Here is a 57,063-nt window from a genome sequence, read left to right as displayed (position 1 = left end):
TAGTTGATCGTCTCATCCTTCGTGCCGTGGATCTCGAGGAAGGACGGGGCGCGCCCGGCGTCCTCCACGCAGTTCGTGCGCGTCCCGCTGTAGTACGCGCCGGCGACGGAGGCGACCGCGGCGAAGAGGCGCGGCTCGCGGCAGGCCAGCTTCGCCACCATGCCACCGCCGTTGGACATGCCCGCGGCGTAGATGCGCGAACGGTCCACGTTGTAGGTGGTGTTCAGCGCGGCGAGCATGTCGCGGGTGAAACGGACGTCCTCCCCGTCCTTCGTCCGCGAGTACGGCGCGCCCTCCCAGGAGTCGCCCACGCCCTGCATCGAGACGGTGATCACCTCCATCTCGTCGAAACCGGAGTAGTTGTGGAAGCCCTGGGCGGTCTCCCGGTACCCGTGGTAGGCCAGCAGGACCGGGTAGGACTTCTCCGGGTCGTAGTCGGCAGGCACCGACAGGATGCCCTCGCGCGTGCGGTTGCCGCTGCTCAGGGTGATCTTCTTCGAGTTGCCGGGGGCCGGACCATCCAACCGGGGGCCGTTGCCGAGCTCCGCCTCCGCGGCGGTGGGCACGATGCTCTCCGAGGCGGCGACCGCGTTCTCCCGCGCCGTCTGCTCCCGGTAGCTCTCCAGCGCAGCGTTGTTCTCGCCCGCCGGGGCGTGCCCGACCCACACCAGGGCGCCGACCATCACCGTGGCGGTGAGGACGGCAAGGGACCTGGTGATCCGGCGGCGCACCGGACGGGCCTCGTCGACCTGATCCGACAGTGGTTCAGGGACGGGGCCCGCGGTCCGCTGGACCGGGGCGGGGTCGCCGGGCTGCTGCGGAGTGGACTGATTCACTCCCCCATTTCTACTGGTCAGGACGCACGGAATCAACCAGGCCACGCCGTCGGGTGACCACCGTCACTGCAAAAACTTTGAACTTCACAACGAAAGGTTTCTTCCGTTATAGGCTCAACCGCATGACGCACTTCACGAGAAGGATCCTGAGTTGCACGGTCGCGGTCTCCACCGCCCTGACCGTCGGACTGTCCGGTGCCGTCGCACAGGACCTGAGCTGGCCGCCGCCGTCCGGCGAACCCACCGCCACCGACTCCGACCCGTTCTACCTCCCGCCGCAGGACCTGCCCGCCGACCCCGGCGAGGTCATCCGTTCCCAGGACGCACCCCAGCTGCTGGACACCCTGGGCGGGACGGCCGAGAAGATCCTGTACACCTCCACCACCGAGGACGGTGAGCGCGTCGCCACCAGCGGCGTGGTCCTCGAGGCCACCGGCGACTGGCAGGGCGACGGCCCCGCCCCCACCCTGGTCTACTCCCCCGGCACCCGCGGCTCCGGCGACATCTGCGCCCCCTCGCGCAGCACGCAGCAGCTCTTCGGCTTCGACCCCGGCAACGCCGCACTGAACCTCAACTACGAGTACCCCTTCCATGCCGCGGCCAGCGCGCTGGGCATGAACGTGGTCGTCGTCGACCTCATCGGCCTGGGCACCCCGGGCCAGCACACCTACGTCAACAACCCCGAACAGGGACAGGCCACCCTGGACGGGGCGCGTGCCGGACTGGCCCAGCTCGGCCTGCCGGACGACTCCCCCGTCGGCTTCTTCGGCTACTCCCAGGGCGGCGGCGCCGCGGCCGCGGCCGCGGAGATGGCGTCGTCCTACGCCCCGGACCTCAACGTCAAGGGCACGTTCGCCGGCGCCCCGCCCGCCGACCTGCTCGAGGTGGTCAACGCGGTGGACCGGCACGCCATCGTCGGCGTCCTCGGCTACGCCCTCAACGGCGCGCTGGAACGCCACCCCGAACTCGCCGGCCTGACCGACGAGTACTTCAACGAGCGCGGGATGGAGTTCCTCGCCGACACGAAGGACCGGTGCATCGGCGACACGGTCGCGCGGTGGGGGCTGACCGACACCCGCACCCTGACCACCGACGGCCGCTCCTTCGGCGAGATCGCCCGCGACGACGACCGGCTGCGCTCGGTACTGGAGAGCTACAAGCTGGCCAGCACCTACACCGACGTCAACGCGCCGATCATGATCACCAACGGCATCAACGACGACACCATCCCATGGCAGCAGGCGCGCGACACCGCCGCGCGCTACTGCGACGCCGGCGGCACCGTCCAGTTCACCACCGACCCGCTGCCGTCGATCCTGCCGAAGTTCGCGGTGAACCACGCCGTGCCGATGCTCACCAACGCCGGCCCGGCGATGAGCTACATGGTCGACCGCTTCAACGACCGGCCCGCGCCGGACAACTGCGGGGAGTTCTAGGTTTCGTCCCCCTGCCGGACGATACCGGCTACGCTCGTCCCCGGGGCCGGGACGACAAGTGGATCCGGGCAGCACACACGACACAGGGGGAACAGCCGGCATGACGGTACCTGCATCACCTACATCACCAGCACAGTTCAGCAGTCTCGACGCGTCCGCCATGGTCGGCGCGGTGTCCGCGGCACCGCCGTCGGGGTGGCGGCGGCTGGTCCACCGGGTCTCCGGCGGCCGGGTGAACCCGGGCGAGTCGCCGGGCCAGACCGAGCAGCGGGAGGTCGGCGAGCGCATCAGCACACCGTTACGCGGTGACTACCGGATCGCCGTGCTCAGCCTGAAGGGTGGCGTCGGCAAGACGACGACGACCGTCGCCCTGGGCGGGGTGTTCGCCTCGCTGCGCGGCGACCGGGTCATCGCGGTGGACGCCAACCCAGACCTCGGCACCCTGGCCCGCCGGGTCGTGGAGGACACCGTCGAGGCCCCCACCCCGACCGTCCGGGACCTGCTCGACCTGCCGGACGCCTCCCGCTACCCGCAGGTCCGCTCCTGCACCAGCCAGGCGTCGAGCCGTCTGGAGGTGATCGGGTCGGACCGGGACCCGGCGGTCTCCGAGGCCTTCAGCGAGTCCGACTACCGCCGGGCGGTGGACGTGCTGCAGCACCACTACAACATCATCCTCACGGACTGCGGGACAGGGTTGATGCACTCGGCGATGTCCGGGGTGCTGGACCTGGCGCACATGCTGGTGCTGGTCACCTCGCCGGCGTTGGACGGGGCGAAGTCGGCGGAGGCCACACTGGACTGGCTGGACCACCACGGCCACGGGGACCTGGTGGCCAATGCGGTGGTCGTGGTGTCCGGCGCGCACCCGGGGCAGGCGGCGGTGGACCCGGAGGTGCTGTCCGCGCACTTCTCCGCGCGTACCCGGGCGGTGCGTGGCGTGCCCTTCGACCGGCACCTCTCCGAGGGCGGGGTCGTGGACCTGGACCGGCTGGCCCCGGCGACGTTCCGCGCCTACCGCGAGCTCGCGGCGACGGTGGCGGAGGACTTCGGGGCCTGGCACCGGCACGCTGCACTATAAGTCAGCGGAAGTCGCGCGAGGCACTGGCCAGGGCCTCGGCCGCCTCGAGGGGCGAGAGGTCGTCGGCGGCGACGGTCACCGCACCGCCGGCGTTCTGGGCGATGCCGCGGACCATCAGCATCCGGGAGGTCATGGCGACCTTGCGTCGGGCGCGCCACAGTCCCGGCGACACCATCACGTTGACCAGGCCGGTCTCGTCCTCCATGCCCAGGAACGTGACCCCGCCGGCGGTCATCGGACGCTGGCGGTGGGTGACCACGCCGGCGACGAGGATGCGCCGGCCGTCCTCCACACCCAGCAGGGAGGACGCCGGGACCACCGGGAAGTTCCCCGGCCAGGCGTCCAGCCTGGCACGCAGCAGGCGCACGGGGTGACCGTCGGACGTGACGCCGGTGGCGGAGACGTCCGCCGCGGCGAGTTCGAAGGCGCTCATCCCCGGCAGCGCCGGAGTGGAGACCGTGGAGGTGCCCGGCAGCATCCCGGCGCGTTCGGTCGCCGCCACGCCCGCCGCCCACTGTGCCTGACGGCGGGTGAGCCCCAGGCTGTCGCACGCCCCCGCCCGGGCCAGGGCGGAGACCTGGTCGACGGTGAGGCCGGCCTCGCGGGAGAGGTCGGCGACCGCGGCGAAGGGCGCGTCCCGGGCGTCCCGCGCGGCGACGAGACGTCCGGCGACGTCCTTCCCGATGCCCTTGACCGACCCGAGGCCGAGGCGGATGTCGCCGTCCTCCACGGTGGCCTCGACCTGGGAGGCGTTGACGTCGACCGGGCGCACGCCCACGCCGTGACGTCGGGCGTCGGAGACCAGCGACTGCGGCGAGTAGAACCCCATCGGCTGGGCGCGCAGCAGCGCCACGCAGAACTCCGCGGGGTGGTGGCACTTGAACCAGGCGGAGAAGTACACCAGCGAGGCGAAGGACTGCGCGTGGGACTCCGGGAAACCGTAGGACGCGAAGGCGATGACCTTGCGCCACAGCTGTTCGGCCAGTTCCGCGTCGATGCCGTGCAGGTCGCGCGCACCGTCGATGAAGCGGGCGTGCATCTGCTCCATGCGCTCCGGGGAACGTTTCGACCCCATCGCCCGACGCAGCGCGTCCGCCTCGGCGGGGCTGAAGCCGGCGACGGTGACGGCCATCTGCATCAGCTGCTCCTGGAACAGCGGGATGCCGAGCGTGCGCTTCAGGACCGGCTCCAGGCTGGGGTGGTCGTAGGTGACCTCCTCCTCCCCGTTGCGCCGGCGGATGAACGGGTGCACGGAACCGCCCTGGATCGGCCCCGGACGGATCAGCGCGACCTCGACGACCAGGTCGTAGAAGGTGCGGGGACGCAGCCGGGGCAGGGTGGCGAGCTGGGCGCGGGACTCGACCTGGAAGACGCCCACCGCGTCGGCGCGGGCGAGCATGGCGAAGACCTCCGGGTCGGTGGGCTGCAGGTGCCACAGCTCCACCCGGGTGCCGGTGGTCTCCTCCACCAGGTCGACGGCGTGGTGCAGGGCCTCGAGCATGCCGAGGCCGAGCAGGTCGAACTTCACCAGGCCCACGTCGGCGCAGTCGTCCTTGTCCCACTGCACCACCGAGCGGTCGTCCATGCGGGCCCACTCGGTGGGGACCACCTCGGAGATGGCCCGGTCGCAGATGACCATGCCGCCGGAGTGGATGCCCAGGTGACGGGGCTGCCCGGTGAGCCGGGAGGTGAGCTCGCGCACCGGGTCGGGCGGGTCCTCCAGGCCGCGCGACCAGGCGTCCACCCGGCCGGGGTCGTGGCCGAGGGCGCGGGCGGCGTCGCGCAGCGCCCCCTTGGAGCGGTAGGTGATGACGTTGGCGACCTGGGCGGCGTTGTCCCGGCCGTAGCGGCGGTAGACGTCCTGGATGGCCTCCTCCCTGCGGCCGGACTCGATGTCGAGGTCGATGTCCGGCGGGCCGTCGCGCTCCGGGGAGAGGAACCGTTCGAAGAGCAGGTCGGCGGCGACGGCGTCGACGTTGGTGATGCCCAGGGCGAAGCACACCGCGGAGTTCGCCGCCGAGCCGCGCCCCTGGCAGAAGATGCCGCTGGTGTGGCAGAAGTCCACGATGCCGTGGACGATGAGGAAGTAGCCGGGGAAGCCGAGTTCCTCGATGATCCCGAGTTCGTGGTCGATGACCTCCCAGGCCCGCGGGTGGTCCTGCGCGGTGCCGTAGCGGTGCCGGGCGCCGCGGTGGGTCAGCTCCCGCAGCCAGCTCATCTCGGTGTGCCCGTCGGGGACGGGGAAGTGCGGCAGCCGCGGGGCGATGAGGTTGAGGGTGAAGGCGCAGTCGGCCCCGACGCGGGCGCTGGCGGCGACGGCGTCGCGCAGCCACCCGCAGTCGCCGGCGAGGGTGAGCATCTCCTCGCCGGAGTGCAGCCACGTCCCGCCGAGCGGGTGGGTGTGCGGGGTGGCGGTCAGGACGTCCTCCCGGTCGTGCAGGGCGTGCTTCGCCCCCGCCAGCCGTGCCTGGGCGGGTGTGGCACAGGTCGCCGCGGAGGAGACGACCTCGGTGAGGCCGTGGTCCAGGGCGAGGTCGTGCAGGGCCTCGTTGCGGTCCACGTCCGAGGGGCTCATCGTCTGGCCGAGCTCCACGAGGCAGGCGTCCGGCCCGAAGGCCCCGACGATCTCCGTGGCGTGGTGCAGGTGGTGGTGGTCGAGCAGGACGTACCAGTGCCCGTCCGCCGCGGCGGCGACGTCAGTGAGCGGCGGGTAGTCGGCGCTGTCCTTCTCCCGGCGCGCCATGCGGGCGTCGGTGATCACGTGGGAGAGCCGGCGGTAGCCGTCCTGCCCGCGGCACAGGACGGTCAGCGGTGCCACGTCGGTGCCGAAGACGGAGAGCTCCGCGCCGAAGACGGTCGCCAGCCCCGCCTCCGCGGCGGCGGTGGCGAGCCGGGCGGCACCGTAGAGTCCGTCGCGGTCGAGCACCGCCAGGGCGGTGAGGCCCAGGTCGACGGCCGCGTCGACGTACTCGGCGGGGTCGCTGGCGCCGTGGAGGAAGTTGTAGGACCCGGCGGCGTGCAGTTCGGCGAAGGGTACGGTGGCTGCGCAGGACGCGCCGGCGGTGCGTGCGCCGTCCCGCCAGAGCGTCTCGCGGCCACCCTCCCCCACGCCGACGGCGTGCAGCGGGGCGGTGTCGGTGCCGGAGAGGATGCGCTCCAGGCGCGACCAGCTGAGCGCCCTACCGTTACTGAACATGTGTTCGATACTAGCGGAGGGTCCGGACGTGGGAAACTGGTGTACATGAACAGCAATGATCCCCAAGACCCCAACGATCTCAGCCAGGTCGGTACGCGGCTGCGCGCCACGCGCCAACAGCTCTCGATGACGATCGCCGAGGCCGCCGAGGCGACGGGGATCTCGCGGAGCACCCTGTCGCGCCTGGAGAACGGCGGACGCCGGCCCACCCTGGAACTGCTCATGCCGCTGGCACGGCTGTACCGGGTGGCGTTGGACGACCTGGTCGGTGCACCGCAGACCGGCGACCCGCGCATCGACATCCGGCCGCTGTACCGCGGCGGGGCGGTGCACCTGCGCCTCGGCGGCGACGGGGAGAAGGGGGTGACCGCCTTCAAGCACGTGATCCCGGGTGTCGCCGCAGGTCGCCGCCCGGAGTCCGCGCCCCGGCAGCACAGCCATCCGGGGCGCGAGTGGGTGTTCGTGCTGGCCGGTACGTTGCGCCTGGTCCTGGACGGCAGCGAGTACCTGATCGAGCCCGGCGAGGTCGCGGAGTTCGAGTGCACGGTGCCCCACTGGTTCGGTGCCGGCGGGGAGACGGCGGTGGAGTACCTCGGGCTCAGCAGCCCCGGCGGGGAGAAGGTCCACCTCACGCCGAAGACGTGACCGGTCGTAACTAGACAGAGCGGTCCATCCTGCTGTACTACTACTAGCATTGCGCGAAACCCCGCATCCCCCTTTTGACGTCCCCAGGAGGACCCCTTGATCACGCGTCTGAAGAAAGTCGCCGCCCTCGGCACCGTCGCCGTCGTCTCCGCCGTAGGCCTGACCGCCTGCATGAGCGACGACAGTGACGCCGACACCATCACCATCGGCTCCACCGAGGCCAACGAGAGCCAGTGGAAGGCCTTCCAGCAGAAGGCTGAGGAGGAGGGCGTGAACGTCGAGGTGAAGTCGATCACCGAGTACGCACAGCAGAACCCGGCCCTGTCCAACGGCGACCTGGACGTGAACCAGTTCCAGCACATCCAGTACCTGGCCGAGTACAACGTCTCCGCCGACGACGACCTGGTGCCCTTCGGTTCCTCGCAGATCTTCCCGATGGGCGTCTACTCGAAGAACCTCAACACCGTCGAGGAACTTGAGGAGGCAGGCGAGGTGATCATTCCGAACGACAGCACCAACGGCGGCCGGGCGATCCTCGTCCTCGCCCAGAACGGACTGGTCACCCTCAAGGACGACGACGTCCTGGCACCGCGCCCCGCGGACATCGACGAAGAGAAGTCCAAGGTCAAGGTCACGGCGGTTGATCCCGGCCAGACCGCCGTCGCCTACAACGACGGACAGGCCTCCTTCATCAACAACAACTACCTCGACTCAGCCGGGGTGAACGCGAACGACGCGGTGATCACCGACGACCCCGAGGCACCCGAGGCACAGCAGTACATCAACGTCTGGGTAACCACCCAGGAGAACAAGGACAACGAGGACTTCCAGAAGCTCGTCGAAATCTGGCACTCCGACGAGGTCCAGGAGGCCGTGCAGAACGACACCGACGGCACCGCCATCGAGGTCGAGAAGACCCCGGAAGAGCTCCAGGAGATCCTCGCCGACACCCAGCAGAAGTTCCGTGATCAGGGCACCTCGGATGAGTAACGGCACCGCCGTCGAGTTCCGCAACGTCGGCAAGGTCTTCACCCAGGGCAAGAACCGGATCACCGCCCTGGAGGACGTGTCGATCACCGTGCCGTCCGGCTCGATCGTGGGCATCATCGGCTACTCCGGTGCCGGCAAGTCCACGCTCGTGCGCCAGATCAACGGACTCGACAAACCGACGAGCGGCCAGGTACTGCTCGACGGCCGGGACATCGTCCCGCTCAAGGAGAGTGAACTGCGCAAGATCCGCCGCGACATCGGCATGATCTTCCAGCAGTTCAACCTGCTGAGCTCGCGCACCGTGGCCGGCAACATCGCCTACCCGTTGAAGCTGCAGGGCATGCCCAAGGCCGAGCGGGAGGCACGGGTCACCGAGCTCCTCGACTTCGTCGGACTGTCCGACAAGGGCCGTTCCTACCCCGAGCAGCTCTCCGGCGGGCAGAAGCAACGCGTGGGCATCGCCCGCGCGCTGGCGACGAACCCGTCGCTGCTGCTCGCAGACGAGGCGACGTCCGCCCTGGACCCCACCACCACTCGCGAAGTACTGGAACTGCTGCGCAAGGTCAACGAGGACCTCGGCATCACCATCGTGGTGATCACCCACGAGATGGAGGTCGTGCGCACCATCGGCGACCGGGTGGTCGTCATGGAAAACGGACATGTGGTCGAGCACGGCAGCGTCTACGAGGTTTTCTCCCACCCGAAGACGGACGTGGCGGCGAACTTCGTGGCCACCTCCCTGCGCAACACCCCCGACATGGTCGAGGCCGAGGCGCTGCAGCACGAGTCTGGCCGGCTGTTCACCGTGACCATGAAGGAGGGCGCGGGCTTCTTCCACGCCATCTCCGAGGTCGAACGGGCCGGCGTCAGTGTGAACATCGTCCACGGTGGCGTGACCACCCTGCAGAACCACTCCTTCGGACGGCTCACCGTGCAGATGACCCCGAAGGACGCCGCCGGCGAACAGGCCGTGGAGACCTTCTACCGCGACCTGTCCGCCACGACCGAGATCGAGGAGATCCGTTGAGCACCACAGACACCCTCCTCCTCGCGAAGGACACCGACTGGGAGTTCCTGTCCCCCATCTACCAGGACGCCATCGTCGAGACGCTGTACATGGCGATCTGGGGCCTGGCCATCGGTGGGCTCGCCGGGCTGGTCCTGGGCGTCCTGCTCTTCACCACCCGCAGTGGTGGCGTCCTGGCCAACCGGCCGGTGTTCTGGGTCCTGAACATCCTGGTCAACATCGTCCGGCCGATCCCGTTCATCATCCTGCTGACGGCCCTGGGGCCGTTGACGAAGATCATCACCGGATCGATCCTGGGCATCAACGCCGCGACTTTCGCGATCATCATCGCGGCATCCTTCGGCGCCGCACGCATCGTGGAGCAGAACCTGGTGTCGATCGACCCCGGCGTGATCGAGGCTGCACGCGCCATGGGTGCCGGCCCGTTCCGGATCATCTTCACCGTGATCATCCCCGAGGCTCTCGGCCCGCTGATCCTGGGTGGGACGTTCATGTTCATCGCGATCGTCGACATGTCCGCGATGGCCGGCTACATCGGCGCCGGTGGACTGGGAGACTTCGCTATCCAGTACGGCTACCGTGCCTTCGACAACAACGTGACTTATGTCGCGCTGGTCACGATCATCGTGATCGTCCAGGCCGCGCAGCTGTTCGGCAACTGGCTCGCCCGGCGGGTCATGCGCCGTTAACCCACGCTGACCTGTACCGCACTGTGCCGCGCGTCACCCTCGGGGTTACGGCGCGGTCACGGCAAGGTCACATTCCGGTCATATTCGGAAGTATTTTGCCATTAGCCGTGCCTTTCCCCCGCACGCCCGGTAATCTCTCTGGTCGTGAGTAGAACCGAAGACACCCGCCGCACCGGACCCACCGTCGCCTCCGGCGTCGCCGCCCTGGTGTGCGGGTGTCTCTGCGTCTCCCTCACCGCCTGCAGCAGCGGTGGTGCGGACGACGACAACGAGTTCAACCCCGTGAGCGCCAGCACCAGCTCCCCGCAGTTCTCCGCCCCCGGCGCCGAACTGGCCTCCCCGGTCCCCCGCTCCTCGAGCGAGTCCGGCCCCCTGTCCGGGGCCCAGCCCCTGGACGTCCTCCCCGAGGAGGGCACGCGGATGACGGTCAGTGAGGTCCGTGCCGCCAGCCACGGCACGTTCGAACGCGTCGTCATCGAGCTGGACGGTGAGGGGTCCCCCGGCTGGTTCGTCACCACGGACGACGCCCCCACCGCCGACGGCTCCGGCGCCCCGATCGACTACGACGGCGAGACCGCCCTGGTCATCGACGTCCGCGGCCTGGAGATGTCGCCGGGCGGCGACGACACGCCGGTCAAGAAGATCGGCACCGAGCTGATCGAGTCCGTCGAGGCGAAGGGCGTCTTCGAGGGGATGCAGCGCATCGTCGTCGGCATCGACGAGGACGACCCGGACTTCACCCTCAACATCCTGGACTCGCCCACCCGCATCGTGGTGGACATCCTCAAGTCCGACTAGTTCACGGCCGCCACGTCGGCGGCGACCCAGGACCTGCCCTCCTTGGGACGGTCCCCGCAGGACGAGACGACCGGGTGGCACGTCCGAGACTCCAGGGTGACGATCCAGGAGCCGGCGTCCCCGGTGACCCGCACGGCAGGAGCACTTCCCTTGTCGCCCTTGTGTCCCTTGTGCTTCTTGCCGCCGAGCCCGTGGGCCGCGGCAGCCTCCCGCACCGCGTACTCGTAGTCGCGGACGGGCTGGAAGTAGCCCTGCCGGTGCAGTGCCCTGAGCTCCTCGCGACGTCCGGCGGCCTTCATCTCGATCCGCTCGGTGATCAGCTCCCCCGCCCGACGCCGCAGGTCCGGGTCGACGGCCGCGTGCGCGGCGGCGTAGGCGTCCTGCTCGGCGTTTTGGGCGACAGGCGTAACGGGAACGGTGTACTTCTCCACGCTCAGCTCACCCAGCCGGGCGGGCGTCCCCCGCGCGGCGAGGAGTTCGGCGACCGCCAGTTCGGCGACCTGGCCGTGGGTGTCGAAGGTGCCGCGCCCGCGGTTGCCGGCGACGGGCACCTCGCCGCGGGCGGCGGTGTCCAGCATCGCCGAGGCGCCGGGGACGTCCAGCCCGCCGAAGGAGTAGTTGTGCGGCAGCAGGATCATCGACGGGGCGAAGCGGTGGCCCTTGGTGTGCGAGGACTCCCAGACGGTCTCGCCGCCGTGCCCGTCCGCCAGCGCCGCGGCCATGGGACGACCCTTCACCGCACAGCAGGTGTCCCGCTTACCGTGGGTGCAGACCAGCAGGAGCGGATGGTCGACCCGGGTGGCGCCGGGCACCGAACCCGGGGTGGACAGGTCCACGTCCAGCAGTCCACGCACCCCACCGGTGACCTCGAGACGTTCGAGGGTGGGCGGGGTCGCCCCGGCGTCGGCGACGAAGACCACGCTCGTGTCCGCCCCACCCGGCTGCCCCGTCTGTCCGCTGCGGCCGGGACGGCGGATGAACTGCAGTTGCGCGTGGTGGCGTTTGAGCCAGCGCTTCACCTCGCCGGCGAGCTCCTTGCCCAGCGCCTCGCCGTCGAGGATGTCCTTGCCCCACCCCTGCGGGTACTCGACGGCGACGATCAGCCGCCCCGTCTTCGCGGTTCCGGGAAGGGGTTCCCGGGTGATGTCGGAACACAGTCCCGACCGGGGGTTCCGTGTGGTGGGCATACCCCTGATCCTAGTACGTCGCCTCGATCCGCCACGACCTCCCACGGCAGACCAGGAGGAACGCCGAGGGCTCGTCGGTGGCGACCTGGAGCCTGGCGTAGCGGCGGGCCGACGCCCCCTGCGACCACCACATCTCGTCCACCGGCCACGGCCCGGCCCACCCGGTCAGCCGGTGGACCCTGCCGCCCCACCGCATCGACACCGGCACCGAGCTCATCAGCCCGCGTCCGGTGACCCACACCTGGGAACCCTCGCCGTCGAGCAGGTGCACGGCGGACGCCGGATGCCCCGGCCCCGGGGCGTTCATCCGGTCCGCCGGCGCCCCGACCAGCGCCGGGAGCGGGGCGGGGAGTTCCCCGTCCCACCGTCCGGTCGTCGTCGCGGTGACCTCCTCGGGGTCCTGCTCCCCGTACGGGACCGTCAGCACCCGCCCGCCGACGGCGCGTCCTCCACGGTGCACCGGACGCAGCACCCCGCGGGTGCCGATCAGCGCCTGGGCGCGCGCGGCGGCGGCGCGGGCCGCGCGGATGCCCACGTCCGGGCCACCCCACAACGCCTCGGCGACGTCGCCGGCGGGCAGGCACTCCACCGGCACCAGGTCGATCGCGGCGATGCCGCCGACCCCGTCCGGGGAGTCCGGCATCTGCGCACGCACACGGGTGAGCCACCCGTCGAGCTGCCAGCGCACCCGCTGGGCCGTGTCGTCCTCCGCCAGGGGCTCCCGGCAACGCCACACGCGCTCCACCGTCACCGGGCCGTCGTAACCGGCGGGCGGATCCAGGTGCGCTCGCACCGCCAGACGCAGACACACCTGCCCCGACTCCGCCAGACGGGCGTGCAGACGCACCGCCGCCTGCCGGGCGAGGAAAGCCGCCGTACCCGTGTCCGACACCGGCTCGTCCGGCTCGACCCGCACCTCCAGCGGGACCACGGTGCGCTCCGGGGACACCGGACGCTCCGGCTCGCCCGAGGCGATACGGTGCCAGCGCACCCCCTCGTCGCCGAACCGTCCGGCCACGTCCGACACGGGCAACGCCGTGAAGTCCGCGAGCGTGCGCACACCCAGCTGGGACAGCACCGCGACCATCGCCTGCGGCGTGCCCAACGACGCCTCCGCCACCAGCACCCGCAACGGCAGGCCCGCCAGGTAGGACGCCGACCCGCCGGACGCCACGCTGCGCCCCTCCCTCGCCGCCCACACCGCAGTGACCACGTCGTCGGCGACGCCGGCCAGGCAGTCCGCGCCCGCACGCGCCGCCGCGTCCACCAGCAGCTCCACCGCCGTCGACTCGTCCCCGTAGTACTTCACCAGCGAGGACGCCGAGAACGCCAGCAACCCGGGACGCAGGGTCTCCACACTGGCGGCCACGGACTCCAGCGCCACGAGCACCTCCTCGTGCGCCTCCGCCTCCGCGGCGTCCTCCACCTCACCGACCTGCAACGACGGGCACGTGCCCAGCGCATGACGCTCCTTCATGCCCTGCTGCACCCCCGCCCGACGCGCCGCCGCGTTCGCCGCGTGGATGCGGTGGTTGTCCACCACCGCCGCCGGGGCGAGCAGGTCCCAGCCACGCCGCAGCGCCGCGGTGTACACCGGCCAGTCCGGGAACCACAGGACGACGACCCGACGCGCGCTCACAACGCACGCTCCCGCGGGGCGTCCTGCAGGGCGGGAGCTGCCGTGGCAGCTGTGCCCACCGTGCCGACTGTGCCGCTGAACGTCCGCGGCGGCTGCCCCTGACCCCACGCCTGACCAGCCACCGACACACCGCGCACCCGGCCGGAGCCCACGCCCAGCCCGGTGACGCCCTCCGTACGCCACGACAGGTGCAGACGCGCACCCGGCCAGGAACGCACACCCGAGCACACCAGCAGCGCACAACTGCTGCGGCGCAGCCGGGCCTCCACCGGACGTGCCGCCGACGGCGACACCGCCGCCGGGGCCGCGTAGACCACCAGGTCCAGACCCTCGACCAGGGTCCCGAGCACCGCCGAGGCGTGCGGTACGGGGTCCGGCACCAGCACCAGGCGCTCCAGGTCCCCGCCGGCGGCCTCCACCGCCGCCACCGCCAGCCGCGGGTAGCCGACGACCGCCGCACACCCACCGGACGCGGTCAGCGTGGCCAGCACGTCCACCAGGGCGGCGGGGCAGTCGTCCGCCGCGGTGACCGCACCCTGCGGCAGGCCTCCGGCGCCCAGCGAACCGGCCAACCAGTCCGGGACGGTGACGTGGGGCGAGCCGGCAGGAGCGGCAGGTTCGGCAGGTTCGGCAGGTTCGACGACTACCTTCGTGTCGCCGCCGCTGATGGTCGCGATCCGGCTGCGCAGGTCGGCGACGATGCTCCCCCGGTCCCGTTCCTCCACCGCCCTCACCTCCTCATCCACGACCCTGTTCACGACACCGGAACCCAGACTAGGCGCTGGCCAGGACATGATCGCCCGGGCGCGTTCGGCAATTAGAACATCCGTTCTATCCCGTGCCAGCCTATTCGGCCGGCGGGTGACGGTCAAACCCCCTCGTCCGGCTAGCATGGACAGCCATGGCACGCAGCGAGACACCCTCCGGCACCGACCACGTCGACCCCACACCCGTCACCCCACGCGCACTACGCGCGGGCGTCGCAGCCCTCATCGGCGCCGGGGTGGGCGCACTGGCCACGCCGCTGCCCACCGGGGTCCGGGTCGTCCTGATGCTGGTCTTCCTCGCCGCCGGCCTACTCTGCCTGTTCAGCCACCCCTACCGCCACGACGTGCGCGCCGCCGTCGAGGCCCGCGGCGACCGCTACACCACCCGCATCAAGCAGGTCGTCCCCCTCTTCCCCATCTGGCTGGCCCTGATGCTGGTGCCCGGCTTCCAGTTCAACAACTGGGCCATCGCCGTGATCGCCTGGGCCATCGCCGGGGTGTACACCTGGCAGGTCGTCCCCCGCATCGACGGCACCCGTGAGCTCGAGGACCTCGCTAACGCTACCGACGCTGCCAGAGGAAACAACTGACCCCCTCCCCGTAGAACGGGGAGGGGGTCAGGCCGCGGGGAGTGGACTCACTCCCACTCGATGGTTCCCGGCGGCTTGCTGGTCACGTCCAGCACCACACGGTTGACCTCGGCGACCTCGTTGGTGATCCGCGTCGAGATCCGCTCCAGGGTCTCGTAGGGCACCCGGGTCCAGTCCGCCGTCATGGCGTCCTCACTGGTCACCGGGCGCAGGACGACCGGGTGGCCGTAGGTACGGCCGTCGCCCTGCACACCCACCGAACGCACGTCGGCGAGCAGCACGACCGGGCACTGCCAGATCGTGTTGTCCAACCCGGCGGCGGTCAGCTCGGCACGCGCGATGGCGTCCGCGGCACGCAGGGTCTCCAGACGGTCCTCGGTGACCTCACCGATGATGCGGATACCCAGGCCCGGCCCGGGGAACGGCTGGCGTCCCACGATGACCTCCGGCAGGCCGAGCTCGCGGCCCACCGCACGGACCTCGTCCTTGAACAGCAGACGCAGCGGCTCGACGAGGGTGAACTCCACGTCGTCCGGCAGACCGCCGACGTTGTGGTGGCTCTTGATGTTCGCCGTGCCCGAACCACCGCCGGACTCCACGACGTCCGGGTACAGGGTGCCCTGGACCAGGAAGTCCACCGAGGAGCCCTCCGGGGCGTCCTCGAGCACACCGGTGACCGCACGCTCGAAGGAACGGATGAACTCCGCGCCGATCGCCTTGCGCTTGGCCTCCGGGTCGGTGAGCCCGGACAGCTTGTCCAGGAACGCCGCCCGCTCGTCGAGGGTGACCAGCTTCGCGCCGGTCGCCGCGACGAAGTCGTGCTCGACCTGCTCACGCTCGCCGGCACGCAGCAGCCCGTGGTCGACGAAGACACAGGTCAACCGGTCGCCGATGGCCTCCTGCACGATCGCGGCGGCCACGGCGGAGTCCACGCCGCCGGACAGCCCGCAGATCGCACGACCTTCGGGGCCGACCTGCTCGCGCACGGCGGCGACGAGCTGCTCGGCGATGTTGCCCGCCGTCCAGGTGGGTTCCAGACCGGCGACGTCGTACAGGAAGCGGGTCAGCACCTCCTGGCCGTGCGGGGAGTGCTGGACCTCCGGGTGGTACTGGACGCCCGCCATGCGCTTGTCCAGGCACTCGAACGCGGCGACCGGTGCGCCGTCGGAGTGCGCGGTGACGGTGAAGCCCGCCGGGGCCTCGCTCACCGCGTCGCCGTGGCTCATCCACGCCTGGTGGCTGGACTCGAAACCGTTGTGCAAGGAACCGCCGTCGACCGAGATCTCGGTACGGCCGTACTCACGGTCACCGGTGTGCGCGACCGTGCCGCCGAGGGCGTGGGTCATCGCCTGGAAGCCGTAGCAGATGCCGAGGACCGGAACACCCAGCTCCAGCAGTCCCTTCTGCAGGGCGGGGGCGCCGTCGGCGTAGACGGAGGACGGGCCGCCGGAGAGGATCAGCGCCGCCGGGTTCTTCGCGGCGACCTCCTCGGCGGACATGGAGTGCGGGACGACCTCGGAGTACAGCCGCGCCTCACGCACGCGGCGTGCGATGAGTTGCGCGTACTGCGCGCCGAAGTCGACGACGAGGACGGGACGGGGACTGTCGGCAGATGCGCCGGACTGCTGCTGATGTGTCACGACGCCAACTCTACCGAACGTCCCACCAGCCGATACCGCCGGTCACCCTGCAGGCCGTGCCGGGAGAGTTCATTCGCCGTTCACCTCCCGAATTCGCCAACCAGGGTGAACCCCATACACTCGACGGCAGTACCCCACGACACGTAGTCGACCAGGAAACGGAGCCCCACGTGCCGGCAGAGGTCACCGACCACCCGTCCGTCGTCCGCGACACCACGGACGACACCACGAACGACACCACAGTTGCAGGTGTGAACCCCGCACCCGCACCGGTGCGCAGTCCCTTCACCCGCCTCGGACTCCACGGGAAACCCCTGGCCTGGGCCAACTGGATCGGGGTGGCGCTGGGCATCTACCTGCTGATCACCGCGGTCTCCGTGGTCGGCGACGGGTTCAAGGCAGCGACCGGCGGCCAGGCGGAGGAGCTCTTCGCCTTCGCGTCCAACCCGCTGGTCGCCCTGATGATCGGGCTGCTGGCCACCGCGCTGATCCAGTCGTCCACCACGGTCACCGCCATCATCGTCGGACTCTGCGCCGGTGGACTGCCCATGGCCACCGCCATCCCCATGCTCATCGGGGCGAACGTGGGGACCACGATCACCAGCACCCTGGTCAGCCTGGGCATGGTCCGCGACCGCGAGTCCTTCCGCCGCGCCTTCGCCGCCGCGTCCATCCACGACTGCTACAACCTGCTCGCCGTGGTGATCTTCCTCCCCCTCGAACTCGCCTTCGGCATCCTCGAGAAGTCCTCCGGCTGGCTCTCCCACCAGATGGCCGGCAGTGACGGTGGCATCCTGGCCACCGTCTTCGGCGGTCTCGGCGACGCCGTGACCGGCGTGACCGAGCCCCTGGGCGACGCGATCGTCGCGGCGTCCGGCGTCCTGCCCGGCCCGTGGGACGGCATTCTGCTCATCCTGGTCGGCATCGCGCTGATCCTCGGGGTGATCAGCGTGATCGGGACGCTGCTCAAGGTCGTCATGGTCGGACGCGCCGAGAAGGTGCTGCACACCGCCATCGGACGCGGTCCGGTCTCCGGCATCGCCTCCGGCACACTGATCACCGTGATGGTCCAGTCCTCCTCGACCACGACCTCCCTGATCGTCCCCCTCGCCGGGTCCGGCACCTTCTCCCTGCGGCAGGTCTACCCGTTCACCCTCGGTGCCAACGTGGGCACCACGCTGACCGCCCTCATCGCCGCCTTCGCCTTCAGCGGCCCCGAGGCCGAACTCGCCCTGCAGGCCGCGCTCGTGCACGTGCTCTACAACGTCTTCGCCCTGCTGGTGATCTACGGACTGCCCTTCCTGCGGTGGATCCCGCTGGCCGGGGCTACCACGCTGGCGCGCCTCGGTGCGCGCAACAAGCTCTACGTGGCCGGCTGGGTCATCGGCATGTTCCTGGTGCTGCCGGCCACGCTGATCCTGCTCACCGTGCTGCTCTAGAACACCAAAAACCCCGCGCGGTCGTCGGTCCGAGAAATCCGGACCACCAACCGCGCGGGGTTTTGAGGGAGGGCGTGCGTCAGCGCACGGCCAGCGGCACCTTCTGGAAGCTCTTCAGGTCGGTGTAGCCGCACTTGGCCATGGAACGGCGCAGCCCGCCGACCAGGTTCTCCTCACCGTAGGGGTTGTCCGTGGGACCGAACAGCAGCTTCTCCAGCGGCAGGGTCTCGCGGGCGCCGAAGGCACCGAACACGCCCTCGGCCTCGCCACGCGGCAGGCTCGGGTGCGCGGCGACGGACGGCCAGAAGTGGCCGCGTCCGCCGGAGTTGTCCGCCATCGCCAGGGGCGCACCCAGGGAGACGGCGTCCGCACCGCAGGCGATGGCCTTGGCGATGTCGCCGGAGTACTCCATGTGGGAGTCGGCGATGACGTGCACGTAGCGTCCACCGGTCTCGTCCAGGTAGTCCAGACGGGCGGCCGCGGCGTCCGCCACGGCGGAGGCCATGGGCACGTCGATGCCCAGGGCCTGGCTGTTCGTGGTGGTGCCGGAGCCCACGATCACGCCGGCGGCACCGGTACGCATCAGGTGCATGGCGGTGGTGTAGTCCACCACGCCACCGGCGATGACGGGCACGTCGATCGAACCGATGAACTCCTTGAGGTTCAGCGGCTCACCGTTGGAGTACACGTGCTCGGCGGAGACCAGGGTGCCCTGGATGACCAGCAGGTCGATACCGGCCTTGATCAGGTCCGGGGCGAAGTCGCGGGCGTTCTGCGGGGAGACGCGCACACCGAAGGTCACACCGGACTCGCGCACCTCGGCCAGTCGCTCGGCCAGCAGCCCGCGGTCCAGCGGCGCGGCGTGCAGTTCCTGCAGCACGCGCTGGGCGGCGTTGTCCGAGGCCGGCAGGCCCAGCGGGTCGGAGTCGCCGGCGGCGGCACGGACCTTCTCCAGGGCACCGTCGAGGTCGCGATGGCGTCCCCACAGGCCCTCGGCGTTGATGACGGGCAGACCGCCGAGGCGGCCGAACTCCACGGCGAACTCCGGGGTCACCACGGCGTCCGAGGGGTGCGCCATGAACGGGATGTCGAAACGGTAGGCGTCGATGCGCCACGTGGTGTCCACGTCGTGCGAGGAGCGCGTGCGGCGCGAGGGCACGATGTTGATCTGGTCGAATCCCACGACCCGGCGGGCCGTGCGGCCCATCCCGATGTTCACCTGTTCCTGCATGGCTGAGACCGTTTCCTAACGCTGGTAGTAGTTCGGGGCTTCGACGGTCATCTGGATGTCGTGCGGGTGCGACTCGCGCAGGCCCGCGCCGGTGATCCGGACGAAGTGGGCGTCGTTGAGCTCGGCGACGTTGCGCGAGCCGGTGTAGCCCATCGCGGCGCGCAGGCCACCGACCATCTGGTAGATGATGGAGTCCACGTTGCCGCGGAAGGGGATGCGCCCCTCGATGCCCTCCGGCACCAGCTTCTCCTCGCTGGTGACGTCCGCCTGGAAGTAGCGATCCTTGGAGTAGGAGCGCTGCTCGCCGTGCAGGCCACGGCCCTTCATCGCCCCGAGGGAGCCCATGCCGCGGTACATCTTGTACTGCTTTCCGTTGATCACGGTGATCTCACCGGGGGCCTCGCTGGTGCCCGCGAGCAGGGAGCCCAGCATCACGGAGGACGCACCGGCGGCCAGCGCCTTGGCGATGTCGCCGGAGTACTGCATGCCGCCGTCGGCGATGATCGGCACGCCGGCCTTGCGGGCGGGCACGGCCGCCTCGAGGATGGCGGTGATCTGCGGGGCGCCCACGCCGGCGACGACGCGGGTGGTGCAGATCGAGCCCGGGCCGATGCCGACCTTGAGGGCGTCCGCCCCCGCCTCGATCATGGCCTCGGCCGCGCTGCGGGTGGCGAGGTTGCCGCCGATGACGTCGACGCGGTCGCCGAACTCCTTCTTCACCCGCGAGACCATCTCCAGCACGCCGGTGTTGTGGGCGTGGGCGGTGTCGACGACCAGGGCGTCCACCCCGGCGTCGACCAGGGCGCCGGCCCGACGCCAGGAGTCCTCACCGGTGCCGATCGACGCGCCGGCGAGGAGACGGCCCGACGCGTCCTTCGCGGCGTTGGGGAACTTCTCGCGCTTGGCGAAGTCCTTCACCGTGATCAGCCCGGTGAGCACACCCTCGCCGTCGACGATGGGCAGCTTCTCCACCTTGTTCTCGCGCAGCAGGCGCAGGGCGGCGTCCGCCGAGACACCCTTCTCCGCGACGACGAGCGGCATGGGGGTCATGACGTCGGCGACCTTGGCGGAGAAGTCCTCCTCGAAACGCATGTCACGGTTGGTGCAGATGCCGACCAGGTGTCCGGTGGCGTCCACCACGGGCAGCCCGGAGATCCGGTAGCGGGCGCACATGTCGTCGACCTCGCCGATGGTCATCTCCGGCGAGCAGGTCACCGGGTCGGTGACCATGCCGGCCTCGCTGCGCTTCACGATCTCGACCTGCTCGGCCTGGTCCTCGATGGACAGGTTGCGGTGCAGCACACCCATACCGCCCTGGCGGGCCATGCCGATGGCCATGCGGGCCTCGGTGACGGTGTCCATCGCCGCGGAAATCACCGGGACGTTGAGGGTGATGTTGCGGGTCAGCTGCGTGGTCGTCGCCACGTCGGAGGGGATGATGTCGGACGCCGCGGGGAGAAGCAGGACGTCGTCGAAGGTCAGACCGACCAGCTCCACCTTCCTCGGGTCGTCGCCACCAGTGGTCACAAGCTGGGCATCGGTCATGCCGGTCAGGCCTCCTGCATCCTTCATTCCACGTCACTGTCGTCGGGTTGTACCAGACAGGATAGCCTGTCTGCCCCCATGGTCCGCCATCCGCACCCGGTGTGCGACCGGTCCCCTGGCATGGTTCCCCTCACCGCCGGCAACAGGTACGATCATGTGCGTGGACTTCGACGATTCCCTGATGCCCCCGGACCCGTTCGCCGGCGACCCGGAGGACCCGGCCGCCCTGTTCGACGAGGAGCTGGACGAACCCCTCTCCGACGAGGAGCGTGGGGCGCTGCGTGAGGATCTGGCGAATGTCCGTCGTTTCCGTGAGCTGCTGGAACCCCGCGGCATCCTGGGTGTGACCATGACCTGTGACGACTGCCAGGAGTTGCACTACTACGACTGGCCGATCCTGGTGTCGAACCTGTCGACGATGCTGAACGACGGCCCCGTGCCCGTGCACGAGCCCGGTGCGGACCCCGACCCCGACTTCTACGTCCCCTGGGACTACTGCGCCGGTTACGCCGACGCCGCCGACTGGCTGAGCCGCGGCCCGCGCACCTTCCGCCGCTGGGGCCGCTGAGTCCGAGCCGCCCGACCTATTCGGTCGGTTCGGTCTCCGCGTCGTCACGCTGCGCCTTGGGCGCGGTCGTCGGCGTCGTCGAACTGCTCGACGTGCTCGACCTGGTGGTGCCGGACGGTTTCACCGGGGACGCGGCACGTCCCTGCGGTTCGGCGAGGAGCATTGCCCCGCCGTCGGCGGGTGCCTCCGTCTGGACGTCGGACGCCTCGGCGTCGCCGCCGTCACCGTCCTGAGCGCCGTCACCGGTGGTGTCGGTCTGGTCGCCGGACTGCGCCTCGTCACTGCTGCCCGGATCGGCGAGGACCATGCCGCCGGAGTCCGCGTCACCGCCGTTGCCGGCCTCGCCGCCCTCGCTCTCGGCCGGGGCGGAACTCCCGGCACCCTCGGAGTCGTCCGTGGCGCCCTGCCCGTCACGAGGGGAACCGTCACGGTCGGGGGCCTCGGAGGCCGCACCCTGACCGCCGGTGGAACCGTCACCGGAACCGGCGGACTCGGCGACGACGGAATCCGAGCCACCGGAGTTGCCGGTGGTCAACGCGCCCACGGTGAACCCGCCGACGACGAGGGCCGCGGCGACACCGCTGCCCACCACCAGCGAGGTCAGGGAGATCCCGCCCAGGGCGGCCACTCCCCCGGCACGACGCATCGCGCGGCGACGGCGACGACCCGCCAGGGAGGTCACCGGCGCGGAGTCGACGTCGGCGACGACCGGGGCGGCGGGGATGTCACGGTCGGTCTCGGCACGGGCGTCGGCGAGCAGACGCAGGAGCGGGTCGGCACCGGTACCACCCTCCGGTTCCCGGCCCGCCGCCAGGGCGTCCAGCATCCGGTCGGTGGCGCGCACGGCGTCGGCGTCGGCACCCTCGGTACCGTCGCCGTCGAAACCCCGTGGGTCCCACCTGTGCTCGTCCATCATTCCGTCCTCGAATTCTCACGGGACTCCAGGGTCTCCCGCATCTTGGCCAGCGCCCGGAACTGGGCGACCCGGACAGCACCGGCGGTGGAGCCGACGATCTCTGCGGTCTCCTCGGCGGAGTACCCGCCGAAGACCCTGAGAGTCACGATATGCCGTGCCTTCTCACTGAGCGTATCGAGCAGTTGTGCGACTTCGTTACAGGAACTCACATCCAACGCCACGGTTTCCGGCGTACTCGTCACGACCTCCTGGTCCGGCACCTCATCGGTGGGAACCGCGAGGTCACGGGACTGTGAACGCCGTGCATCGACGATCTTGTTCGCCGCGATCCGGTAGACGAAGGCCATGAACGGCTTGCCCTGGTCCTCGTAACCGGGTATGGCACGCGCCACGGCCAGACAGATCTCCTGCGCCAGGTCCTCCGGGGTGGGGTACTTCGTGGACGGCACACGGGCACGGCAGTAGCGCACGACCGGCGGGTGGATGAGGTCGATGATGCGCTGGAGCGCCCGCCCGTCCCCCTCCACTGCGGAGGGGACGAGCCGGGGCAGGGCCTCGTCGATGTCGTCAGTCGCTGTCATAGTCCTCGGGAAAACACGGTCGCGGCAGGGTGCTGGTCGTCACGGGAACTGTCCCTGCCTGTGGGCTGAAATTACCACAGCAAACCATCCACCCGGGACTCACCCGGGAGGATACCTCTGCAGAGGGCGCCGCAGAGGGTGTCACAGCGGGGGCCGAAAATGTCACATGCCGAACAGCTCGCGGACACCTGTTGTTCACATCGACGGGACAGGGTGGGAGTCACTGGAGAACACCCCAGACGATCCACCCTCACGATGTACAGGAGAAGAACCCATGCCGCAGACGAGCGACCTCCCGGGCCCCGCGACCACCTTCTGGGACTGGCAACTGCACGGTTCCTGCCGTGGGGCCGAGTCCGCCGTCTTCTTCCACCCCGACGGGGAGCGCGGACGTGCGCGCTCGCTGCGTGAGCACCGCGCCAAGGCGATCTGCAACGAGTGCCCGGTACTGGCCCAGTGCAAGGAGCACGCCCTGAACGTGGGCGAGGTCTACGGGATCTGGGGCGGCATGGGCGAGTCGGAACGGGCAGCCGCGCAGAACGGGCGTCCCCGCCGCGTGAAACGCACGCCGCGCCGCCTGGCGTCCTGACGCACGGGAAGACCCCCGCCTCCCCACGGTCCTCGGGACCGTCGGGGTGGCGGGGGTCCTGCGTGCCCCCGAGGGGCACACACCGACCTTAGTGGTGATGGTGTCCGTGGCCGGCGGCGGCAGCGGCCGCCACGGCGGGCTTGTCGACGACGGCGGTCTCGGTGGTCAGCACCATGCGTGCCACCGAGGTCGCGTTGACGACGGCGGAGTGGGTGACCTTGACCGGGTCGATGATCCCCTGCTCCAGCAGGTTGCCGTAGACACCGGTGGCGGCGTTGTAGCCCTCACCGTTGGCACGCTCGGCGATCTTGGAGACCACGACGGCCCCGTCGAGGCCGGCGTTGTCGGCGATCCAGTACGCCGGACGGCGCAGTGCGCGGGCCAGGGCCTTCACGCCCACGGCCTTGTCGCCCTCGAACTCGGCGGCGAACTCGTCGAGCTCGGCGGCGATCTGCACCAGGACGGAACCGCCACCGGCGATCACGCCCTCCTGCGCGGCGGCACGGGCGGCGTTGATGGCGTCCTCGACGCGCAGCTTGCGCTCGTTGACCTCGGTCTCGGTGGCGCCACCGGCACGGATGACGGCGACACCCCCGGACAGCTTCGCCAGACGCTCCTCGAGCTTCTCCCGGTCCCAGGTGGAGTCGGTGCGCTCGATGTCGGAACGGATCTGGTTGCGGCGGGTGTCGAGGTCCTCGGCGGTGCCGGCACCGTCGACGATGACCGTCTCGTCCTTGGTGACCGTGATGCGGCGGGCGGTGCCCAGCTGCTCCAGGGTCGTCTCGGAGAGGTTCTGGCCGACCTCCTTGTCCACCACGGTGGCGCCGGTGACGACGGCGAGGTCGTCCATGAACGCCTTGCGGCGGTCACCGAAGTACGGGGACTTCACGGCCACGGCCTTGATGGACTTGCGGATGGAGTTGACGACGAGCATCTGCAGCGGCTCGCCGTCGACGTCCTCGGCCACGATGAACAGTTCCTTGCCGGCCTTCGCGATCTGCTCCAGCAGGGGCAGGAAGTCGGGCAGGGAGCTGATCTTGTCGCGCACCAGCAGGATCGCCGGGTTCTCCAGGACGGCCTGGGCCGACTCCTCCTCGGTGACGAAGTACGGCGAGAGGTAGCCCTTGTCGAAGGAGACGCCCTCGGTGACCACGAGCTCGTCGACCAGGGACTGGGACTCCTCGACGGTCAGGACGCCGTCCTTGCCGACCTTCTCCATGGCCTCGGCGACCTTGGCGCCGATGCCCTCGTCACGCGAGGAGACGGTGGCCACGTTGGCGATGGCGGCGGAGTCGGCGACCGGCTCCGCGCGCTGCTGCAGCGCCTCGATGACCTTCTCCGCGGCGACGGCGATGCCCTCGTTGACGGCGATGGGGTTGCCACCGGCGGCGACGATGCGCATGCCTTCGTTGATCAGCGCCTGGGCGAGCAGGGTGGCGGTGGTGGTGCCGTCACCGGCGATGTCGTTGGTCTTCACGGCCACCGACTTCACCAGCTGCGCACCGAGGTTCTCGAAGGGGTCCTCGAGGTCGATGTCGCGGGCGATGGTGACACCGTCGTTGGTCACGGTCGGACCGCCGAAGGCCTTGTCCAGGACCACGTTACGGCCCTTGGGGCCGAGGGTGACGCGAACCGAGTCCGCCAGCGTGTCCACACCGCGCTGGAGGCCCTTGCGGGCCTCCTCGTCGAATGCGATGAGTTTAGCCATGCGTCACCGACCTACTTCGCGGAGTCGACGACGGCGAGGATGTCGCGCTGGTTGAGCAGCAGGAACTCTTCCCCGTCGTACTTGAGCTCGGTGCCGCCGTAGCGGGAAAACACGACCGTGTCGCCCTCGGCGACGTCCATCGGGACGCGGGCGTCGTCGTTCCAACGGCCCGGGCCGACGGCCACGACGGTGGCCTCCTGCGGCTTCTCCTTGGCGGAGTCCGGGATGACCAGACCGGATGCGGTCGTGGTCTCGGCCTCGACGATCTGGACGAGGACGCGGTCCTCGAGCGGCTTGATGTTGACGTTAGCCACGTTGAATACCTCCGTGTTTGCGTACATGCAGTGATCCGAATTGTCTTGTCTTCCGGTTGGTATATCCTGCACAGCCGTCGTCGCGGGTGAACAACTGTGTGTCACACAACCACTTGGCACTCTACCCTGCCAAGTGCTAGCCCTCAACAAGGGAGGGTGCCAGAACGGGAACCTCCACGTCCATCGACGGGTCGGTCGCCGCGTCCAGCGAACTGGCCGGGGCACCCGCCTCGATCAGGCGGGCGGCGAGCGCGGCGATCATCACGCCGTTGTCCGTGCACAGCGAGATCTCCGGCACGACCATGCGCACCCCGGCCGCCGCACACCGCTCTTCCGCCAGCGCACGCAGCCGACGGTTCGCCGACACTCCGCCGCCGAGCAGCATCACGTCCGCCCCGGTGTCCACGCACGCGCGCACCGCCTTGGCGGTCAGCACGTCCACCACCGCCTCCTGGAAGGACGCGCACACGTCCTCCACCGGCACACTGCGTCCCTCCTTGTCCGCCTTCTCCACGAAGCGGGCGACGGACGTCTTGAGCCCGGAGAAGGAGAAGTCGTAGGCGGCGTCGCCCGGGCGGCTCATACCGCGCGGGAAGGCGATCGCCGTGGGGTCGCCCTGGGCGGCCAGCCGGTCGATCACCGGGCCGCCCGGGTAACCGAGACCGAGCAGGCGGGCGACCTTGTCGTAGGCCTCGCCGGCGGCGTCGTCCAGGGTGGAGCCGAGCTCCTTCATCGGACGTCCCACGCCGTTGACCTGCAGGATCTGCGTGTGCCCGCCGCTGACCAGCAGCGCGACGGCGGTACTGAGGTCGCCGGCGACGGTGCCGTCGGTGCCTTCAGTGTCGTCGCCGGTGTCGAGCGTGCCCACGGCCACGTGCCCGCCGAGGTGGTTGACCCCGTAGAAGGGCACGCCCCAGGCCGCCGCGTAGGCCTTCGCCGCCGCCGCGCCCACCAGCAGCGCACCGGCGAGCCCCGGGCCCACCGTCGCCGCCACGGCGTCCGGACGCCGCCGACGTCCCGCCGTCGCGGCGCGCAGGTCGTCCAGCGCCGCGGCCATCGTCGGGCCCATGGCCTCCAGGTGCGCGCGCGAGGCGATCTCCGGCACCACCCCGCCGAAACGGGCGTGCTGGTCCATCGATGACGCCACGCGGTTCGCCACCTGCCGCACCCGGCCGTCGGCGTGCAGCTCCACCACGCCGACACCGGTCTCGTCGCAGGAACTCTCCACACCCATGACCAGCATCGGGGCGTCCTGCTTCCCCCGGGAACGTTCCGAGAGCGCCGGACGGCACATCGTGTAGGCGTCCGCGCCGGAGGGCCGGTAGTAGTTGCGGCGCGTGCCGGTGACCTCGAAACCGTAGCTGCGGTACAGCCCGATCGCCGAGGTGTTGTCCGTCCTGACCTCCAGGTACACCGGGCCGTCGTCGCGGTCGGCCAGCTCCATCAGCGGGTCCATGAGCAGACGCGACCAGCCGCGGCCCTGCACCGACGCCTCCAGGCCGATGGTGTGGATCTCGAACTCCGGGTCGTCCGCCGGACCGTTCTTCGCCAGGCCGGCGTAGCCCACCAGCCGCTCGTCCGCGCCACCCTGGCCGGTGACGACGCCGAGGTAGACGGTGTTCGGCGCGCCGATCTCCGAGGCGAAGCCGGCCTCCGGCCACGGCGAGTCACCGACGAAGAGCTCCGCCTCGATCTCCGCGCACCGCCCCGCCGCGCCGACGACCAACGGCCCCACGGTCGGTTCGGGGACGTCCTCCTCCCCCACCGCACTGAAGTCCAGCGCCGCGGAGACCCGGACCGGCTTCGGCTCCGCGGCGTCCGGACGTCGCAGGTAGAGCGCACGCAACGGCGTGCCGGGGTGCAGCAGCCCCTGGGGCCCGCCCAGCACCCGCACCGCGGCGGTGACCAGGCCGACCGGCGTCGGCCGGGCGTCCGCGTCGGTCACCGTCCACCCCGGGACCTCGCCGGCACGCTGCGCGACCTCGCGGGACGCCAGGACCTCCGCCTGCGGGCAGGACGCCACGACGTCGTCCGGCGCGGCGACGACCGGGCCGTCCAGCACCTGCCCGGACGCGCGGTCCACGAGCGTCCGGTACCACTCGCGACGACGGGCGTCGCTGAGCACGAGCAGCAGTGACGAGCCGGCTGCGTCGGTGGTGGCGGCAGTGGCGAGGTGCCCGGACACACCGTGCACGGGGACGCCCAGCGCGTCGCCGAAGGCGGCGCCGGCGGCCATGCCCACGCGCAGACCGGTGAACGGACCCGGCCCCACGCCGACGACGACGGCGGCCAGGTCGTCCGGCGTGAGGTCGGCGTCCCCCAGCGCGGTGAGGATGTTCGGGGTCAGCACCTCCATGTGGCCCCGCGGGTTGAGCTCGGTGTGCTCCGCGAGCAGTCGGGGCGGGGCCGACGCGTCATCCGGACAGTCCACCACCCCGGCGACGACGAAGGACGTGGAGGTGTCGACCGCGAGAACATACATGCTCAGGAATCTTAGCCCCCCGGCCCCAGGCATAGGCGAAGCCCCGTCACACTCTCCAATTGCGACGGGGCCTCTGGATACACCCCTCACGGTGATCCGTCACCCATTCTGGCACCAGATGCTGCTTCGTGCCAATCAATCTGGCTAATGGGGGATCTTATCGGGGGGATTCAGAATTGCTACCTCTGTGACCAGCGCCAACGTAGGATCCTCGGAGGTTCGGTCGTATCGCCGGCAATGTCGCCGATGTCGTCGACCTCCCCCCGGTCGATCTCCACGTCGATCCACCGCGTCGGAGCCAGGGACTCCACGACCCCGCGGCCCCACTCGGCCACCAGGACCCGGTCCTCCAGGTCCGCGTCGATGTCGAGGGACTCCAGGGCGTCGAGGACCACGTCCGGCGAGGGCGTGGTGCCGTCGTGCGCCTGCTCGCCGAGCAGCCGGTAGGCGTCCATGTGCAGCAGGCCCGGGCGCGCGGAGTCCGGACCCGGCCGGTGCTCGCGGATGATCGTGAACGTCGGCGACTGCACCCGGCCCCTGACCTCCAGCCCGGCGGCGATGCCCTGCGTCACGGTCGTCTTTCCGGCACCCAGGGCACCGGTCAGCACCACCACGTCGCCGGCGCGCAGGGTGCGCCCCAGCTGACGACCCAGGTCACGCATCTGCTCGGCGGAGGTTACCTCCACCGAGCCCTCCTCGGCGTCTGCGGGGTCGAAGACGCCGCGCACCGGCAGCGTGCGACGCGACAGGCGTCCACGCGGCATCGTGAGCACCTCGTAGGCGATGGTGTCGGCGGCCCCGGCGATCTCCTCGACGGAGCGTCCGCCCTGACCGAAGACCACCGCCCAGTCGCCGGGACGTACCGCGGCGCCGGGGCCGTCCTCGTGCGCAGGACCGAGGTCGACCACGACCTGGTCCATGCACACCCGCCCGATCTGCGGGTACCAGGTGCCGTCGACGGTCACGCCGAATCGTCCCGACAGGCTACGCGGCAGCCCGTCGGCGTAACCCATCGCCACTACGGCGGTGCGGGTGTCGCGCGGGGCACGCCACAGGTGCCCGTAACTCACGCCCTCCCCTTCCGGGACGACGCGGGTGGTGACCACCCGGGCGCGCACCGTCATCGCCTCGCGCAGCTCCACCGGGCCAGACTCCCCCACCGGGATCACCGTCGGGTCGACCGCGTAGACGCCGTAGACGCTCACGCCCGGGCGCACCATCTCGTGGCGCAGGTCGGGACGCGTCAACGTCGCCGGGGTGTTGGCGAGGTGGTTCACCGGAACGTCCAGCCCCGCCGCCCGGCAGGCCTGCACGGCGTCGGTGAACCGTGCCGCCTGCAGGTCGGTGACCGGGGAGGACGGGTCGTCGGCGACGGCCAGGTGCGACAGCACGCCGCTGACGGTGAGCACGCCCTCGTCGACCGCGTCCACCGCGATCCGCACGGCCTCGTCCCACCGGGCGGCCTCGATACCCGAACGCGAGAGGCCGGTGTCCGCCATCAGGCCGACCGACAGGGGGGACGCCCCGCCGGCGACGGCCGTACGCGAGGCGTCCACCGCGGCGAGGAGGTGCTCCACGGAGGGAACGCCCAGGGTGACGTCGGCCGCGCAGGCCGCGGCCACGTGCCCGAGCGCGACGTCCGGCAGCCACATCCACGCCGTGACCGGGGCGTGGATCCCGGCGTCGCGCAGCGCCACCGCCTCGCCGAGCGTGGCGACGCCCAGCGCCGCCGCCCCGGCGTCCACCGCGGTGCGGGCGACGTCCACCATGCCGTGGTTGTAGCCGTCGGCCTTGACGATCGCCATCACCCCGGCGGGCGCGGCGACCCGCACCAGGGTGCGCACGTTGTGGTCGACGGCGTCCAGGTCGACGACGAGCTCGGCCAGCGGATACGGGTCGGTGCCGGGTAGTTCGCTCATCAGCGCAGGTACCGGTCCTACTCCACCGTCACGGACTTGGCGAGGTTACGCGGCTTGTCGATGTCGGTGTTGCCGCACTGGCGGGCGATCTCCGCAGACAGGAACTGCAGGGGAATTGTCGACAGCAGCGGCTGCAGCAGCGTGGGGCACTGCGGGATCTCGAGCAGGTCGTTGGCGAACGGGCGCACGGCCTCGTCGCCCTCCTCGGCGATCACGATGGTCCGGGCACCGCGGGCGCGGATCTCCTGGATGTTCGTCACGATCTTGGAGTGCAGGATCTCCCGGCCCTGCGGCGACGGCACGACCACGACCACCGGCAGGTCGTCCTCGATCAGGGCGATCGGGCCGTGCTTGAGCTCGCCGGCGGGGAACCCCTCGGCGTGGATGTACGCCAGCTCCTTGAGCTTGAGGGCACCCTCCAGCGCCACCGGGTAACCCACGTGGCGGCCCAGGAAGAGCATCGTGGGGATCGGGCCGAGCTCCGCGGCCAGGTCCAGGACCTTGTCCTTGAGTTCCAGGACCTGCTCGATCTTGCCCGGGATCTCCTCGAGCTGCTGGTAGATCGCCTCGATCTCGTCGGAGAACTTCGTGCCGCGGGCCTGGGCCAGTGCGAGGCCCACGATGTAGTTCGCCGCGACCTGCGCCAGGAAGGCCTTCGTGGACGCCACGCCGATCTCCGGGCCGGCGTGGGTGTAGAGCACCGCGTCCGCCTCGCGCGGGATCTGCGAACCGTTGGTGTTGCACACCGCCAGGACGCGTGCGCCCTGCTTCTTGGCGTGCCGGACGGCCTCCAGGGTGTCCGCGGTCTCGCCGGACTGGGAGACGGCCACGACCAGCGTCTGCCGGTCGAGCACCGGGTCGCGGTAGCGGAACTCGCTGGCGACCTCGATCTCCACGGGCAGGCGCACCCAGTGCTCGATGGCGTACTTCGCCAGCAGGCCGGAGTGGTACGCCGAACCGCAGGCCACCACGAAGACCTTCTCGATCTGACGGAGGTCGTCGTCCGACAGGCGCTGCTCGTCGAGCACCACCCGGCCGTCGTCGAAGTGGCCGGCGAGGGTGTCGCGCACGGCGGCGGGCTGGTCGAAGATCTCCTTCATCATGAAGGAGTCGAAACCACCCTTCTCCGCGGCGGCGAGGTCCCAGTCGATGGTGAACGGGCGGCCCTCGGTGGGCGTGCCGTCGAAGTCCATGACGCGGTAGTCGTGGTCGGTGATGACCACGGCGCTGTCGTCGTCGAGCTCCACTGCCTCACGGGTGTGGGCGATGAAACCGGCGACGTCGGAGCCCAGGAACATGCCGTCCTCCCCCACGCCCACGATCAGCGGGGTGGAGTGGCGGCCGGCGACGATCTTGCCCGGCTCCTCGGCGTGGGCGAACAGGACGGTGAACGCGCCCTCCAGGCGGCGCAGCACCGCCAGCGCGGACGCCTCCAGGTCACCGGCCGTCGGGCCGGCGGCGTAGGCCAGGGCGAGCAGGTGGGCGGCGACCTCGGAGTCGGTCTCACTGGTCATCTCGATGCCCGCGGCCTCGACCTCGGCACGCAGCGGTGCGAAGTTCTCGATGATGCCGTTGTGGACGATCACGGCCTTGCCGTCGAAGGAGACGTGCGGGTGGGCGTTGACGTCGTTCGGACGCCCGTGCGTGGCCCAACGGGTGTGGCCGATGCAGGCCTTGCCGGTGAACCGCTCGCGGCCGGTCTCGGCGATGCGCTGCTGCAGGTTCGCCAACTTGCCGGCCTTCTTCTCGACCTCGATGTCGCCGTCCGAGACGACGGCGATTCCGGCGGAGTCGTACCCGCGGTACTCCATCCTGGCCAGCGCCTCGAGACCGATGTCGAGCGCCTTTGCGGAGCTACGGGCGCTTCCGATGTATCCAACGATGCCACACATACTGGACAACAATACTGGTCGCCCCGGACACCCGTGAAGCGCATCCCCGTTGTCCACCCCTCCGGGTCGGTTGAGCGCGGTTGTTCCCGACCCTCGCCCCGCGTCGTGGAGCTATCAACTAGGCTGAGTGACGTGGCAGACAACGCGAAGAACCTGGTCCCCCGGTTGGAGAAGCGGGGCCCGCACAGGGTCCTGGTCGGCGAACTCGACTTCGCCGGCATTCCCGGCCGTATCTACACGCCTGCCGAGGGCAAGGCGATCGCCGGTGTGGCCTTCGGCCACGACTGGCGCGTCGGCGTGGACGCCTATCACGGCACCCTGCGCCACCTGGCCAGCTGGGGCATTGCCGTGGCCGCCCCGGACACCGAGCGCGGCCTGTTGCCGAACCACCGGGGCTTCGCCTCGGACCTGGAGTCCTGCCTGCAGATCCTCTCGGGTGTGCGCCTGGGTGTCGGCAACATCACCGTGGACCCGAGCAAGCTCTTCTTCGCCGGGCACGGCATGGGCGCCGGCGCGGCGATCCTCGCGGCCACCGGCCGGGCGGCCGCGGAGCCGGCGAAGAAGCGCTACCGCGACCGTCCGACGGTCGCCGGTGTCATCGCCGTGCACCCGTCGGACACCGCGCCGAGCTGCTACCAGGCGGCCCGGCACGTCCAGGCCCCCGGTCTGGTGCTGGCACCGGGACGCACCCTGGGCATCGAGGCCGGCGAGCCGGAGCGCGTCGCCGCCCTCTGGGGTGGCGAGGCGGTGTTCCGTCGCATCGACAAGGCGTCGTCCACCGGCTTCCACGAGAAGGTCATCCGCAAGTTCCTCACCACGAACAGTGGGCTGGAGCTGGCGGCGCAGGACTTCATCCGCGCCCTGATGACCGGCTTCGTGCTCGCCGAGGACGACAAGCACTACGCCGCCTTCCGCGACCCCGAGGCCGAGATCAAGAAGTCGCAGGTGATGAGCCGCGGTGAGCTCTTCGAGAGCCTCCCGGAGTTCGCCGACCCGATCGACGCGGTGAACAAGGCCCTGCACGCCTGAGCGCCGCCACCCCGGGTCAGTCGAAGATCCCCGGGCTCCGCCGCGGGGGACGCCCGGCGGCGTCCTGCCGCCGCACCACATCGTTGTTGTCGGTGGTCGCGGTGGCGGTGTCCTCGAGTAGTTCACTGAGGTCGCCGAGCTCGCCGAGCAGCTCCGTGGCCTCGTCCATCTGACGTTGGAACCGCCCGGTGGCCTCACCGACCTCCCTGACGTAGCCCTCCAACGCCGCCTCTATCGGGTTCTTGTTCACCACTGCTCACTCCTCTGCACCGATGGTGCGTCCTGACCGACCTCGCCGGGCTGTTCGGCGGACTTCTCACCGGTGGTCCACAGGTCAGGCACCCAGCCGTCGTCCCCGGACGACGGCTCCGGGGTCTCCACCGCCGCGGTACCGACCGGCGGAGTCTCCACCGGCGCCGCATCCGTGGCGGGTGCCTCCGCCGGGGTGGCCGCGGTCTCCGTCCCGGGGAGGTAGGAGCTCTTGTCGAACCCCTTCTCCGGGTCCACGGTGGACGGCTCCGGCTCGTCACACGGCTCGGGTTCCGGTTCCGGCTCGCACGGCTCGGGTTCCGGTTCGCACGGCTCCGGCACAGGTTCAGGTTCCGGCTCCGGTTCGCACGGCTCCGGCGGACAGAGGTTCACGTCGATGTCGATCAACGACCCGGAGTTCTCCACCGAGAGATTCGCCGCGCCCTCGACGACCGTCTCCACAATCCCCTCGACCGCACCCTTGATCCACCCGCTGACCTGGCCACCGACCTGGCCGGAGATGTCCGGCAGCATCGGCGCGGCGACCGAGGACCCCACGAGCCCCGACAACGACGCCGTCGAAGTTGCGGCCGAGGCGGCGGCGACGGCCGGGGACGCCGGCGGACACGGCTCCGGGGTCGGCAGCGCCCCGCCGCCTGCCCCGGCACCGACGGTGGCGACCTCGGTCGGGACCGGTGCGACATCGCAGTCCGGCGCCGCGGTCACCGGGGCAGGCTCCGTGGCCAAGGGAACCCGGCAGTTGCCCTCCTCGGCGGCCGGGGCGCACTCGGCGATGGTGAGGTCCATGCACTCGCCCATACGGGAGTTCCTGCCCTCCAACATCGCCCCCACCCCGTCGCGGGCACCACACAGCAGCTGCGCCGCCATCTGGAGCAGCGCCCGCGACGCCACCTGGTCAGTGGCACGCAACGCCAGCCCGGCGGCACAGAGCTCCTCGGCCGTCGCGACCGCCCCGTCCACACAGGTCTCCACCTCGTCGGCGCACAGGGACTGGATGGACTCCAGCACACGGTCGCAGGTGGCCACCGCGTCGTCTGCCTGGTCCACGTTCCCGTCGTGTTCGTCGGCCTCGTCGCCGCCCCAGCCCAACTTGTCCGCCAGGACCCCGCCGGCGATTCCCGTGATCAGGTCCTTGCCGGTCTCCAGGACTTCGGCGAAGAAACCGCCCTTCCCCTTCTTGCCGCTGCCGCCGTCCTTACCGTCCTTACCGTCGCCGCCGCCGCCGTCACCGTCGCCGCCGACCATGCCGATGACGAAGTCCGCCGCCGTCATGATGCCGGTGATGATCCACGGGAGAGCCGCCGGTGCCAGCCTGGTCGCCTGCTGACCGGAGGCGTCGAGCTTCGCCACCGACGCGGCGATGCGGGCCTGGTCCGCCTGCACCGCGCTCACCGCAGCTCCCCCGCACTGAACCCGCGCCGCGAGTCCCCCTCGGTGGTCGACACCGCCGAGACCGTCCCCGCGGCGGTCTCCAGTCCACGCCGCAGCCGGTCGATGTGCGCCAGACGTACCCGGTGGGCCTTCTCCCGCAGTTCCACCAGGTGCGCCGCCCGGTCCGCCAGCCCCTGACCGTAGCTGGCCGCCGTCCTGCGCGGTGCGGCGGCGGCGACCTCCGCCTTCCTGGAACCCACGGCGACCAGCGCCTCCGCCAACGCCGACTGCGCCGCGCCGTCGTCCACCCCGAGCCTGCCGATATCCGGTGCCACAGAAACCCCCTTCGTCCTCCCGCCACCGTCGGCGCACCGACGGCACGGGTCATCGATCATCCACTTGTCTACAACGTGACAAGAGAGACTCCCCGCCGGCCGGAAAGGTTCCCCGCCCCCTGAGGCACCGAACTACCGGGCCACCGAACTACCGGGACGCCGCGACGCCGCGCAGCAGCATCGACAACCCGAAGGAGAACTCCTCACGCAGGTCGGCGTCGAGGTGGGCGGCGACCCGGGCGGTGGCCGGGAAGCGTGCGTCGGGCGCCGCGCCGGACACAGAGCCGGACTCAGGGCCGGACTCTGAGCCGGACTCCCCCTGTGCCTCCGGCGGGGCGAAGGAGAGCTGGAGGGCGAAACCCACCGTGTAGTGCGCGACGGTGGTGTACGTCCTCGCCGCCACGGACGGGTCGAACCCCGCCTCCAGCAGCCGGGCCACGAACCGTTCCCGCAGCAGTGCGGAGTTCGGCCCGTGGGGAACGTCCGCGGCCAGCAGCGGGACGACACCGGGGTGGCCGGCGAGCGCGGTGAAGATCGCGTCCGCGCCCGCCGCCGAGGCTGCCTGCCAGTCGGCATCCTCAGGAGCGTCCCGCACCTGCGCCACGGCCTCCCCCAGGACGTGGTCGACGATCAGCGCGTCCAGCCCGGGGCGGCCGCCGAGGCGCCGGTAGAGCGTCGCCGTACTCGAACCGAGCCGGGAGGCGACGGTGCGGATGCTGTACTCCGGGCCGTCGGCGTCGTCGAGCAGTTCCAGGCCCGCGGCGACGATGCGGCCCGTCGGCACGGGCGGTCGTCCACGTCCGCCGGCGGGGGCCTCCACCTTCGCCCACCACCTGGGACTTCCCGGCGTCGGCGATGCGTCGGCGTCCATGTGCCCAACCTCCTCTTGACAGGATGCCGCAATACCGACAACACTGTGTTCATTATGACCGATCTCATCCTCATCGTAGGGGCCGGCCCCGTCGGCTCCGCACTCGCGCTCGACCTGACCCGCCGCGGCGTCCCCGTCCACATCGTCGACCGCGCCGACGGCCCCTTCCACGGCTCCCGCGCCAAAGGCGTCCAGCCACGCACCCTGGAGGTCCTCGAGGACCTCGGCGTGCTGGACGCCCTGCTCGCCGGCGCCTCCGCCTACCCCCGGCTCGGCATCCACCTCGGACCACTGACCATCCCGCGCACCATGATCGCCCACCAGCCCGTGACCGAGGACGTCCCGTACCCGGACACCGTGCTCTCACCCCAGTTCCACACCGACCGCGTCCTGCACGACGCCCTGCGCGCCGCGGGGGTCACCGTCGACTACGGCCGCCGCGTGGTCGGCGTCGAGCAGCACGACGACGGCGTGACCACCACCTTCGCCGACGGCGGCACCGTGCACAGCGCCTACGTGGTCGGCGCCGACGGCGGGTCCAGCACGGTGCGCAGGCAGGCCGGCATCGGCTTCACCGGCGACACCGACGAGGACGACCGCATGATCATCGCCGACGTCACGATCCCCGGCCTGCGGCGCAACCGCTGGCACGTGTGGCCCGGCCGCTCCGGACGCTTCCTCGGCGCCTGCCCGCTACCGGACGGCGAGCTCTTCCAGGTCATGCTCCGCCTGCCCGCCGCAACCCCCGTTTCGAACGACCCCGACGCCTTGCAGGCGACGGTGCGCGAGGCACTGGCGGCGAAGAAGCTCACCGTCGACGAGTTCTCCTGGGTCTCGCTGTTCCGCCCGAACATCCGTCTCGCCGAGCACTACCGCGCCGGACGCATCCTGCTCGCCGGCGACGCCGCCCACTGCCACACCCCCGCCGGCGGCCAGGGCCTCAACACCGGCGTGCAGGACGCCTACAACCTCGCCTGGAAACTCGACGAGGTCCTCCACGGTGCCCCGGCATCCCTGCTCGACACCTACGAGGAGGAGCGCCGGCCGGTCGCCGCCCGCGTGCTCAAGATCTCCACGGACCGCTACGACAGCTTCGAGAAGGACGCCCGGGCCGCGACGACCCGTGGCGACGAGGAACGCCAGCTCAAGCTCACCTACCGTGGCTCATCGCTGTGCCCCGAGGGCCCTGACGCCGCCACGGCCGGCGTCCTGCGCGCCGGCGACCGCCTCCCCGACGCTCGTGACGCCCACGGCAGACGGGTCTTCGACCTCACCGCCGGCCCCGGGTTCAGCGTCCTCGCCGTCGGGGTGGACGCGGAGACGCTGGAGCGCCACCGACAGGACGGCTGGCCCGCCGTCCACGAGGTGCCGGCCGGCACCTACGGTGCCCAGTCTCCGACCCTGCTGCTGGTGCGCCCGGACGGCTACATCGGTTACATCGGCACCGCCGACTCCCCCGCCGGCATCGACGACGCGCTACGCCGCATGCGGCGTCCCACCCCCTGACGGCGACGCCCGCGCCTACCCCTCGGCGACGACGACGCCGGCGAGGCGTCCTGCGACGCGTTTGGCCTCGGCGGACGTCGGGGCCTCGACCATCACGCGGTACACCTGCTCGGTGCCGCTGGGGCGCAGCAGCACCCGGCCGGTGTCGCCCAGCTCCGCCTCGGCCTCGGCGATCGCCTCACGCACGACCTCGGAGGTGTGGATGCGCTCCTTCTCCTCCACCGGGACGTTGACCAGGGTCTGGGGCAGCACCGTCATCACGTCCGCCAGCTCGCGCAGCGACTGGCCGGTGTCCGCCATGCGCGCCATGATGCGCAGGCCGGTGAGCGTCCCGTCGCCGGTGGTCGCGTGCGAGGGGATCACGATGTGGCCGGACTGCTCACCACCCAGCGAGAAGTCGTTGGCGTTGAGGTCGGCCAGCACGTAGCGGTCGCCGACCTTGGTACGCCGCAAGGTGATGCCGTGCTCCTTCATCGCCAGGGTCAGGCCCAGGTTCGACATCACCGTGGCCACCAGCGTGTTCCTGCGCAGCTCACCGGACTCCTTCATCGCCACCGCCAGGATCGCCATGATCTGGTCGCCGTCGATGACGTTGCCCTGCGAGTCCACCGCCAGGCAGCGGTCGGCGTCCCCGTCGTGCGAGAGGCCCAGGTCCGCCTGGTGCTCCAGCACAGCCTTCTGGATGACCTCGATGTGGGTCGAACCGCAGTTGTCGTTGATGTTGAAGGAGTTCGGCGAGTTGTGGATCGCCACGACCTCGGCACCGGCGGCCTCGTAGGCCATCGGCGCGGCGAGACTCGCGGCACCGTTGGCGCAGTCCACGACCACGCGGATGCCGTCCAGTGCGCGCGGGGCGGCGTCCTGCAGGTGGAAGAGGTAGCGCTCCAGCGCGTCACCGGACTCCTCGATGACCCGGCCGATCGCCGCGCCGGTGGGGCCGGACTCCTCGAGCTCCAGCGTGGCGCCCTCGATCTCGTCCTCCACCGCGTCGTCGAGCTTGCGCCCGCCGCCGGCGAAGAACTTGATGCCGTTGTCGGGCATCGGGTTGTGCGACGCCGAGATCACCACACCCATGTCCGCGCCGTAGTCGTCGGTGAGGAACGCCACCGCCGGCGTGGGCAGCACGCCCACGTCCAGCACGTCCACCCCCTGCGACGCCATGCCCGCCGACAACGCCGCCGACAGCATCTCGCCGGAGACCCGCGGATCCCGTCCGATCACCGCGGTGGGACGCCGCTGCGACGTCTGCCCGGTCGTCGTCAGCACCCGCGCCGCGGCCGCGCCCAACCGCAGTGCCAGTGGTGCCGTCAGAGACCTGTTGGCGAGGCCCCGAACCCCGTCCGTACCGAAAAGTCTGCTCATGGGGTGCCAGTCTAGACGCTGGCACCGCCACATCCCCTACCGACAGGCGACGCCGCCCCACCCCACACGGTGTGTGGGACGGGGCGGCGTCGGATCATGCAGCGGGACGCTGCACGAGGATCGAGCGAAGACTCCGGGGAATCAGCGCTTCGAGTACTGCGGTGCGCGACGGGCCTTGTGCAGACCGGCCTTCTTGCGCTCCACGGCACGGGCGTCACGGGTGAGGAAGCCGGCCTTCTTGAGCTCGGCCCGCTCCTCCGGGTTGTACTTGTTCAGCGCGCGGGAGATGGCGAGACGCATCGCACCGGCCTGACCGGACGGGCCACCGCCCTTGAGGTTGACCTGGAAGTCGAACTGGTTCTCGCGCTCGAGCAGGACGAGCGGAGCCTTGATCAGCTGCTGGTGCAGCTTGTTCGGGAAGTAGTCCTCCAGGGTGCGACCGTTGCAGGTGAACTGGCCGGAGCCCTGCACCATGCGGATACGGACGACGGCCTCCTTGCGGCGACCGACGGTCTGGATCGGGCCGTCGAAGACGGTGGGGGCGACGACGTCGTCGCCCTCGTCCTCGGAGACCTCGGAGATGGAGTCACCGATGCTGGCGACGAACTCCTCGTTGACGGCGTCAGTGGCGGCGAAGACCTCTTCGTCCACGGACTCGGCCTCGTAGTTCTCGTTGTCGGTCACTGTTCCACCTTCTTGATCTCGTAGGACTCGGGCTGCTGAGCCGCGAAGGGGTGCTCGGCGCCGGCGAAGACGCGGAGCTTCTTGGCGGACTCGCGGTTGAGCCGGTTGTGCGGCATCATGCCGACGATGGCGTCAGCGATGACGCGCTCCGGGTGCAGCTCCATGGAGCGACCCAGGGACATGGTCTTGAGGCCGCCCGGGTAACCGGAGTGACGGTAACGGAACTCGCGGTCCCGCTTGTTGGACGAGATGTGAACCTTGTCCGCGTTGATGATGATGACGTTGTCACCACAGTCGACGTTGGGTGCGTAGATTGCCTTGCCCTTGCCGCGCAGCAGGGAAGCTGCGTGGGTGGCGAGACGACCCAGGACCACGTCTTCGGCGTCGATGACGTACCACTTACGGGTCAGGTCACCGCTCTTCGGGTGGAAAGTAGTCATTTACGACTCCTTGGTCTTCATGGAACTGCCAGCCGGGAGACCCCTCGCCCCGGGCCTTACCCGGGAAGGGTGGTGCCCGCAGCGGCCGGTGGGGACCTGCGGGCCGACCACCGGTGTGCCGTGAAAACGCAGCACGGGTGGTCGCAACCCGACTGAGGTTACCGGACGGGCGCGGCACATCCAAAAGGGACCGCAAACATGAGGCCACCACCGTCACGGGTGTGACGGTGGCGGCCGGGTACCGGGGTTGTGCCGGAAGCCTACGGGGTCAGGCCCAGCTGTTGGCGGCGCTGTTGTTGATCTGGCTCATCCTGGAACCGGCGTTGTCCACCGCGCGGGCGATGGTCTGCAGCACCTGGTTGAGCTCCTCCGCCGCGGCGTCCCACCGCTTCTGCGCAGCCTGATATGCCGTGGCGGACTCTCCCTCCCACTCGGCGACCATGGGGACGATGTCGCCCTTGAGCTGGTCGAGCATGCCGTTGATGTTGCGGTTGGTGGCGTGGACGTCGGCGGACGTCTGGGCGATGCTTGCGAAGTCGTACTGGATCACGGTCCTGCTCCTTGGCGTGTGTGGTGCGTGGTGGATGGTGGCTGGGACGTCAGCGGAAGGCGACGATGTTGTCGTCCTCGACCTGCTGGAAGGCCCGCGCATTGCCGCGGATGTTCTCCGAGATGCCGTCCAGCGACAGCCGCAGCTCCCGGGCGGAGTCGTTCCACCGGGCCATGAGCTGCATGAAGGCGGCCTGCGCCTCGCCCTTCCACACCCCCGCGACACCGTCGACCGTGCCCTGCAGGCGCGTGAGCTCCGCCTGCACCTGACCGTTGACGGTGTCGACCTTGCCTGCCGTGGACTGCATGACCTCGGTGGTCGTTCTGAAACTCATTGGGTCCCTCCCCTTTGTGTCGAGTGCTCTGATCGGTGCCCTCCTGCAGCCCTTGCACGGGCCGCACGGAAGGGACGTCACCGTAGAGAGACTCACCTGGCGCCCGAAAGGTTCCCCTGTCCCCGACCCCCGTCGCGACGCCGCGCGGGACCTACTCCAGCAGCGTGCGGTAGGCCGTCGAGATGTGCTCGGCCACCAGCTCCCCGGCCCCGTCCACGTCTCCGGCCTCGACCGCGGCGAGGATGCCCTTGTGCTGGGTCCGCAGCGTGCCCGCCACGGTCTCCCAGTCGCCCTGCCCGCGGAAGCCACGCAGGATCGGTGCGCGCAGCGACTCGCGGATCGCCTGGGTCATGTCGGCGAAGAGCCGGTTGCCCGCCCCGTGGGCGAGGGCGACGTGGAAGCGGGTGTCGGCGTCGTTGAACTCCTCGCGGCTCACCCCGGGCCGGTCCATCTCCGCCACGGCGGCGCGCATGCCCGCCAGGGCGTCCTCGTCCTGCTCGGCGGCGGAGAGCCGCGCGCTCTCGACCTCCAGGATCGTGCGGGTCTGGACCACCTCCTCGAGACCGAAGTTGGACAGCGCCACGTGCAGGCGCAGGAAGCGTGACAGCGCCTCGGACGGCATCGCGGCGATGAACGTCCCGGCCTTGTGCCCGGAGCCCACGTTCGACTCCAGCACCCCCTGCCCCTCCAGGACCCGGATGGCCTCGCGCACGGCGGCCCTGCTGACCTGCAGTTGTTCGGACAGGGTGCGTTCAGCAGGAAGCAGGTCGCCGACGTGCAGGGTGCCGGAGAGAATCTCGTTCTCGATGGCGTCGACGACCATCTGGTGGGTCCTGATGCGAGGGACCGGTGCCCAGGCGGGTTCGTCAGTCATGACCATTTTTTACCACGCCACACCAACCCGGGGGGCGTGAAGGAAGAAGTCTTGACTCCAAAACTGGATGTGCCCTAGGCTGTGGTCGGACCACTGATGTGGTCTGAGTCACCGGACCGTAGGGTGGCGCCACCGTCACACCCCAGACACACTTCGAGGACCCCATGAGCTCCACGTACCTACCCGACCTCGCGCCGGTCGCGGACAACCTCTTCCTCTCGTCACTCGTGGCCCTACTGCCACTGGCGACCGTCTTCGTCACCCTCGGCGTGCTGCGCTGGCGTGCCCACTGGGCCGGGCTCAGCGCCCTGGCCGTGTCCCTGGTCATCGCCGTCGCCGTGTACGGCATGCCCGTGCACCTGGCCGGGCTCTCGGCCACCCAGGGTGCGGTCTTCGGCCTGTTCCCAATCATGTGGATCGTGGTCGCGGCGATCTGGTTCTACGAACTCACCGTGCGTTCCGGACGCTTCCTCGACCTGCGCGCGGTGATCGACCGCATCTCCGACGACCCGCGTGTGCAGGCCATCCTCATCGCGTTCTGCTTCGGCGGCATGCTCGAGGCCCTCGCCGGTTTCGGCGCCCCGCTGGCGATCACCGGCGTGATGCTGCTCGCCGTCGGCTTCGCACGCATGCGTGCGGCCGTCGCCGTGCTCATCGCCAACACCGCCCCGGTGGCCTTCGGCGCGATCGCCACCCCGATCATCACCGCCGGCGCGCTGACCGGCATCGACTACGAGCACATCGGTGCCATCGTCGGACGCCAGACCCCGTTCATCGCCGTGTTCGTCCCCCTGTTCCTCTGCCTGCTGGTGGACGGGAAGAAGGGACTGAAGCAGTGCTGGCCGATCGCCCTGGTCATCGGCGCGGTCTTCGCGGTGGTCCAGTTCATCTCCTCCAACTACATCTCCGTGGAGCTCACCGACATCATCTCCGCGCTCGCCGGCCTCGCCGTCGCCGTGGTCATGCTGCAGTTCTGGCGCCCGGCGGGCACCGCCGAGGCGCGGGAGCGGCTGCTCACCGAACGTCGTGAGGAGGAGGAGAACGGCGAGGTGCAGGACGTCACGAGCACCGACAACGCCCACGCCGCGGCCGCCGGCGGCGCCGAGGTGGTCACCCGCGAACTGACGACCTCGCGCATCCTGATGGCACTGTTCCCCTACCTGCTGGTCATCGTGATCTTCTCGGTGGCCAAGCTGTGGGACCCGGTCGTCGACTTCCTGGCCTCCACCGACGTGTCGATCCCGTGGCCGGGCCTGGACGGCAACGTGCTCACCGCCGACGGCTCGGTCTCCTCCTCCACCGTCTACGGCTTCCCGTGGCTGTCCTCACCGGGCACCCTGCTGATGATCACCGGCGTGATCGTGGCCGCGGTGTACCGGGTCTCCCCGAAGGTCGCCGTGCAGGCGTACTGGGAGAACCTGGTGAAGATGCGGTTCTCGATCCTCACCGTCGCCGCCGTCCTGTCACTGGCGTACGTGATGAACCAGTCCGGCCAGACGATCACCATCGGCCACTGGATCGCCGGTGCCGGCGCCGCCTTCGCCTTCTTCGCGCCCTTCCTGGGCTGGCTGGGCACCGCAGTCACCGGATCGGACACCAGCGCCAACGCCCTGTTCGCCACCCTGCAGCAGACCGCGGCGAACCAGGCCGGCCTGGACCCGGCACTGATGGTGGCGTCCAACACCTCCGGCGGTGTCGTGGCCAAGCTCGTCAGCCCGCAGAACCTGACGATCGTCGCCACCGCGGTGGGCCTGGCCGGCCGCGAGTCGGAGATCCTGCGCAAGGTCATGTGGTGGAGCATCGGCATGCTCGCGGCCATCTGCCTGATCAACGGACTGCAGGCCACCGTCCTGGATTGGATGATCCCGTAGCGAGTACGCTCGAAAACGGACCCTGTGGTCCGACCTCATAGGACCCATAACAAACCACACACACCCATCACGAAGGAGAACACCATGGTCAAGCGCCAACTCCCCCACCCCGCCGAGATCCTCGAACTCATGCAGTTCAAGAAGCCCGAGCTCAACGCGAAGAAGCGTCGCCTGGACTCCGCCCTCACCATCTACGACCTGCGCAAGATCGCCAAGCGGCGCACCCCGGCCTCCGCCTTCGACTACACCGACGGTGCCGCCGAGGAGGAGATCTCCATCGCACGCGCCCGCCAGGCCTTCGAGGACGTCGAGTTCCACCCGTCCATCCTCAAGGACGCCTCGCAGATCGACACCACCGCCAGCATCCACGGCGGCACCTCCGCCCTGCCCTTCGGTATCGCACCCACCGGCTTCACCCGCCTGATGCAGACCGAGGGCGAGGTCGCCGGCGCCGGCGCCGCGGCCGCCGCCGGCATCCCCTTCAGCCTCTCCACCCTGGGCACCACCTCCATCGAGGACGTCAAGGCCACCAACCCGCACGGCCGCAACTGGTTCCAGCTCTACGTGATGAAGGACCGCGACATCTCCTACGGGCTCGTCGAGCGCGCCGCCAAGGCCGGCTTCGACACCCTGTTCTTCACCGTCGACACCCCGGTCGCCGGCAACCGCATGCGCGACACCCGCCACGGCTTCTCCATCCCGCCGCAGCTCACCGCCAAGACGGTGCTCGACGCCATCCCGCGCCCCTGGTGGTGGATCGACTTCCTGACCACCCCGCCGCTGGAGTTCGCCTCCCTGACCTCCACCGGCGGCACCGTCGGCGAGATGCTCGACTCCGCGATGGACCCCACCATCAACTACAAGGACCTCGAGATCATCCGCGAGATGTGGCCCGGCAAGATCTCCGTCAAGGGCGTGCAGAACGTGGAGGACGCCAAGACCCTCGCCGACCTCGGCGTCGACTCCGTGGTGCTGTCCAACCACGGCGGACGCCAGCTCGACCGCGCACCCGTACCCTTCCAGCTGCTGCCCGAGGTCGTCCGCGAGGTCGGCGGCGACATGGAGATCCTCGTCGACACCGGCATCATGAACGGTGCCGACATCGTGGCCGCCATGGCCCTCGGCGCCGACTTCACCCTCGTCGGCCGCGCCTACCTCTACGGCCTGATGGCCGGCGGACGCGAGGGCGTGGACCGCACGATCAGCATCCTGCGCTCCCAGATCGAGCGCACCATGAAGCTGCTGCAGGTCACCAGCCTCGAGGAGCTCGGCCCGCAGCACGTCACCCAGCTGTCGCGCTTCAACCGGATCGACCCGTCGCTCAGCTCACTCGGCAAGTAGCACCCGGGCGGTCGCGCCGAACCGGTCGCACACCGCCTGCCGGTCCTCGGTGAGGTCACGGTACTGGCAGCCGACGGACACCTGGTGACCGTCGACCAGCCGGACGCGCCACGACGTCGTCGAGTCCGGGAAGTGCTCCTCGTAGGACACCGGCGACCGGTTCGTCACCACCACGTCGTCGGCGCCGTCGAGGGCGCGCAGCATCGCGGTGTCCAGCTCCCCCTGCGTCCCGATGGGCGTCGGCGTCGCGGCGAGGAGCACCCGCATCCCGGCGTCCCCCGAGGTCCAGATGTCGCGCTCGGCGGTGCTCTCGGTGACCTCCCAGCCGGGGACGTCCACCGTCACCTGCGGTGCGTCCGGGTGGTCGGCGTACTCCATCTCACCACCGGAGCTCATCTCCCGCCACGCCTCCGCCTCCGGCTCCTCCACTGTGCCGGACGCATCGGACGCCCCGGACGCCTCAGGCGGTGCGGCGTCCGGCGTCTGTGTTGCGGCCTGGGCCGTCTCCGCCGGGTCCGCGACGTCGGCCGCGCCGCCGCCCACGACACCGGTAGATACCAGCGCGATTGTGGTCACGGCGGCCACTGCGGTCGCCCCCACCGCCGACAACACGAGCCCCCGACGCCGCGGGACGTCCTGCACCGGTTCCGGCTCCGGCGGGGCGGGGTCCTCGAGTTCGGCGCGCGCCGCCGCCAGGTCACCGGCCAGGCGCAGGGCCGGGCCCACGTCCACCGTGCGGGCACGCAGCCCGCTGATCCGCAGGTACGCCGCCGTGGCCTCCTTGTCCGGCCCGACGACCAGCACGTCCGACACCTGCGCACCGATCCCCCAGGGGAAGACCGTGCGCGGCACCACCGGGTTGGCGCTGGTGAGTTCCGGGTCCACCGCCCGGGCCTCCAGCACCTCCTCCACCAGCTCACGGACAGACTCCAACCGCCGCAGTGGTACACCCGAGCCACGGAACACCGGGCTCGCGTCCCCTGTGTCCGCTGTGTCCTCTATATCTTCGCCACGGACCTCCAGCCCGCTGAGGAGGTCCGTCACGCACAGACCGTTGACCAGCACCCCGGACTCCGTGAGCGCCACCGCGTCGGCCACCATCGTCGTGCTCATACCCGCACCCCCGCCTTCTCCGTGTCTGCGTTCTCCGTGTCCACCGTCGCGACCTGCACGTCCTCCGCGACGTCCTGCACCAGCACGCCGCGTCCCGGCGACCGGGACGTGAGCACCTGCCCGGCGACCGGGCCGTCCTCCCGCGGTGCCGAGAGCACCAGCCAACCGGTCAGGTCACGGATCCCCTGCATCAACGGGGTGTAGGCGCTGCGGCCCATCATCGCGCTGCGTCGGGCCGTGACCAGGTGCAGGCCGATGTCCGCGGCGTGCGGCAGCAACGGCACCAGCAGGTCCACCGCCGCGGCCAGGTCGGCCGACTGGTCGAGGTCGTCGACCACGATCACCCGCCGCGTCCCGCTCCACCAGCTACGGTCACGCAACTGTGCGGCGGTGAGCTCGGCGTCCTCCCCCGGCACCCGTGCTTTCAGCTCCTCGACCCAGCCGGTCAGCGCACGCAGGAACCCCGCGGCCGGACGGTACCCCGGCACGCCGAGCAGCCCACGGCGCACGTCCGTGGCCAGCACCTCCACACCCTCCCGGCGCGAGGACGCCCAGGCGACGGTGCGCAGCGCGGTCGTGGCCCCGGCGCGCGCCTGCCCCACCACCGTGAGGTGCGGGAACGCCTCCGGATCCCAGTGGACCGTGGACAGGGTCCGCCCGCCCATGCCGAGGGCCACCAGGTCACCGGAGACCTCCTCCAGCTCATCGACGCAGACCTGCGAGGGCAGGACGCGCAGGGTGCGGTCCTGTTCCCCACGCGCCACGCTGACCTTGCGCGCGTGCTCCACGTCCTGGGCGTCGGAGTAGGCGACCTGCAGGTGCTTGCCACCCGGGGAGACCCCGCGTCCCGGGTGGTCGGGCAGGGTGCGTTGGGCGTCGCGGAACTGCGACTCGGCGGGTGTCAGGCGCAGCTCCACCGCACCGGTGAGCAGGTCACGCAGGGCGGGACGGAACGTCCAGCGCAGGGAGGTGACCACCACGTGCACCCCGCGCTGCATCCCGCCGGCGACCAGCGACGCCAGGCGCCGGTCGTCGTCGCCGGAGGGGTCGAGGGCTTCGAGACCGTCGACGACCAGCACGCGGTGCGTTGCACCACCCGTAGCGTCCTGCCCGAGCTCGTCGAGGACCCGGCCCAGCAGGTCCACCCCCACCACCGCGGCGACCTGCGGTAGGCGCGCCAGGTCGCGCAGCCCGCCACCGGGGTCCACCACGTACACCGCCACGCCCGGGGAGCTCAACGCCAGGCCCAGCACCAGCGACCGCACCAGCGTCGTCTTGCCGGTGCCGGGCTGGCCGACCACCGCCCAGTGGCGTCGGCGCAGGTCCAGCACGCACGGACGCTGCACCCCGTCGAAGGGCAGGTCCTCCAGGCCCAGGTGAACGGTGAGCGCGTCGGCACGGGTGTCCCCTGCACCCATCACGGCACTGGCCGGCAGCAGCTCCGGCAGGGGCTCCAACCAGATCGGGTTACGGTTCGGCCCCGCCAACCGGTCGACGACCAGCTCCATCGTGGTTCCCGCCGCCTCCGGCTCCACGCCCAGCTCGCGCACCAGCCGGGAGTCCAGCGGCACCTCGGGGCCGGAGACGTACGCCGACTGGAAACGCACCTGGCCGGTGGACCCCAGGCCCGCCGAACTCAGGATCGCCGCACCAGGGGCCGAGGGCAGTTCATAGGCCGCCGTGGACCCGATGAGCTGGCGTGACTCCGAGGCGGAGAACGTACGTAGGGCGATACGGTACGACAGGTGCGACTCCAGGCCGCGCAGCCGGCCCTCCTCCAGCCGCTGGCTGGCGAGCAGCAGGTGGATCTGCAGGCTGCGGCCGAGACGTCCGATCGCGGCGAAGACCTCGGCGAACTCCGGGCGGGCGTGCAGCAGCTCGGAGAACTCGTCGACGATGATGAACAACGCCGGCATCTCCCCGGGATGGACCTGGTTGTACTGCGCGGCCGTCGCCATGCCCGCGGCGTGCCGTTTCTCCTGCCGACGGTGCAGCTCGCCGAGTAGAGAGTCCTGCATCCGGTCGACCAGCACCGCCTCGTCGGAGAGGTTCGTGATCACCGCCGAGGTATGCGGCAGCCGCTCCATGCCGGCGAAGGCAGCACCACCCTTGAAGTCCACCAGCACGAAGTTCAGTTCCTCCGGGGAGTGCCGGTGGGCGAAGCTGGTGACCACGGAACGCAGGAACTCGGATTTTCCGCTGCCGGTGGCCCCGATGCACAGCCCGTGCGGACCGATGCCGCCCTTCGCCGCCTCCCGGATGTCCAGGTGCACCGGAGCCGGGGAGAACCCGACCGCCGCGCGCAGTCCGCCGCCCGGCACGTCCAGCACCGAGCGGGACGCCCGGGAGGAGGTCCGCGACCGGCACAGGGCGGCGAGTTCCACGTCGCTGAGCTCGTCGGCGGTGGCGAAGGGACGCCACCCGTCGACCGTCCACGCCGCCAGGACGCCGTCCTGCGCGTGGAGCAGCAGCCCGCCGTCCGCGGCGGCGTCCTGCCACCCGGCCGCCACCGACGCCGGGTCGGCGAGCACCGTGACCGAGCCCGCCCCCGACGTCACCGCAGGTGGCGCAGCATCCCGACCCACGTGGCGGAAGCGCACGTGCAAGGTGCCGTCCTCCGCGGACAGCCACCTGTCGTGCGGTCCGGAGACCCGCACCGCCGGGTCGTCCTGCATCACCGCCTGCCCCTGCATCGCGTTGACCAGCCCGCCCGCGCCGTCGCCGGTGACCACCACGCAGTCGAACTCGCGCAGGTCCACCGCCACCGGCGCCTCGATGGTGGCGTAGGTGCGCGCCAGGTCGCGCAACGTGGTCGCGCACACCGGTTCCAGGTCCTCCGGCGGGGCGTCGACCGGGATCTCCAGCGGGTCGTCCGGCGCCTGCACCGCCGTGCCGATACGCACCACCCCGGGCTCGGCACGCTGGGCCGTGCCCTCGGATTCTGCCGTGCCGGGAGTACCGTCCTCCGTCACGCGCGTCCACAGCGCGCGCGGGTCCGGGTGCGTGACCGCCATGCGCGCCCACTGCTCCCGGCGCGCCCGGTGCAACGAGTCCGACAGGGCGTCCAGGTGCCGGTGGAAACCCCGGCGGACCTCGTCGACGTCCTGCCCGCCCGGGCTGATCATCATCGCCAGGCTGCTGAGCATCATTAAGGGAAAAATGAAGGACATGGGCGAGCGGCCCATCCCCGAGAGCACCATCGCGGCGACCATGCCCACCACCGCGACGACCATCACCACGGGCATGAGGATCCGGACGAACGGCTGCTTGCTCTTCGGCAACGTCGGTGGTGCCTGCGACTTCATCTGCGAAAATCCCCTCGCGTCCCCCTGCCACGCCCCCTGCGCGACAGCTGTCGGAACATCACTGTACACTCTCGAAGCATCCGACCGTGGCCGTCGGGGACACGTCAGGGGGACGTGACCGGCCGCGGGACTCAGGAAAGTACAGAACCGGGGAACCACACCACCCATGATCGCCGTGAGCATCACCGTCGCACGCGAGCGCACCGTGGAGGCCACCGTGGCCGACACCGTGCCCGTCGCCGAACTCGTCCCACACCTGGTCGACGCCTCCCCCGGGGAGGTCTGGCGCTTGTCCGGCCCGCTCGGCGTGCTGCGCCCGGAGGACTCCCTGGCGCAGTCCGGGGTCCGCCCCGGCGAACGCCTCACCCTCGACAAGGACGCGCTGCCCGCCCCGCCGGTCGACGACGTCGGACGCCTCAGCGCGCCCGTGGCGTCCTCCCCGGCGGTGTGGGTCGCCGCGCTGCTCACCGCCACGGTGTGCTCCCTCGTGTGGGCGCCGCTGTGGGCCCCCGAGGAGCACGTGCGCTGGCACCCCGCCGACGTCAGCGACCTCGCCGTGGCACTGCTCGCCGGGGACGTCGCCGGACGCGGCGGCGCGCTGGCGGTGTGCGCGGTGCTGCTGCTCGCCACGCTCGCCGCGGCCGCCGGTTCCCTGGTGGACCGGCGTTTCGTACCGGTGGCGGCGGTCCTCGGCTTCGGGCTCGGACTGCAGGTCAACATTCTGACGGCCTGCGTTTTCGCCGCGATGTCGGTGTGGCGCCCCGGGGTTGTGCGCACCGTGACCGTGGGCCTGGCGCTGGCCGCCGCGGTCAACGTGAGCCCGGGGCTGACCACGCTGGTGGCCGTGGTGGCGTTGACCTTCTCCGGGCAGCTCGCCGTGGGCCTGGCCGGCATCACCCTGCCGCGGGTGCCGGCGACCGGGCTCTTCGCCGCCGCCGCGCAGGAGGGCGGAGCCAGCGGGGTCGCCGGGGCCACCGACAGCCCTGCCGACCGTTCCGACCGGGCCGCCCGGGCGCTGCGCCTGCACCCCGCCATCGTGGTGACCTGCTGTGTGGTCATCCTCGCCGGTGCCGTCCAGCTCCTGCCCCTTCACGGCGAGGCGAGCTTGTGGACGCTGGCCGCGCTGCTCGCCGTCGCCGTGACCGGCCTGTCCGCGCGCGCCACCCGCCCGGTGCACACGGTGACCGTCACCGTCACCGCCGTGCTCCTGCTTCTCTGGGTGGTGCTGCAGCTGCCCGCACCGTGGTCGCTGCTGGCCCTGGCGCCGGTGGCCCTGCCGGCGGTGCGGATCACCTCCCCGCTGGCCGGACGCGTCCTCGACGTGCTGGAGACCGTGGCCTTCACCGTCTCCGTCCCACTGCTGATCAGCACCACCGGTGTCTTCGAGGTGCTGCGGGGTATCGGATGAGCCCGATACGGCAGCGTGTACGGGCGGCGGTGCTGGTGCCGCTGGCCCTGCTCGTGGCGTCCGGCGCGGTGGTGCTGCCACCGGCCCAGGCGCAGCAACGCTGCGATGAGCCGCTCGTCGGCGACGTCCTGCCCGTCGACGTCGCCCTGCCGCACGACCTGTCCACCGGGCACGACGTGGGGGTCGCCGTGGTGGACACCGGGGCCTCCGCCCCCGGCGTGGTCACCGAGCGCCCCGGCGACCGGGACCACTGCCTGCTGCAAGGCACCGCGGTGACCGGGGTGCTGCGCACCGTCGCCCCGGGGGCACGCGTGGTCTCCGTACGCCAGGGCGACGGGTCGAACACCACCGTCGCCGACCTCGTCGACGCACTCGACCGTGCCCGCACCACCGCCTCCGAACACGGGGTGCGGATCCTCAACGTCTCCGTGGTGGCCTGCGAGGACACCGCCGAACTACGCCGTGCCGTCGACGCCGTGGAACGCGAGGGGCTGCTGCTCGTCGCCGCCGCCGGCAACGCCGGACAGTGCCGGGACGACCAGGTCCCCTACCCCGCCGCGCTGCCCGGTGTACTCACCGTGGGCGGGGTCGACGCGCGGGAACCGGATACCGATCCCGGCACCGACCCCGACGCCGGACGACGCCCCGCCGACTACTCCGTGCCCGGCGAGTGGGTGGACCTGCACGCACCGGGCGGTCCGGTGTCGGCGACGCTGCAGACCGACGGCACCGACAGGACGATCGTCGGCGACCCCGCCCCGTTCTCCGGCACCAGTTTCGCCTCACCCGTGGTCGCGGGTACGGCCGCCCTGGTGTGGCAGCTGCGCCCGGAACTCTCCGCCGCCGAGGTGCGCGCCCTGCTCGTCGACACCGCCGAGCAGGGTGTGGTGCCGGTGGTCTCCCCGGTGGCGGCGGTGGGCGCGGTACTGGACCGGGCGGGTTCCGCAGAAATCGCAGGGCACGCTGAAGCCGCCGCGCACTACGAGATGCCCGCCGAGGTCTCCGTGGTGCGTGCCGTCGACGTCCCGGCGGACCTGCGGGTTCCCCTGGCGTTGGCGGGGGTCGTGGCGGTGGCGATATTGACCGCGTTAATCCTTCGGGTCCGCCGCTAGCGACCGGTGAGGGTGCGGCTCGCCCGCTCCTCGGAGAGCACCCCGCCGTCCGGCAGTCCCTCCAGCACCCGGAACGGCACCTGCGCCAGGTCCCCGACACCGGAACCATCCTCACCCTCCACCAGCCCCAGCACCCGCAGGTCCTCGGCGGCCGTCACCTGGTAGCGCACCCCGGATTCGGCGACGAGCACGTAGCCACGCTCGGTAAGCAGGGCGGAGGTGCCCCGCGGGCCCACGAAGTGCGAGCCCGGCTGCGGGGCGTCGCGCTCGAGATCATCGATCGCCACAACGTGGTCACCGATGCACACCTCCCCCACCGTCACCCCATCCACCAGGTCCAGCTCCACCGGCACATGCGACAGGGCCGACAGCCCGGTGACCTCCGGTCGCGACAGCACCACCGACAACGGTTCGCTGGCCTGGTGCGGCACCAGGGCCTCCACGATCGCCCGGCGCGCACCGGTGACCTCGGCGACACCGTCCTGCCCGGTGAGGAAGACCCGGTCGCCGGCGGCGACGGCGTGCCGCAACGAGCCCAACGCCACGTCCGGCCCCCGGTCCAGGACCTCCAGCACGTCCTGGCTCACCGGAACCGGGGCCACCCCCAGGGCCCGGGCCAGCACCGGGCCGTCCGGCAGCAGCAACCGTCGTCCGTCCACCGCCAGCCACGTGCCGGACGGTGCGGCAAGCACCGCCGCCCCGGCGTCCGGCAACGCGGGTGCGGCGACCACCCCGTCGGCGCAACGCGCCCAGGACACCACGGGGGCGGGCACCAGGCCCGGGGCGTCCGGCACGCCGAGCGTGGGCCCGGTACCGAAGGACGCCAACTGCCCCGACGTCGAGGAGGTCACCTCCTCGGGTGCACCGAGCAGCAGGCGGGCGGAGGCGACGTTGGTCACCGGGTGGAAGTCGGTGCCGATGCGCACGTGCAGGGTGCCGGCCTCGTCGGCGACGATGCCGGCGTCGTCGATGGACGGCTGGGGCCGCAGCATCGCCACCAGCAGGATCCCGCCGGTGACCAGCAGGGTGAGCAGCATCCCCACCCCCACCGCCCGACGCTGCGTGCGCAACGGGTCCTGCGCCATACGCGCATCCCCGGTGACCAGTGCCAATTCGGCGCGTCGCAGCAGGAACGAGTAACCGGACACCTGCAGACCTGTGGTCCTCATGAAAGACTTCCCCCTGTTGTTTCCCCCGGCACACTGTGCCTATGCTTGCGGATGGTACATCATCGGGTGCGCCGGGGCAGGGGAAACCGAGGGGGAGTTCATGGGCAGGTTTATGGCTGCGGTGCGGTGGTACCACCGGCAGGTGCACGGCGGAGCCGCGGCCGGTGAGGGCGAGCGGGTGTGGTTCCGCGTGCACGTGCCGCACACACGGACCTGGGGCGGGGCACACGTCGACCCCGTGGCGCTGGACGCCCCGCTGCTCGAGAGCCTCGCCGCGGGCCTGCGGGTGGACGCCGGGCTGCTGGCGACCGCGGTGGCCCCGTCGCCGCGGGCGTCCTCCCCGCTGGAGCGTTCCTACGTGGGCCTGGCGTCGCTGCTGCGTATCCCTGGGCATTGCCTTGTCGGCGTGCCTGCCGAGGCGGCCGAGCGGATGCCGTGGGCGGCGGCGGGCTGTGGGCTGCTGGCCTCCCGGTTGCCCGATCTACCTGCGGCGGCGACGATGCGCAGCGGGCTGCAGGCCGGCCCGCTGCCCGGCTGGATGGTGGGCACGGACGTGTACGGGGCGCCGGTGGTGCTGCACCTGCCGCCGGGGACCACGGTACTGCTGCGCGGGCGGGACGCCGCGACGGTCGCGCGCACCGTCGCGCCGTCCGGCCGCGTCCCGGGGCAGGACGCGGCGCTGGTCGAGTCGGCCGAGGCGTGGCGCGCCGCGTGGCATCCGCAGCGCTGCCGCGTGGTGGTGCAGGACGGGGAGTTGGACGAGCTTCTCGCGGATGTGGTGGCGGACGTGGTGGTCGACCTCGACGCCGGGACGCTGACGTCGGCCGACGTCACTGTCGAGGTGACCGCTCTGCCGCTCCGGGCGCCCCGCTAACCTGGGGGCCGTGAAGAGACTCGTCGCGGGCATGGAGCGCCACCAGATCGCCCTGTACCTGCTCGCCATCCTTGTCGGCGGTGTCGTCGGCATGGTGGCAGGGTCCGGTACCGCCGGGGCGGCCGGGCACCTGGTGAACCCGGTGCTGGGTCTGCTGCTCTACGTGACGTTCCTGGGCATCCCGCTGCGCCGGGCATTGTCCACCCTGCGCGACCTGCGCTTCCTGGCCACGGTGGCCATGGTGAACTTCGTGGCCGTGCCGTTGGTGGTGTGGCTGCTGACCCGGCCCATCGCCGGGGACGAGGTGCTGCTCGTCGGGGTGCTGTTCGTGCTGCTGGCCCCGTGCATCGACTACGTGATCGTGTTCACCGGGCTGGCCGGTGGCGCGGCAGACCGGCTGCTCGCCGCCGCTCCGCTGCTCATGGCCGCCCAGATGCTGCTGCTGCCGGTGTACCTGTGGGCCTTCCTCGGCTCCGAGGTCCTGGGAGGGTTCGACGCCGGCCCCTTCGTCGAGGCGTTCGTGGTGCTCATCGTGCTGCCGCTGTGCGCCGCCGCCGCGACCCAGGCGATCCCCGGGCGGGCGGGGGACGCCGTGCGCGAGGTGATGGCCGGGCTCATGGTCCCGCTGATGATGCTGACCCTGGCGCTGGTGGTGGCATCACAGATCGCCGGGGTGGACCGGCAACTCTCGTGGCTGGTGCAGGTCGTGCCGGTGTACGTGGCGTTCGTGGTGGTGATGACGGCGCTGGGCTGGCTCGCCGGACGCCCCTGCGCCGGGACGCCGGGCGCGCTGGACGTGCCGGCGCGTCGGGCGGTGGTGTTCACCGGGGTGACCCGCAACTCGCTGGTCGTGCTGCCGCTGGTGCTGGCCCTGCCCGCCGGCTACGAACTCGCCCCGCTGGTGGTGGTCACCCAGACGCTCGTCGAACTGGTGGCGATGGTGGTGCTGGTCAGGACGGTTCCGCTGATGATCCCGTCGCGTCCGACGGCGCGTCCACCGGTGCCCGCCGGTCACGGGTGACGGCCACGCGGGCCGCCATCTCGTCCTGCGGCGGGTACTGGACCTCCACGAGGTTCAGCCCGCACGCTGGGGCCACGGCCACCGCCGAACTGCGGGAACGCTCGTCGAGCAGCCCGCGGGTGAATGCCTCGTCGCGGCGCCCCTCCCCCACGCTCAACACCGCGCCCACCAGGGAGCGCACCATCGACCAGCAGAAGGCGTCCGCCACGACCGTCGCCTCGTAGGTCTGCGGTTCGGCGACGGTGGACACGTCACGCCAGGTGAACTCCTGGAGTTCGCGCACCGTGGTGGCGTTGGGCCGGTACTTGCAGAAGGCGGCGAAGTCGTGCAGGCCGACTAGGACGTCCGACGCGGTCTGCACCGCGGCGAGGTCGACGTCGCGCCGCCAGGTGGCGGTGTCGCGGGCGCGCACCGGCAGCACCCCGGCGTCCGCGGTGGTCACCCGGTAGCGGTAGCGCCGCGACAGCGCGGAGAACCGCGCGTCGAAACCCTCCGGTGCGGCCGTGGCACCGTGCAGGCGGATGTCCGTCGGGAGCATCCGCGACAGCCGACGCACCAGCGCCTCCGGTCGGTCCAGCGAGCGTTGCTCGAACGCGGAGGACGGCAGGTCGACGTGCGCGACCTGCCCGTCGGCGTGAACGCCGGCGTCGGTGCGTCCGGCGACGACGAGCTCCACCGGTTCCCGCACGACCAGCGACAGGGCGTCCTCCAGCACACCGGCGACGGTCCGCAGACCCTCCTGCGGACCCTTCTGGCGCGCCCAGCCGTGGAAGTCCGTGCCGTCGTAGGCGACGTCGAGCCGGACGCGGACCTGCCCGGTCATGAATCCTCCTGGGTGGTGTTGCCGTCGCGGTCGTCATGTCGGCGCCGGCCCCAGCCGCTCGCCCGGGAACCGGACAGTCCGGCGAAGCCCGGGTAACGGCGCTGGTTGTGGCCGGGGGCGGAGTCCGGGAACTCGAGGGCCTCGAACTCGGCCGTCTCAGCCATCTCGGCCACGCGACGGCTCTCCTGGTCGCCCGCCCCGCCGAGGGAGTACATGCACACCCCGATGATCATCAACCAGACCGTCAACGTGTCGAAGGCCAGCCGCTCGTAGGCGCCCGGCATACCGCGCGGCCCGAGCAGCAGCAACGCCAGCAGGCCCACCACCGAGGCGGTGAGCATCAGGCGGGTGATCGGCAGGTAGCCGCCGTAGATCAACGGGTGCGGGCCGCGTCCCCCCGCGGTGCGGGCCGTCCCGACACCGGTGAGGAAGGCCATGAACGCCCACATCAGGATCGCGTAGAACAACATGGACAGGTCGTGGATCGCCGCGGACACGTCGTAGGGGAACAAGCCCGCCAGCATGTACATCGCGCCGGCGCCGCCGATGAGCACCGCTGACATGCGCACCGAGCGGTGCCTCTCCGACCCGGCGGCGATCCACATCACCCCGGCGGCGACGACGATGAGGAACCCCGCGGCCACGTAGGACACGTTGGTGACCAGGTAGGCGGGGTTGCAGACGTACCGGGTGCCCAGGTTGTCGCGCAGCACCTGGCATTCGGTGACGGTGTAGTCGCCGAGCCGGTTGTCCGTGAAGGAGTACAGGCCACGCCAGCTCAGCAGGGCGGCGATGTGGCCGAACCCGGTGGCGAGACCGCTGAGGATCAGCAGCACGCCGGAAAGTCGGTAGGTCAACACAGGGCATGACTCTACCAAGGAGAACGCCGGGAACCACGTTCACGACTGCACATGCAACAACGCCCGCCCTCACCGTTTCACGGTGGGGACGGGCGTGGTCGGTTTCCGCGGGTGCGGAGAGTACCGGGGACTTACTTCTCCTCGGTGGACTCCTCAGCCTCTGCAGCCTCGTCGGCGGCAGCGGCGTCGGTGGCCTCGTCGGCCTCGACGACCGGTGCGTCCTCGGAGACCGGGGTCTCCTCGGCGGCCTTGGAGGCGGCCGCGCGGGTGGCGCGGGTCGCCTCGGAGGAGGCGAGCTCCTCGAGGACCAGGGAGATCTGGCTCATCGGAGCGTTGTCACCCTTACGGTTCTCGAGCTTGATGATGCGGGTGTAACCACCGTTACGGCCCTCGAACTTCGGCGCGAGCTCGTTGAACAGGTAGGCGACGACCTCCTTGTCCGTGATGAGCTTCAGCACGTTACGACGGTCGGCGACGGTACCCTTCTTCGCCTTCGTGATGATCTTCTCGACGTACGGGCGCAGCAGCTTGGCCTTCGCGTCCGTGGTCTTGATGGCGCCGTGCTCGATGAGCTGAGCTGCCAGGTTGGCGAGGATCTTCTTCTGGTGGGAAGCAGATCCGCCGAGGCGGGCACCCTTCTTCGGGGTAGGCATAACTTCTCCTCGTGTGTTTCTCTAGTCAGACTGTGTCAAGCGCGGTGTCGGCGAACCACCGGTGTCCCACACAGCACAGCCGACGGCGGTTCCCGAAACGAGTTGCTACTCTGCGATGTCTTCGCCCTCGGTGTCGACGAATTCGCCGGACTCCGGGTCGTAGCCCTCAATGTCGTTGATGTCGA

At 70.8% G+C, this 57,063-nt stretch carries 51 protein-coding genes (2 of these 51 cut by a window edge); 19 read left to right on the top strand and 32 right to left on the bottom strand.

The features are described 5' to 3' along the window. On the bottom strand, nucleotides 1-836 hold the 5' portion of the coding sequence (locus ACT3S3_RS00540) for an alpha/beta hydrolase family esterase (RefSeq protein ID WP_441579103.1). Its footprint begins 313 nt before the window's first position; 836 of the gene's 1,149 nt are visible here — the first part of the coding sequence; its start codon is at nucleotides 834-836; its stop codon lies beyond the left edge, outside the window. 122 nt (nucleotides 837-958) lie between these two features. On the opposite strand from ACT3S3_RS00540, the gene ACT3S3_RS00535 reads away from it, so the two are divergent. Both ACT3S3_RS00535 and ACT3S3_RS00530 read left to right on the top strand, forming a co-directional pair. Next, a complete protein-coding gene (locus ACT3S3_RS00535) occupies nucleotides 959-2,272 on the top strand; it encodes a lipase family protein (protein WP_441579102.1) in 1,314 nt (437 codons plus the stop codon). Nucleotides 2,273-2,372: 100 nt separating this feature from the next. Next, nucleotides 2,373-3,350, top strand: coding sequence for a MinD/ParA family ATP-binding protein (locus ACT3S3_RS00530; RefSeq protein ID WP_301443195.1), 978 nt, complete (start codon nucleotides 2,373-2,375; stop codon nucleotides 3,348-3,350). Between the two features lies 1 nt (nucleotide 3,351). On the opposite strand, the gene ACT3S3_RS00525 is transcribed toward ACT3S3_RS00530, so the two are convergent. Further along, a complete protein-coding gene (locus ACT3S3_RS00525; RefSeq protein WP_441579101.1) occupies nucleotides 3,352-6,546 on the bottom strand; it encodes an error-prone DNA polymerase in 3,195 nt (1,064 codons plus the stop codon). A gap of 45 nt (nucleotides 6,547-6,591) precedes the next feature. Between ACT3S3_RS00525 and ACT3S3_RS00520 the strand changes: the two genes are divergently transcribed. From ACT3S3_RS00520 to ACT3S3_RS00500, 5 genes are all read left to right on the top strand, one after another. Continuing rightward, nucleotides 6,592-7,191, top strand: a complete 600-nt coding sequence (locus tag ACT3S3_RS00520; protein ID WP_301443197.1) for a helix-turn-helix domain-containing protein — start codon at nucleotides 6,592-6,594, stop codon at nucleotides 7,189-7,191. Between the two features lie 96 nt (nucleotides 7,192-7,287). Then, nucleotides 7,288-8,181 carry a MetQ/NlpA family ABC transporter substrate-binding protein gene (locus ACT3S3_RS00515; RefSeq protein ID WP_444614744.1) on the top strand — a complete coding sequence of 298 codons (894 nt, stop codon included), beginning with the start codon at nucleotides 7,288-7,290 and terminating at the stop codon, nucleotides 8,179-8,181. Then, complete coding sequence (locus ACT3S3_RS00510) at nucleotides 8,174-9,208, top strand: methionine ABC transporter ATP-binding protein (RefSeq protein WP_301443198.1); 1,035 nt, start codon at nucleotides 8,174-8,176, stop codon at nucleotides 9,206-9,208. The genes ACT3S3_RS00515 and ACT3S3_RS00510 overlap by 8 nt, the downstream gene beginning before the upstream one ends. Then, nucleotides 9,205-9,897 carry a methionine ABC transporter permease gene (locus ACT3S3_RS00505; RefSeq protein WP_301443199.1) on the top strand — a complete coding sequence of 231 codons (693 nt, stop codon included), beginning with the start codon at nucleotides 9,205-9,207 and terminating at the stop codon, nucleotides 9,895-9,897. The genes ACT3S3_RS00510 and ACT3S3_RS00505 overlap by 4 nt, the downstream gene beginning before the upstream one ends. A gap of 144 nt (nucleotides 9,898-10,041) precedes the next feature. Then, nucleotides 10,042-10,695 (top strand): AMIN-like domain-containing (lipo)protein, encoded by a 654-nt coding sequence (locus tag ACT3S3_RS00500; protein WP_441579099.1) that lies wholly within the window; start codon nucleotides 10,042-10,044, stop codon nucleotides 10,693-10,695. Here ACT3S3_RS00500 and ACT3S3_RS00495 read toward each other — a convergent pair. The 3 genes from ACT3S3_RS00495 to ACT3S3_RS00485 are packed head-to-tail and all read right to left on the bottom strand — an operon-like array spanning nucleotide 10,692 to nucleotide 14,279. After that, nucleotides 10,692-11,882 (bottom strand): sucrase ferredoxin, encoded by a 1,191-nt coding sequence (locus ACT3S3_RS00495; RefSeq protein WP_301442918.1) that lies wholly within the window; start codon nucleotides 11,880-11,882, stop codon nucleotides 10,692-10,694. The genes ACT3S3_RS00500 and ACT3S3_RS00495 overlap by 4 nt on opposite strands. 10 nt (nucleotides 11,883-11,892) lie before the next feature. Beyond that, nucleotides 11,893-13,521, bottom strand: coding sequence for a Y-family DNA polymerase (locus ACT3S3_RS00490; protein ID WP_301442919.1), 1,629 nt, complete (start codon nucleotides 13,519-13,521; stop codon nucleotides 11,893-11,895). After that, the gene (locus ACT3S3_RS00485; protein ID WP_444625998.1) at nucleotides 13,518-14,279 is read right to left on the bottom strand and encodes a hypothetical protein; all 762 of its coding nucleotides are present in this window, start codon (nucleotides 14,277-14,279) and stop codon (nucleotides 13,518-13,520) included. Before ACT3S3_RS00485 ends, ACT3S3_RS00490 begins: the two co-directional genes overlap by 4 nt. A 143-nt stretch (nucleotides 14,280-14,422) precedes the next feature. Here ACT3S3_RS00485 and ACT3S3_RS00480 point away from each other — a divergent pair, with 143 nt between their 5' ends. Then, nucleotides 14,423-14,878: a hypothetical protein gene (locus tag ACT3S3_RS00480; protein WP_301442921.1), complete on the top strand. Its 456-nt coding sequence runs from the start codon at nucleotides 14,423-14,425 to the stop codon at nucleotides 14,876-14,878. 47 nt (nucleotides 14,879-14,925) lie between these two features. Here the strand turns inward: ACT3S3_RS00480 and guaA are convergent, their stop codons facing one another. Further along, nucleotides 14,926-16,518, bottom strand: a complete 1,593-nt coding sequence (gene guaA / locus ACT3S3_RS00475; RefSeq protein ID WP_441579098.1) for a glutamine-hydrolyzing GMP synthase — start codon at nucleotides 16,516-16,518, stop codon at nucleotides 14,926-14,928. Nucleotides 16,519-16,688: 170 nt separating this feature from the next. Between guaA and ACT3S3_RS00470 the strand changes: the two genes are divergently transcribed. After that, nucleotides 16,689-17,957 (top strand): Na/Pi symporter, encoded by a 1,269-nt coding sequence (locus ACT3S3_RS00470; protein ID WP_301442923.1) that lies wholly within the window; start codon nucleotides 16,689-16,691, stop codon nucleotides 17,955-17,957. Between the two features lie 79 nt (nucleotides 17,958-18,036). On the opposite strand, the gene ACT3S3_RS00465 is transcribed toward ACT3S3_RS00470, so the two are convergent. Further along, on the bottom strand, nucleotides 18,037-19,188 hold the full coding sequence (locus ACT3S3_RS00465) for a GuaB3 family IMP dehydrogenase-related protein (RefSeq protein ID WP_301442924.1): 1,152 nt from the start codon (nucleotides 19,186-19,188) through the stop codon (nucleotides 18,037-18,039). Nucleotides 19,189-19,203: 15 nt separating this feature from the next. Beyond that, on the bottom strand, nucleotides 19,204-20,733 hold the full coding sequence (guaB, locus tag ACT3S3_RS00460; protein ID WP_301442927.1) for an IMP dehydrogenase: 1,530 nt from the start codon (nucleotides 20,731-20,733) through the stop codon (nucleotides 19,204-19,206). Between the two features lie 154 nt (nucleotides 20,734-20,887). On the opposite strand from guaB, the gene ACT3S3_RS00455 reads away from it, so the two are divergent. Continuing rightward, the gene (locus tag ACT3S3_RS00455; protein WP_301442925.1) at nucleotides 20,888-21,301 is read left to right on the top strand and encodes a DUF5319 domain-containing protein; all 414 of its coding nucleotides are present in this window, start codon (nucleotides 20,888-20,890) and stop codon (nucleotides 21,299-21,301) included. Between the two features lie 16 nt (nucleotides 21,302-21,317). On the opposite strand, the gene ACT3S3_RS00450 is transcribed toward ACT3S3_RS00455, so the two are convergent. Beyond that, nucleotides 21,318-22,214 carry a hypothetical protein gene (locus ACT3S3_RS00450; RefSeq protein ID WP_441579097.1) on the bottom strand — a complete coding sequence of 299 codons (897 nt, stop codon included), beginning with the start codon at nucleotides 22,212-22,214 and terminating at the stop codon, nucleotides 21,318-21,320. Further along, complete coding sequence (locus tag ACT3S3_RS00445; RefSeq protein ID WP_301444128.1) at nucleotides 22,214-22,798, bottom strand: sigma-70 family RNA polymerase sigma factor; 585 nt, start codon at nucleotides 22,796-22,798, stop codon at nucleotides 22,214-22,216. The genes ACT3S3_RS00450 and ACT3S3_RS00445 overlap by 1 nt, the downstream gene beginning before the upstream one ends. Before the next feature lie 274 nt (nucleotides 22,799-23,072). Between ACT3S3_RS00445 and ACT3S3_RS00440 the strand changes: the two genes are divergently transcribed. Then, entirely contained in the window at nucleotides 23,073-23,387 is a 315-nt protein-coding gene (locus tag ACT3S3_RS00440) for a WhiB family transcriptional regulator (RefSeq protein WP_301444129.1), read from the top strand. 88 nt (nucleotides 23,388-23,475) lie between these two features. Here the strand turns inward: ACT3S3_RS00440 and groL are convergent, their stop codons facing one another. From groL to glmS, 5 genes are all read right to left on the bottom strand, one after another. Beyond that, a complete protein-coding gene (gene groL, locus ACT3S3_RS00435) occupies nucleotides 23,476-25,095 on the bottom strand; it encodes a chaperonin GroEL (RefSeq protein WP_441582313.1) in 1,620 nt (539 codons plus the stop codon). Between the two features lie 11 nt (nucleotides 25,096-25,106). Beyond that, on the bottom strand, nucleotides 25,107-25,409 hold the full coding sequence (gene groES, locus ACT3S3_RS00430) for a co-chaperone GroES (protein ID WP_301442640.1): 303 nt from the start codon (nucleotides 25,407-25,409) through the stop codon (nucleotides 25,107-25,109). Between the two features lie 136 nt (nucleotides 25,410-25,545). Then, nucleotides 25,546-27,891, bottom strand: coding sequence for a tRNA (adenosine(37)-N6)-threonylcarbamoyltransferase complex transferase subunit TsaD (gene tsaD, locus ACT3S3_RS00425; protein ID WP_444614971.1), 2,346 nt, complete (start codon nucleotides 27,889-27,891; stop codon nucleotides 25,546-25,548). A gap of 179 nt (nucleotides 27,892-28,070) precedes the next feature. Beyond that, nucleotides 28,071-29,810, bottom strand: a complete 1,740-nt coding sequence (alr, locus tag ACT3S3_RS00420; RefSeq protein ID WP_301442642.1) for an alanine racemase — start codon at nucleotides 29,808-29,810, stop codon at nucleotides 28,071-28,073. A gap of 17 nt (nucleotides 29,811-29,827) precedes the next feature. Continuing rightward, nucleotides 29,828-31,702, bottom strand: a complete 1,875-nt coding sequence (glmS, locus tag ACT3S3_RS00415; RefSeq protein ID WP_301442643.1) for a glutamine--fructose-6-phosphate transaminase (isomerizing) — start codon at nucleotides 31,700-31,702, stop codon at nucleotides 29,828-29,830. A gap of 132 nt (nucleotides 31,703-31,834) precedes the next feature. Between glmS and ACT3S3_RS00410 the strand changes: the two genes are divergently transcribed. Beyond that, nucleotides 31,835-32,731, top strand: coding sequence for an alpha/beta hydrolase (locus ACT3S3_RS00410; protein WP_301442644.1), 897 nt, complete (start codon nucleotides 31,835-31,837; stop codon nucleotides 32,729-32,731). Between the two features lie 16 nt (nucleotides 32,732-32,747). On the opposite strand, the gene ACT3S3_RS00405 is transcribed toward ACT3S3_RS00410, so the two are convergent. The 4 genes from ACT3S3_RS00405 to ACT3S3_RS00390 all read right to left on the bottom strand — a co-directional run bounded on the left by ACT3S3_RS00405 (nucleotide 32,748) and on the right by ACT3S3_RS00390 (nucleotide 35,578). After that, complete coding sequence (locus ACT3S3_RS00405) at nucleotides 32,748-32,984, bottom strand: hypothetical protein (RefSeq protein ID WP_301442645.1); 237 nt, start codon at nucleotides 32,982-32,984, stop codon at nucleotides 32,748-32,750. Then, a complete protein-coding gene (locus tag ACT3S3_RS00400; RefSeq protein WP_444614972.1) occupies nucleotides 32,978-34,393 on the bottom strand; it encodes a hypothetical protein in 1,416 nt (471 codons plus the stop codon). Before ACT3S3_RS00400 ends, ACT3S3_RS00405 begins: the two co-directional genes overlap by 7 nt. Further along, nucleotides 34,390-34,707 carry a hypothetical protein gene (locus tag ACT3S3_RS00395; protein WP_301442647.1) on the bottom strand — a complete coding sequence of 106 codons (318 nt, stop codon included), beginning with the start codon at nucleotides 34,705-34,707 and terminating at the stop codon, nucleotides 34,390-34,392. The genes ACT3S3_RS00400 and ACT3S3_RS00395 overlap by 4 nt, the downstream gene beginning before the upstream one ends. A 148-nt stretch (nucleotides 34,708-34,855) precedes the next feature. Further along, a complete protein-coding gene (locus tag ACT3S3_RS00390; protein ID WP_301442648.1) occupies nucleotides 34,856-35,578 on the bottom strand; it encodes a TetR/AcrR family transcriptional regulator C-terminal domain-containing protein in 723 nt (240 codons plus the stop codon). Between the two features lie 54 nt (nucleotides 35,579-35,632). Here ACT3S3_RS00390 and ACT3S3_RS00385 point away from each other — a divergent pair, with 54 nt between their 5' ends. Further along, on the top strand, nucleotides 35,633-37,084 hold the full coding sequence (locus ACT3S3_RS00385) for an FAD-dependent monooxygenase (RefSeq protein WP_444625996.1): 1,452 nt from the start codon (nucleotides 35,633-35,635) through the stop codon (nucleotides 37,082-37,084). A 15-nt stretch (nucleotides 37,085-37,099) separates the two neighbouring features. Here the strand turns inward: ACT3S3_RS00385 and glmM are convergent, their stop codons facing one another. The 6 genes from glmM to ACT3S3_RS00355 form a co-directional block, all read right to left on the bottom strand. Beyond that, nucleotides 37,100-38,446 (bottom strand): phosphoglucosamine mutase, encoded by a 1,347-nt coding sequence (gene glmM, locus ACT3S3_RS00380; RefSeq protein ID WP_444614973.1) that lies wholly within the window; start codon nucleotides 38,444-38,446, stop codon nucleotides 37,100-37,102. A gap of 141 nt (nucleotides 38,447-38,587) precedes the next feature. Then, nucleotides 38,588-39,130: a 30S ribosomal protein S9 gene (gene rpsI / locus ACT3S3_RS00375; RefSeq protein ID WP_441579155.1), complete on the bottom strand. Its 543-nt coding sequence runs from the start codon at nucleotides 39,128-39,130 to the stop codon at nucleotides 38,588-38,590. Further along, a complete protein-coding gene (gene rplM / locus ACT3S3_RS00370; RefSeq protein ID WP_301443776.1) occupies nucleotides 39,127-39,570 on the bottom strand; it encodes a 50S ribosomal protein L13 in 444 nt (147 codons plus the stop codon). Before rplM ends, rpsI begins: the two co-directional genes overlap by 4 nt. 268 nt (nucleotides 39,571-39,838) lie before the next feature. Next, nucleotides 39,839-40,120, bottom strand: a complete 282-nt coding sequence (locus ACT3S3_RS00365; protein WP_444625994.1) for a WXG100 family type VII secretion target — start codon at nucleotides 40,118-40,120, stop codon at nucleotides 39,839-39,841. Between the two features lie 49 nt (nucleotides 40,121-40,169). Continuing rightward, a complete protein-coding gene (locus ACT3S3_RS00360) occupies nucleotides 40,170-40,454 on the bottom strand; it encodes a WXG100 family type VII secretion target (protein ID WP_301443778.1) in 285 nt (94 codons plus the stop codon). Nucleotides 40,455-40,605: 151 nt separating this feature from the next. Further along, nucleotides 40,606-41,328 (bottom strand): FadR/GntR family transcriptional regulator, encoded by a 723-nt coding sequence (locus ACT3S3_RS00355; RefSeq protein ID WP_301443779.1) that lies wholly within the window; start codon nucleotides 41,326-41,328, stop codon nucleotides 40,606-40,608. A 164-nt stretch (nucleotides 41,329-41,492) separates the two neighbouring features. Here ACT3S3_RS00355 and ACT3S3_RS00350 point away from each other — a divergent pair, with 164 nt between their 5' ends. After that, nucleotides 41,493-43,199 carry an L-lactate permease gene (locus ACT3S3_RS00350; protein WP_444625992.1) on the top strand — a complete coding sequence of 569 codons (1,707 nt, stop codon included), beginning with the start codon at nucleotides 41,493-41,495 and terminating at the stop codon, nucleotides 43,197-43,199. 84 nt (nucleotides 43,200-43,283) lie between these two features. Further along, the gene (locus tag ACT3S3_RS00345; protein ID WP_441579154.1) at nucleotides 43,284-44,540 is read left to right on the top strand and encodes an alpha-hydroxy acid oxidase; all 1,257 of its coding nucleotides are present in this window, start codon (nucleotides 43,284-43,286) and stop codon (nucleotides 44,538-44,540) included. Here the strand turns inward: ACT3S3_RS00345 and ACT3S3_RS00340 are convergent. Next, on the bottom strand, nucleotides 44,526-45,653 hold the full coding sequence (locus tag ACT3S3_RS00340) for a type VII secretion-associated protein (protein ID WP_441579153.1): 1,128 nt from the start codon (nucleotides 45,651-45,653) through the stop codon (nucleotides 44,526-44,528). The genes ACT3S3_RS00345 and ACT3S3_RS00340 overlap by 15 nt on opposite strands. Next, the gene (locus ACT3S3_RS00335) at nucleotides 45,650-48,958 is read right to left on the bottom strand and encodes an FtsK/SpoIIIE domain-containing protein (RefSeq protein ID WP_301443095.1); all 3,309 of its coding nucleotides are present in this window, start codon (nucleotides 48,956-48,958) and stop codon (nucleotides 45,650-45,652) included. The genes ACT3S3_RS00340 and ACT3S3_RS00335 overlap by 4 nt, the downstream gene beginning before the upstream one ends. A 166-nt stretch (nucleotides 48,959-49,124) precedes the next feature. On the opposite strand from ACT3S3_RS00335, the gene ACT3S3_RS00330 reads away from it, so the two are divergent. Together ACT3S3_RS00330 and ACT3S3_RS00325 are read left to right on the top strand one after the other, a co-directional pair. Then, nucleotides 49,125-50,366, top strand: a complete 1,242-nt coding sequence (locus ACT3S3_RS00330; protein ID WP_301443096.1) for an EsaB/YukD family protein — start codon at nucleotides 49,125-49,127, stop codon at nucleotides 50,364-50,366. Further along, the gene (locus tag ACT3S3_RS00325; RefSeq protein ID WP_444625991.1) at nucleotides 50,363-51,478 is read left to right on the top strand and encodes a S8 family serine peptidase; all 1,116 of its coding nucleotides are present in this window, start codon (nucleotides 50,363-50,365) and stop codon (nucleotides 51,476-51,478) included. The genes ACT3S3_RS00330 and ACT3S3_RS00325 overlap by 4 nt, the downstream gene beginning before the upstream one ends. Here the strand turns inward: ACT3S3_RS00325 and eccB are convergent. After that, nucleotides 51,475-52,647 carry a type VII secretion protein EccB gene (gene eccB, locus ACT3S3_RS00320; RefSeq protein WP_444625989.1) on the bottom strand — a complete coding sequence of 391 codons (1,173 nt, stop codon included), beginning with the start codon at nucleotides 52,645-52,647 and terminating at the stop codon, nucleotides 51,475-51,477. The genes ACT3S3_RS00325 and eccB overlap by 4 nt on opposite strands. Before the next feature lie 112 nt (nucleotides 52,648-52,759). On the opposite strand from eccB, the gene ACT3S3_RS00315 reads away from it, so the two are divergent. Next, the gene (locus tag ACT3S3_RS00315; RefSeq protein ID WP_441588121.1) at nucleotides 52,760-53,521 is read left to right on the top strand and encodes a hypothetical protein; all 762 of its coding nucleotides are present in this window, start codon (nucleotides 52,760-52,762) and stop codon (nucleotides 53,519-53,521) included. A gap of 10 nt (nucleotides 53,522-53,531) precedes the next feature. Then, nucleotides 53,532-54,542 carry an arsenic resistance protein gene (locus ACT3S3_RS00310; protein WP_441579150.1) on the top strand — a complete coding sequence of 337 codons (1,011 nt, stop codon included), beginning with the start codon at nucleotides 53,532-53,534 and terminating at the stop codon, nucleotides 54,540-54,542. Here ACT3S3_RS00310 and truA read toward each other — a convergent pair. The 4 genes from truA to ACT3S3_RS00290 form a co-directional block, all read right to left on the bottom strand. Beyond that, complete coding sequence (gene truA, locus ACT3S3_RS00305; protein ID WP_301443748.1) at nucleotides 54,472-55,365, bottom strand: tRNA pseudouridine(38-40) synthase TruA; 894 nt, start codon at nucleotides 55,363-55,365, stop codon at nucleotides 54,472-54,474. The two genes, ACT3S3_RS00310 and truA, sit on opposite strands and share 71 nt — an antisense overlap. After that, entirely contained in the window at nucleotides 55,362-56,225 is an 864-nt protein-coding gene (locus tag ACT3S3_RS00300; RefSeq protein WP_441579149.1) for a DUF998 domain-containing protein, read from the bottom strand. Before ACT3S3_RS00300 ends, truA begins: the two co-directional genes overlap by 4 nt. A gap of 131 nt (nucleotides 56,226-56,356) precedes the next feature. After that, nucleotides 56,357-56,878 carry a 50S ribosomal protein L17 gene (gene rplQ, locus ACT3S3_RS00295; protein ID WP_301443746.1) on the bottom strand — a complete coding sequence of 174 codons (522 nt, stop codon included), beginning with the start codon at nucleotides 56,876-56,878 and terminating at the stop codon, nucleotides 56,357-56,359. A 105-nt stretch (nucleotides 56,879-56,983) separates the two neighbouring features. Next, nucleotides 56,984-57,063, bottom strand: partial view of a DNA-directed RNA polymerase subunit alpha gene (locus tag ACT3S3_RS00290; protein WP_301443745.1) — the final stretch only. 934 nt of this gene lie beyond the right edge of the window; the window shows 80 of its 1,014 coding nt (coding positions 935-1,014); the start codon falls outside the window, past its right edge — the gene reads right to left on this strand; its stop codon occupies nucleotides 56,984-56,986.

The organism is Corynebacterium sp. AOP40-4SA-5, assembly GCF_052377355.1.
GTDB lineage: Bacteria > Actinomycetota > Actinomycetes > Mycobacteriales > Mycobacteriaceae > Corynebacterium.
Note: the sequence above shows the minus strand (reverse complement) of the source record. Positions and strands in the feature narration are given on the sequence as shown.

Coding starts and splice junctions, on each gene's coding strand:
- ACT3S3_RS00535 (WP_441579102.1), top strand. CDS start 959: ATGACGCACTTCACGAGAAGGATCCTGAGTTGCACGGTCGCGGTCTCC.
- ACT3S3_RS00530 (WP_301443195.1), top strand. CDS start 2,373: ATGACGGTACCTGCATCACCTACATCACCAGCACAGTTCAGCAGTCTC.
- ACT3S3_RS00525 (WP_441579101.1), bottom strand. CDS start 6,546: ATGTTCAGTAACGGTAGGGCGCTCAGCTGGTCGCGCCTGGAGCGCATC.
- ACT3S3_RS00520 (WP_301443197.1), top strand. CDS start 6,592: ATGAACAGCAATGATCCCCAAGACCCCAACGATCTCAGCCAGGTCGGT.
- ACT3S3_RS00510 (WP_301443198.1), top strand. CDS start 8,174: ATGAGTAACGGCACCGCCGTCGAGTTCCGCAACGTCGGCAAGGTCTTC.
- ACT3S3_RS00495 (WP_301442918.1), bottom strand. CDS start 11,882: ATGCCCACCACACGGAACCCCCGGTCGGGACTGTGTTCCGACATCACC.
- ACT3S3_RS00480 (WP_301442921.1), top strand. CDS start 14,423: ATGGCACGCAGCGAGACACCCTCCGGCACCGACCACGTCGACCCCACA.
- ACT3S3_RS00465 (WP_301442924.1), bottom strand. CDS start 19,188: ATGCAGGAACAGGTGAACATCGGGATGGGCCGCACGGCCCGCCGGGTC.
- guaB (WP_301442927.1), bottom strand. CDS start 20,733: ATGACCGATGCCCAGCTTGTGACCACTGGTGGCGACGACCCGAGGAAG.
- ACT3S3_RS00455 (WP_301442925.1), top strand. CDS start 20,888: ATGTGCGTGGACTTCGACGATTCCCTGATGCCCCCGGACCCGTTCGCC.
- ACT3S3_RS00450 (WP_441579097.1), bottom strand. CDS start 22,214: ATGGACGAGCACAGGTGGGACCCACGGGGTTTCGACGGCGACGGTACC.
- ACT3S3_RS00445 (WP_301444128.1), bottom strand. CDS start 22,798: ATGACAGCGACTGACGACATCGACGAGGCCCTGCCCCGGCTCGTCCCC.
- ACT3S3_RS00440 (WP_301444129.1), top strand. CDS start 23,073: ATGCCGCAGACGAGCGACCTCCCGGGCCCCGCGACCACCTTCTGGGAC.
- groL (WP_441582313.1), bottom strand. CDS start 25,095: ATGGCTAAACTCATCGCATTCGACGAGGAGGCCCGCAAGGGCCTCCAG.
- tsaD (WP_444614971.1), bottom strand. CDS start 27,891: ATGTATGTTCTCGCGGTCGACACCTCCACGTCCTTCGTCGTCGCCGGG.
- alr (WP_301442642.1), bottom strand. CDS start 29,810: ATGAGCGAACTACCCGGCACCGACCCGTATCCGCTGGCCGAGCTCGTC.
- glmS (WP_301442643.1), bottom strand. CDS start 31,702: ATGTGTGGCATCGTTGGATACATCGGAAGCGCCCGTAGCTCCGCAAAG.
- ACT3S3_RS00390 (WP_301442648.1), bottom strand. CDS start 35,578: ATGGACGCCGACGCATCGCCGACGCCGGGAAGTCCCAGGTGGTGGGCG.
- ACT3S3_RS00385 (WP_444625996.1), top strand. CDS start 35,633: ATGACCGATCTCATCCTCATCGTAGGGGCCGGCCCCGTCGGCTCCGCA.
- glmM (WP_444614973.1), bottom strand. CDS start 38,446: ATGAGCAGACTTTTCGGTACGGACGGGGTTCGGGGCCTCGCCAACAGG.
- rplM (WP_301443776.1), bottom strand. CDS start 39,570: ATGACTACTTTCCACCCGAAGAGCGGTGACCTGACCCGTAAGTGGTAC.
- ACT3S3_RS00360 (WP_301443778.1), bottom strand. CDS start 40,454: ATGAGTTTCAGAACGACCACCGAGGTCATGCAGTCCACGGCAGGCAAG.
- ACT3S3_RS00355 (WP_301443779.1), bottom strand. CDS start 41,328: ATGACTGACGAACCCGCCTGGGCACCGGTCCCTCGCATCAGGACCCAC.
- ACT3S3_RS00350 (WP_444625992.1), top strand. CDS start 41,493: ATGAGCTCCACGTACCTACCCGACCTCGCGCCGGTCGCGGACAACCTC.
- ACT3S3_RS00345 (WP_441579154.1), top strand. CDS start 43,284: ATGGTCAAGCGCCAACTCCCCCACCCCGCCGAGATCCTCGAACTCATG.
- ACT3S3_RS00340 (WP_441579153.1), bottom strand. CDS start 45,653: ATGAGCACGACGATGGTGGCCGACGCGGTGGCGCTCACGGAGTCCGGG.
- ACT3S3_RS00335 (WP_301443095.1), bottom strand. CDS start 48,958: ATGAAGTCGCAGGCACCACCGACGTTGCCGAAGAGCAAGCAGCCGTTC.
- ACT3S3_RS00330 (WP_301443096.1), top strand. CDS start 49,125: ATGATCGCCGTGAGCATCACCGTCGCACGCGAGCGCACCGTGGAGGCC.
- ACT3S3_RS00325 (WP_444625991.1), top strand. CDS start 50,363: ATGAGCCCGATACGGCAGCGTGTACGGGCGGCGGTGCTGGTGCCGCTG.
- eccB (WP_444625989.1), bottom strand. CDS start 52,647: ATGAGGACCACAGGTCTGCAGGTGTCCGGTTACTCGTTCCTGCTGCGA.
- ACT3S3_RS00315 (WP_441588121.1), top strand. CDS start 52,760: ATGGCTGCGGTGCGGTGGTACCACCGGCAGGTGCACGGCGGAGCCGCG.
- truA (WP_301443748.1), bottom strand. CDS start 55,365: ATGACCGGGCAGGTCCGCGTCCGGCTCGACGTCGCCTACGACGGCACG.
- rplQ (WP_301443746.1), bottom strand. CDS start 56,878: ATGCCTACCCCGAAGAAGGGTGCCCGCCTCGGCGGATCTGCTTCCCAC.